A 57,671-nucleotide genomic window follows, 5' to 3' on the forward strand; every position below is an offset into this window, starting at 1 on the left:
ATAGCCGAAGCCATCTTTTATGACACAACCATGCGGTTGCATCTCTTACCCGGTATTAGCACCGATTTCTCGATGTTATCCCAGTCTAAGGGGCAGGTTGCCCACGTGTTACTCACCCGTCCGCCGCTAACGTCATAAGAGCAAGCTCTTAATCAGTCCGCTCGACTTGCATGTATTAGGCACGCCGCCAGCGTTCGTCCTGAGCCAGGATCAAACTCTCCATAAAAATGGTGAGCTGATTAGCTCAAATAAATAATAAATTGACGAGATTTGATTTTATCGAAATAAAACAATCTCTTTTTCGCTTGGCTTTTGTTCAGTTTTCAAAGAACTCTTTTGTCGACTTCCTTAGCGACTTAACTACTTTAACATGCATTCTAAGATAAGTCAACATATTTTTTGGTGGGCCTGAGTGGACTCGAACCACCGACCTCACGCTTATCAGGCGTGCGCTCTAACCAGCTGAGCTACAGGCCCGCTAAAAAGACATAAAAAAAGCACGTCCCACCAAATATTTTGTTGGAGCGGGTGATGGGAATCGAACCCACGACATCAGCTTGGAAGGCTGAGGTTTTACCACTAAACTACACCCGCATATTAGACGATTAAAAAAAATGGTCGGGAAGACAGGATTTGAACCTGCGACCCCCTGGTCCCAAACCAGGTGCTCTACCAAGCTGAGCCACTTCCCGTTTCTAAAAAGTAAAAGTTGTTAGATGGCGCGCCCGAGAGGAGTCGAACCCCTAACCTTTTGATCCGTAGTCAAACGCTCTATCCAATTGAGCTACGGGCGCACTTTGGTGCGGTTGAGAGGACTCGAACCTCCACGGGGTCAACCCCCACTAGGCCCTCAACCTAGCGCGTCTGCCATTCCGCCACAACCGCATAAGCGTTTATCAGAACTACTATTATCATTAAATTAAGTGCGGGTGAAGGGAGTCGAACCCCCACGTCATAAGACACTAGATCCTAAGTCTAGCGCGTCTGCCAATTCCGCCACACCCGCGGATTTTCAAAAAATAAATGGCGGTCCGGACGGGACTCGAACCCGCGACCTCCTGCGTGACAGGCAGGCATTCTAACCAACTGAACTACCGGACCGTAATGGTGGAGGATGACGGGATCGAACCGCCGACCCCCTGCTTGTAAGGCAGGTGCTCTCCCAGCTGAGCTAATCCTCCATTCTATCAATTGAAAGGGATACGAACGAGATTAGAAACTCCAAATCTCAATCAACATACTATATTTAAAAGTGACCCGTACGGGATTCGAACCCGTGTTACCGCCGTGAAAGGGCGGTGTCTTAACCGCTTGACCAACGGGCCATCATGAAATTCGATGGCGGAGAAGGAGGGATTTGAACCCTCGCGCCGCTCGCGCGACCTACACCCTTAGCAGGGGCGCCCCTTCAGCCACTTGGGTACTTCTCCGTGGCTCCACAGGTAGGACTCGAACCTACGACCGATCGGTTAACAGCCGATAGCTCTACCACTGAGCTACTGTGGAATAATTCGACCTTTAACATTATATTAGAATCATAATCTAAAGTCAATATCTTTCAAAAAAAACTTAATCACCCTCGTTCAGCGACTTCTATAATATATCACAGGACTATAATCAAAATCAATACTTTTTTATATAATTTTTTTCAGCTTCCCTTTACAACTCCCACACACATAACGCTTTACATCTATTCTTCTTTTACGATTAAAAATGAGCCCACATTTTGTGCAGCTATATTGATGCTTTGTTGTTACTTTATTCCTTGTACCCTCTATTAGTTGACAATTCTTTAAGCCACCAACTTTTTGTAAAAGCTGCTTAAAGTCTGAATCCTGATGCTTATAACCTTTATTTTGAATATGCAAATGATAATGACAGAGCTCATGCTTAATGATTCCGATAAGCTCTTCCTCACCAAAAGCTTCAAATTGTTTCGGGTTAATTTCAATATCATGCGAACGAAGGAGATACCTCCCCCCCGTCGTTCGTAAACGATTATTAAACCTTGCCTCGTGTAAAAATGGTCTCTCAAAAAAAGTGATAGAGATATCCTCCACTAATTTTTGCAATTGTTCTTGTTTCATCTTCACCTTATCCTTTTGTTTAGCAATAAAAAACGCACAACATTGACAAACACCCATACATATAATGAATATACTACCACACTCATTAAGGAGTTGGCTAACCATGCCCATTTGGTTAAGAAAACAACTAAAACGTGCATACGCAGAGAAAAACCGATATCAAGTGAAAATTCTAAATCAATGTTGGTTTTATTATCAGAGGAAAGAAAAGAAAGGTAAAAATGCATAGAGTGGAGTTTCACATACACAAATATCTAATTAGATCTTCTTTAAAAAAGGATGCCCAACAGGCTCAAAACTCCTGTAGGGCATCCTTAAAAATCTAATCTTTTATTAAATAGCACCTTAAGATATTTGTTTTTCCGGCTTTAGCATAGTTAAAGCAACCCGCCCCTTTTTCAGATCAACATCATCAACCCAAACCGTAACAATTTCCCCAACCGCAACGACTTCTAGTGGATGCTTAACAAAACGGTTTGTTAGTTTCGATATATGGACTAAGCCATCCTGCTTTACTCCAATATCTATAAAGGCTCCAAAGTCCACGACGTTACGCACAGTCCCCTGAAGTTCCATCCCTATTTTCAAATCCTCTAATTGTAAAACATCTGTTTTTAACAAAGGCTTCGCAACCTCGTCACGAGGATCACGTGCAGGTCTAATTAATGCATCAAACATGTCCTTTAATGTTGGGATTCCAATACCAGTCTCTTTCGCCACTGCTTCTAAATTAAGGGTTGCTAATTTCTCTTTTAACTCCCCGGATCCAATCTCCGATAGTTCAGCCCCTACTCGATTTAGTATATCTTTTGTTTCCTTATATACTTCTGGATGAATCGCTGTAGCATCTAATGGGTTTTTGGCTCCCTGAATTCTCAAGAAACCAATACACTGCTCATATGTCTTCGCTCCAAGACGCGGAACTTTTTTCAATTCGGCCCGATTCGTAAAACGGCCCTCTTCATCCCTTCGCTTTACAATATTTGTTGCAACGGATTTTGACAAACCTGCAACATATTGCAGCAATGATACAGAAGCCGTATTTACATTCACCCCTACTTGGTTAACAACCATTTCAACAACAAAGGTAAGTTGTTCATTTAATCGCTTTTGAGAAACATCGTGTTGATATTGACCAACCCCAACAGACTTCGGATCAATTTTCACTAACTCAGCTAGCGGATCTTGCAGACGTCGCGCGATAGAAACAGCACTTCTTTCTTCTACCTGTAAATGAGGAAATTCCTCTCTACCTAACTCCGACGCCGAATACACGCTGGCACCCGCTTCATTAACGATTAAATAGTAAAGTGATTTCGGAAGCTCCTTCATCAAATCTGCAATAAATTGTTCAGTCTCTCGAGATGCTGTACCGTTTCCGATGGCAATCATTTCAACTTGATGCTTTTCAAGTAACCTTTTTATTACCCCCTTAGCTTTTTCCGTTTCGTTACGTGGGGGGGTTGGATATACGACAGCAATATCTAGTACTTTACCAGTTGAATCTACAACAGCTAACTTACAGCCTGTCCGATATGCCGGGTCAACTCCTAAAACAACTTTATCTTTCATTGGGGGTTGCAACAGAAGATGGCGTAGATTTTCTGAAAAAATATGAATCGCTTGTTCTTCTGCTTTTTCAGTTAATTCATTTCGAATCTCACGTTCAATCGAAGGTTCAATCAACCGTTTATAGCCATCCTCGATCGCTTCTTTCACATAATCTACCGTAACAGAACCGTGCCTTGTAATGGTTTTATTCTCAATACGACTCAGGATTTTTTCAACCGGAAAAACTAAACCAACTCGTAAAATCCCTTCCTTTTCACCACGGTTCATTGCTAAGATTCGGTGGGGAACAATTGATTTCGTGGCCTCTTCATATTCATAATACATTTCAAAGACACCTTTTTCATCCGCTTCCTTATCTTTAACTGCAGTTGTAATCCTTCCTTCTCTAAAGCCCATTTCACGTATAAGCTTTCGCAGGTCTGCATCATCAGATATCCATTCAGCGATAATATCTTTCGCACCATTCAACACATCTTCGACTGCGTTAAGTTCGTGTTCCTGAGACAAAAACTCCTCTGCCTTTTTCTCGACATCCCCTTCACGAGGTAGTGAAAACAACCATTCCGCAAAGGGCTCTAGCCCTTTCTCCTTGGCGACCGTTGCCCTTGTCCTTCTTTTTTGTTTATAAGGACGGTACAAATCTTCCACTTCTTGAAGCTTACCGGCTTTTTCAATACTACCTTTAAGTTCAGGCGTTAACTTGCCCTGTTCTTCGATTAAACGAATGACTTCACTTTTTCGAGTATATAACTGATTGGCATACTCCCATTTTTCTACAATCGTACGTATTTGGACCTCATCTAACGCCCCTGTTAACTCCTTTCGATAACGAGCAATAAAAGGGACTGTATTTCCTTCTTCAACAAGGCTAATTAAATTTTTTATGTATTTTTGAGCTACTTTCATCTCATTAGAAATGGTTTCAATCATTTTTTCCCGAATCATCTCTTCCATATCGCCACTCCTTTAATATGTATATCAAATATCATTACCATATCTTTTTTTACAAGTATCACTCACTAAATAAACGAAATACGGAGTATATTATGAACCCGCTATGAGAAACATTCATAGCGGGCTAAAAAAGTGATGTTACTATTAAGAATACTATAATATACGAATTATTTAAACTTCCCTATCAGTAACGTTAAATCATCGTTACTAAGTGCTTGATATTCCGTTACATACTCATTTATTTGATTCTCAGGTGATTTCATTTCCAGCATGAGTTTATTCGACGGTGGCTTTTTCACTCCGTCAGAATACAACACAAATGACGTTCCACGGTAAATTTGATAGCATTTGCTTGAGATTTTTTGCATGCGTCCGGAAAGATATCCTCTTACAGGTATCGGTTGTACCGTCGTACCATCAGGCTGATACAAAACAAAACCAACGTTTCCAACATTACAATAGCAAAGTGTGTGCTGTTTTAAATCCACTTTTATAATGGTTAAAACAACACCCCTTTTATTAAATAAAGCTCTGTTACAAGCCTCAACTATTTGCTCTACATCCTTATCATGTTCATTCTTGATAACCTTCGTCGCTGTTTCTGCGGAATGATTCGCCCATTCTCCACTTCCTAAGCCATCAATAACTGCACAAACAATATAATCCTGCTCCTTAATGACAATATGCGCATCACCACAATAGCTTTTCCCTGACTTCGCTTCCTGAAAAGCAACAATATCAATCTGGTCATGTTCATAATTCTTAATCATTCTAAAATCTCCGAAGGTTTTACTCTAATCGACTCACGAAGCTTATCTAACGCTCGTCGCTGCAATCGAGACACATGCATTTGAGATATATTTAGTTTTTCGCCTGTTTCTTTCTGGCTCAGGTTTTCGTAGTACGTATAATGAAGAATCTGTCTTTCACGCTCATTCAACACACTAAAAGCCTTCTGAAGTAACAATTGCTGTTCTGTTTTCCCATAGCCATCATCTACATTTCCAACTAAATCAAGAAGCGTCACTTCTCCTCCCTCTTGATCAGCATCTAATGTCCGATCAACAGAAAGTGCCTGGTAGCTTTTACTCATTTCCATCGTTTCCAAAACTTCTTCCTCTGGAACATTTAAATATTCAGCAATTTCATGTACTCGAGGAGAACGTTGTAACTCTACCGTTAATGTTTCCACAGCTTTTTTAATCTTTGGGCCAAGCTCCTTAATCCGCCTTGGAACATGCACACTCCAAGTCTTATCTCTAATAAACCTTTTAATTTCTCCAACAATAGTTGGAACCGCAAACGATTCAAAGCTACGCCCAAATTCATTATCAAACCGTTTTAAAGCCGCTAGTAGTCCCACCATTCCGACTTGAAATAAATCCTCGTCATAATCGCGTCCTCGTGAAAATTTCCTCGCCAACGCACGAACGAGTGAGTCAAAATGTTCAACAAGCTTAATTTGTGTTTCCTCATCATTGTTTTCTTGATAGTATTTAATCCATTGGTATACGTCATCCTTGTTCTGGTTGTGCGGAAGAGAACCCGTTGACACTCTGCTCCACCCCATCTCGTTGCAGGAACTTTGTCATCATTAAGACAACACCTGATTCATCACTGATTTCAACTTTATCCATCAATGTATTGATAAGAAATAAACCAAGGCCACCTTCTTTCAGGTCACCGACTGGCTTATTTGAATCAACAGGACCAAGTCTTTCACGAATACCTTCCATATCAAAGCTTTGTCCTTTATCGGCAATGACAATTTCCATACGATTGCTGTGGAGATAAAATGAGACTGCAATCATCCCTTCGTCTTCATATGCATGTGCGACAACATTCGTACACGCTTCTGCAACTGCGATTTTCATATCCTCAATATCGTCATACGTAAAACCAACACGATTCGCAATCCCAGAAACAGTCAAACGTACAACGCCTACATATTCTGGTTTGGCAGGTACACTCATCTCGATGTGATCGGCTTGATGAAGACTCATTTTGCTTCCTCCCTTTTCCCAGCTTCAATCTCAATCACTTCATCCAATCCAGTAATAGAAAATAACCTCTTAATCCGCTCCGATAAACCTTTTAATTTCAGTGAACTTTCATGCTGGTGCGTTGCCTTGAGGACACCAATAAAAATACCTAACCCCGTACTATCAATATAGTTAACTTCTGTTAAATCAGTAACAATAACTTGTCCTTTCTTTTCAGCAAGAGGGATAAGCGCTTCTCTTAACTGTGGTGCTGTATAAGCGTCAATTTCACCTGTCAAATATACAATATCAATTCCGTCCTCTGGCTCATGACGAATCTCTAAATTCATACATTTACCTCCTCAGTTCACACTTTTATAAATATACACATACCCCAAGATTTAAGTTTTAAACGTTTCTTCTTAAAATCACTAACGTAAAATCATCCCTCATAGAAAAACCTTGAATTGTTGCCAAGTCTCTATAAACTCCCTCTACCATTTCTTGAGCAGGAAGTTTCATATACTTTCTTATTAACTTTACAACATGTTCACGTTCAATAAACTCATTATCTACCCTTCCCTCAGTCACTCCATCAGATAAAAAGACAATAAAGTCACCCGGATGTACAGTTCTATGGTACTCACGAAATTTGACCCTTCTCGACACGCCAAGCACGAGACCTTTTGTTACAAGATCCTGAAAACTATCCTCTTTAGCATCATAATAAAAACCAGGCTCGTGTCCAGCGCCAGAGTAATGGAAATCATGTGTTCTAGGATCATAAGAACCATACATCATCGTAATAAACATACTATCATCAACATTTTGCTCGACAACGCGATTAAGATTTTCTAAAAGCGCACCCGGTTGCAAGCGTTGCTCTGGCAAACTGTCCATCGCATACTTAATCATTGACATACACAGAGCAGCCGGCACGCCCTTTCCGATAATATCAGCAATCGCCACACCGATACACTGATTATCATCTTTAACAAAGTGATAATAGTCACCACTCATCTTATTCGCTGGTACACTGACCACGCCAATATCTAGTCCTTGAACATTTGGTATTTCCTTCGGTAATAATGTTTGTTGCATATTAGCCGCGACATCAATTTCAGTTTCAATTTCCTTCTGACGGTCGCGCAAGCTTTGGTGCTCTCTATAAGCTAGCCCATATCCCATCATCACCTCAAGGAGTAAATCGAAAGAATCCTGAACCCCTACTGGTAGCGAAGGAAACAATTCTTCTAATGCAGCCCGATGAATACTAACGAATTCTTCCGGTGAGACCTTGTGTTCAAGAATAGTCCTACTAAATTGTTCAGCTTCATATAAGCCTTGTTCTGTCTTGCGATGAAGAAAGGTTCGGAGAATGCTTTTATAGATTATCTCTAAATTCTCAACCGTATATTTCACAAACGCCCTCCTTTATCGGAGCCATTTCGTAGTTTCAATAACTGTCCCTTCCCCTACTTTGGAGTCGATAGTAAATTCATCCATCAAGCGTTTCACTCCCGGGAGACCTGCTCCTAAACCATTTGAAGTTGTGAAGCCATCTACCATAACTTGCCTTAAATCAGGAATACCTGGACCTTTATCCTGCGCAACAATTTTTATACCTTTTTTCAAACCAACTTTACTTGGTTTTTCCACAATCTCTAAACAGATTTCTCCCTGCTTTGCATATAAATAGATATTTCTCGCTAATTCAGAAATGGCTGTAGTTATCCGCGCTTGATCCACACTCCCAAAGCCAATTTCTTTTGAAAGGGTTCTCCCTGCTTGTCTCGCAGCCACAATCCCCCATTCATTCTTTACTTCCACACAGGATTGGGTTTTCATTGTTATCCCTCCAATTCCTGTTGCAATTTCTCTAGACCTTGTTCTAAGTCTAGTGCAGTTGGAACGGAATCTAATGTAATACCCATATCAATTAACGTAATCGCTACAGCCGGTTGTATACCAGTTAAGACAACTTTTGCTCCCATTAAGTTAGACATATCTACAACGTCGCCTAATACTTTTGCAATGAACGAATCAATCATATTTACTGATGTTAAATCAATGACCACACCTGTTGCTCCCTCTTTATGTATCTTATTAAGTAGATCTTCTTGAAACTGTAATGCAGTTTGGTCATCTAATTCTACTTGAATACTAATCAATAAATATTGCTTTAGCTTTAATATTGGAATTCTCATAATACCCCCTACCTTACAAATCAATCATTTTTTTATTTGTTAACTCAAGTGCCGTTGCCATCCCTTTACGCAACGTACTTTTTGTTGGAAATTTACTCAAGTCAATACCCAAATTAACAATCGTTTGTGCGATTTCAGGACGAATTCCTACGAGAATACATGTAGCCCCAACAAGTCGAACAGCTTCCGATGCCTGAATAATATGGTGAGCAACCATTGTATCCACAACTGGTACACCTGTTATATCAATTAACACTACATGAGAGCGGTTCGCAATAACACCTTCTAGTAAATTTTCCATAATTAGCTTCGCTCGAGCTGTATCAATTGTTCCAATAAGCGGCATCACTGTAATCCCTTCAAAAACAGGAATTAAAGGTGCTGATAGCTCAAGAAGAGAAAGCTTTTGCATTTCAAAAATATCTTCCCATGTTCCAGTATAATCATTAACTAGCTGATTAATGATCCCATCAATCCAAGATTCAATATCCTTAAATAATAGAAGTAATTTTTCAACATCCTTCTCATTCTCTGAAAACTCTGCTAAAATCACTCTCCGAAAAGCCTGAAGCCCTTTAGTAAAATAAGCCAAAGGCCAACCACTTTGAATATACCGTTCTGCAAACGCACTCAAACGCTCATTAGCTTCTTCTTGATTCGCATCCACATTATCAAAAATAAATTGCATAAATTCGCGATTAGTATTTTCATAAACTGTCGGTGAAATAGGTTTTAGATAGTTTTCTTTCCCTACGTTTATAAGCTCCTTCTCCCAACGCTCAATTAATGTCTGACGTTGTTCAAGGATGAATGACACGATGTAATCTTGCATGCCTTATTCCCCCAGTTTTTTAGTTTCCTTTTATTATTTCACGAGTTGACTTTTGTTGCAAAGACAATCCTCTAAAATTCAATCAACAATTATGTAACAAATCACCGATCAAAAAAAACTCCGCTCATCGGAGTTTTTCGTGATTAAAAATCAATTAACCCAAGACTAATAAACAGAGCATCATTCACTCGATTCATCATATCATCATCAAGATGGGTAATCTTGTCGGTAAGACGCTGCTTATCAATTGTTCGTACTTGCTCTAACAAAATAACCGAATCACGGTCAAAACCGTAACGCTTTGCATTGATTTCAACATGAGTCGGTAATTTTGCCTTCTGAATTTGTGCTGTAATCGCAGCCACAATAACAGTTGGGCTAAATCGATTTCCGATATCATTTTGTATCACGAGTACAGGACGAACCCCGCCTTGCTCTGAACCTACAACAGGTGAGAGATCCGCAAAGTAAACGTCGCCTCTTTTAACAATCAAACGCTACACCCCACTTACTAAGCGATCGAGGGTATTCTCTGCTTCCTCCTCGGCAAGAAAAGCTTCTGATGCAAGGTTTAAATTAATTTTTGCCATTTCCATATAACCTTGTTGCATCGTTTCGCGAATTTGAGACTTTTTTCGTTCACGAAGATACATTTTTGTAGCTTTCGAAATAATTTCGCTACGGTTTACATTCTCCTGCTTGATCAAACCGTCCACCTCGTTCAATAAATGTTGTGGCAAGCTTACTACAATACGCTTTGTGTTTTGATCTGACACCAACATCCACCCCCGGCATTCCAACGACCTGAATTGTTTTCTTTAACATGTAGCCTAGAAATTTAATATCCAAAATAATCATAGCACTACAGTCTTTGATTTGCAAAGGTCTATTGAACTTGTTTTAAAATTAATGCCTTTCCGACACTTAATACCAAGTAATGGATTCACCTTCACCTCCATATTTCCCCATTGTATTTATAGACCCGAGGAACGCGCCCACCAATGATACACGGAATTTCATAATTTATCGTTTTTAACCTTAATGCCACTTCATCCATGGAAACAGACTCCTCTCCATCAGTACCAACCAAAGTAACAACTGTGCCTACCTTCATCTCCCGTGGTAAACGAATCATACATTGGTCCATGCAAATTCTCCCTACAAAGGGTGCTCGCTCTTGTTCAACTAACACTTGCCCGCCTGAACTACTATGGGCTCGAATCCACCCATCCCCATAACCGATAGGAATAGTTCCAATCCATTCTTCACCTACCGTTTGGTAAGTAGCTCCATAACTTATATGTTCTCCCTTTGGCAATTTCTTTACTTGAACAAGTTTACTTTTTAATGAAAAAGCCGGCTTTAATTTGATAGGTAACTTGGTTGTTATGTCCGGTGAAGGCGTTAACCCATACATTGAAATACCGAGTCTAAACATATTAAAATTCCGCTCCGGGAATCTTAATCCAGCTGCACTATTCCCACAATGAATATAAGGAACAGAAACATCCCATTCCTTTAACCAATCAAGCACTTGCAAAAATCGGTCATACTGCATATGAAAGTAGTCTAAGTTTAGGTCATCTGCTGTCGCAAAATGAGTAAACACACCTTCTATAAAAAATGTTGTTGAATCCTTTGCGTAATGTAACAATTGCCTCGATTCTTCTTTGTCAATAAGTCCGATGCGCCCCATCCCAGTGTCAAACTTAATATGAATTTTAAGATTTTTTGAAGGACCAATCATTCTCTCAACTTCTTTAAGCCAATCCAATTGAAAAACAGTTAAACTAATATTATGCTTTATCGCCAATAAAGCTCCTTGTGGCTTCACACGACCTAACACGAGGATTGGTGCATCAATTCCGGCTTCCCTAAGTTCTAATGCTTCATCTAATACTGCTACACCTAGATAGGTTGCACCGGATTGAAGTGCCATTTTCGCCACTTCAACTGCTCCATGACCATAGCCATTTGCCTTCACCACAGCCATAATATTCATGTCTCGTTCTTTATAGAACTTGCGAATGGAACGAACATTATCTTCTATTGCATTAAGATCGACTTCCACCCACGTATCTCGATAAAAAGAATCCATAACACACTCACCATCCAAAACGACGTTTCATGTTTAAAATTATGATTTTCTCCCTATCGCTTGTCAATTGAATTCTTATGATAGGTTGTTCCTACAATGTTAAGATCATTCATTATTACGTAAATTTTACACATTATTTAAGAAAAGGCTCAGCATCGATATCCGAGCTGAGCCTTGAAAATAACTGCATTATTTTTCAGTCGTCCCGTAAACAGAGCGAGCAATTGACATCATCTCTTCTTCATCAAGCTCTGATGAAGCAAGAAGGAAGTCCACTCCGTCATAAGACCACATAATTGATTCATCTGTCATTACTCCGATTGTAAACCCTAAATCAACCGGCTCACCTTGACTCATGTTCATTGGCGTCGAGGCTGGAACCACCTGACTCTTTTCCTGAATAAGTGTAAATGGCTTCTCACCTTTATATTGAAGTACCACACGTTCACCATTCTCAGACTCAATATTTTGAGAGCCTTCAAGCTCCGTTCCTTGCGGTGTATACATCGGATAGTGAACGGTCATTGCCTCCGAAGGTTCTGCTAGTGTTGGTTCAGCTTCCATTTGTGCACCAGTCATATTTCGTTCCATATCAAAGTCCCCTTCGTTAAAGCTAGGGTCTAATTCAAAGGAAGAAAAATCTAGCTGGACCAAAACTTCTAAATCGGCATTCATAATTTTCACCTGTGTTGGTGATAAGTCCTTTTTGCTTAACGTGATTTCTTGAGAATTTAAATTTTTGTTTTGATAATTTGTATTTGTTTGGAATACATATTCGTCTTCTGTAGCCGTGAAAGAACGTTCTGGATCCATTAAGATGTCACGAATAAGTGACTCATACAAATACACTTGACTGCTGTTTGTCGGCCAATCGCTTTGAAAACGGAAGCTTTTGTTTAAAGCTGGCGTTAATACAAAAACACCATCATCGTTTCGAAGAATGATTTGACTCTGATCTTTGTTTTGGTTTGTTAGGGCTACACGGTAGTAGCTTTCACGTTGAAACCAAACGTCCACATCATACATTTGTGGCTCTTTACCTGTCTCTAGAGTCATTGTTGCTTCAGCCTTATAACCAGTCATTTCTGATAATTTTGTGTCTAAGTCATTAATAATGTCTTCTTGCGTTTTCTCTCCGCAACCCACTAGCATAATTGATGCTAATAATCCAAGGGCTACGAACCAACATAATTTTTTCATCCTTTCACCCCTTTGTCTCATTTGACGCCAGAGAAGAGATGACTCACTCAAGAGACGGCTTTCTTCATGATCGTAAGTCAAGAGAGTTAAGGAATACGGCTAGACTGGCAATAACCTATTTCTTCTTACTCTTCTTGAACCTCGTGCTGTTCGTTTTTATAGACCTGACTCTGCTTGAATGGTGCCTTCTCTCCCATCCGCACTACAACTATATGAGACAACTTCGGGCAATATGCAGACTAGCTTGACAAGCGTTCAAGAATTACTTGCGCAACCGCATAAGAATCGCTATGTGAGATTGAAAGATGAATCTCGCAATCCGTTGCTGCATAAAGGATTGGCTTCCCACTCGTTTCATTTAATATTTCTATATCATGCCAACTAAATGATTTTGAAATTCCTGTTCCAACTGCTTTTACAAACGCTTCTTTTGCGGCAAAACGTCCAGCAAGATACTCAACTTGTCGACCTTTTGATAATGTTTCATATTTAGCCTTCTCGTTTACCGTTAAAACCCTGTCTACAAACCTCCCCTGCCTTTCCACTAATGTTTCTATTCTTCTAAGCTCAACTAAGTCAATACCTATTCCTATTATCATCTAAAATCTCCTTTTCTTTAGATGGTTTACATATTCTCTTCGTTCCTATCGTAAGCTTTGTTAAGCGTTCTTTCTATCTTTTGTTATAATAATTCCTATACTAGTCTTGAGGAGGTATGTAATGTTTATACGAAATGAAAGTTTTTATTCTTTTCGAAAGAATTATCCCGTTATTACCGTTCTTGTTGCGATACATTTTATCCTCTTTCTTTGGATGAATCTTCTCCCAGGGGGTAGATTTATTGCTGAGATTGGAATCGGTTATAATCTAGCCGTTGCTTATTACGGAGAATATTGGCGGTTAGTTACACCAATTTTTATGCACCTTGGACTAGGTCATGTTCTATTTAATTCATTTTCCCTTGTCATCTTCGGTCCAGGTTTAGAAAAAATGCTCGGAAAAGTAAAATTCCTTACCCTCTATTTATTTGCTGGAATCATTGCTAATATTGCAACGTTTTATCTTGGGGGGCTTTCTTATCCACAACACCTTGGTGCCTCTGGTGCTATTTTTGGTTTATTCGGAGCTTACGTTTATATTGTTTTAAATCGTAAGAATCTAATTGATCGGGCGAATTCACAGCTTGTTATGACAATTTTAATCATTGGACTTGTCATGACGTTTGTTAATTCTAATATTAACATTCTTGCCCATCTATTTGGCCTAATTGGTGGAGCAGCCCTTGCACCAATTCTACTAACTGGTGTGAGATCATTTTCTATGTATCAGCATGTTCACGAGCCACAAAGTGTATCCTTTAACCCAAATCGGTGGGCCAGACATCGAAAAAATAAAAAACTCCTCGTTAAATCGGCTTGGATTCTTTTTATTATCTTTGTATTATTCGGCCTAGGCAGTCGTCTTTTTTAATTTCCCTTAGAAAAAGGAGGCTGTTTCGGAAGCTTAAACTCCCTTTCGAAACAGCCTCCATCAATTTTTAATTTATTTTCAAACCACCGATAAATGTATGGACATTATGCTCCATCATTTTTATATACGTTTCAGCCCCGCTTCCATCAAGGCCAACCGCATCGGTATACACCTCTCCCGCTATAGTAACACCTGCATTTTCAGCAACTGTTTCCATATACCTTTGATCAACTGTTGTCTCAACAAAGACAGCAGGAAGCTTTTTCTCTTGTATTAACTCAACAACACGTGAAATTTGCCCGGGTGTCCCTTCTTCATGAGAATTTAACTCCCAAATCCCAATCGTTTCAAAACCATAGGATTCACCGAAATATTTATAGGCATTCTCACTAATAACAAGCGTTTTACGTTCTTCAGGGATTTTAGAGGCCTCCTCCTCAATCCAATTATCCAACTCACGTAATGCTTCTAAATACGCTTCTGCATTTGCTTCATATATTTCCTTTCCCTCAGGATCCCGCTTAGATAAATCATCACGAATATTTTCTACATACACCATGACACGTTTAACATCTAACCAAGCATGAGGATCTGCCGCATCTTCACCTTCAATTGGGATTGTCGTAATGCCAGAGGAAACTTCCACTACTTCTACTTCTCCCACGTTATCAACTAACTTTTGTAGCCAGCCTTCCAAGTCAAACCCATTTACATAAAATACGGTTGCATCACTAACCTTTTGAAAATCACTTGGAACAGGCTCATACTCATGCGGCTCCTCTCCAATCGGCACGACATATTGAACCTCAGCCCGTTCCCCAGCTACGTTTTCAATCAAATCAGCAAGGATTGAAAAGCTCGTAACAACCTTAACCTCCTTACTTTCTGAGGTAGGTGCAGCTTCTTCTACTCCACATGCTGCAAGCAACACCACCGTTAACAATCCCGTTAAAAACAAAGCAAGCTTCTTTCCCATCGTTATTCCCCCTTTAATGTCGACTACTCTGAAATTAGTTGTAAAAAGACAACCTTTTTATATTCAGTAAAATGTTTTTACCCTACGCAACTTATTTTGTCATATTCTACTTCTCCTGTCTAGACGTTATCAATTTTTTTTAAAATTGGGACTAGATCAAAAAGGAATCTGAAAAAACTATTCCTAACCATTACCAAGAGAATCGTTCTCAATAATAGCCCGAAATCAATTGACAATGATTATCATTATTCGATATACTAATGATAATTAATCTCGAATAGGCATATCATAGTGTAGTAATTTAATTCAGGGAGGAAGCAGCTCATGAAAAAAGTGATTATCCACGCACTGAAGGATATTCATACGGTGATTACAAACAAACGTAAAGTCGGTGGGGCAGTTGAAGCTAAATCGATTCGATTACGTTCCGGTGAAGAATTTACTTTTCCTGTTTTCACAAGTTTAGAGTTAACGAACGGTCACTATCACTCCATTGGATTTATGACAACAGAAGGCGAACAATTCCTTGTTCATGTTGATGAGATTTCACTTATGAGAGGGTTAGAACATAAATTAATATGTCAACTTGAGAACAGTTCTGCACGAAAATACTTATTAACTGATACCATTCATTACTTAACTCGACTATGTGAAGTAAATGAAGGCTTCGTAACAGCTCCGTTTAAAGAGGAAGTTGAAACGCTCATTACGGACATTAGTGTTTCTGAATTAAAAGAACGCGGTTATGAAAATACACTTCCTTTCCTAGAGGAAAATGTAATCTCATTAAAAAAGAGCATGCTCGCTTAATTGCGTTCATGCTCTTTCTTCTTACTCTATTCTTTTTCTTGGCTTTCTAACGTACAAATAGCAGACGGTCTTTTAATCCTCAATGCAAGGGTTTCATAAACACGGAATGGATGATTCATTCCTTCTTCTCCTAAATAAGCCGTATCGAAATCTTCGGAAACTGCTAAGTCTAAATTATGTGGACCTGTATTCACGACAACACCTTTTTTACCCTTTAATACTGGTGATTGGAATACGCCACCTGTAATTAATTCTCTAACATGGTCAATCTCTAATACATTTGTTTCTTTATGAACACGATGTAACAATGCATAAAGCTCAGGTGAAACAATTAACGCATAAGGTCCATTATGTCCCATTTGCATTAATTTATTTCTTGCTTCAACTATATCACGAAAAGCATGGCCTGATTCGTACCAGTTTTCCATTAAATGTGTCAGACGTCCTTTTACATTCATAATACCTGGGATATCGAACTCCTCGGAACCGTGGAAGATCATCGCATCCTCCAAATAAGCAACCTGTCTTGCGGCATTTGCAGCTGCTGAAAAGTCAACCGGAATTCCCAACGTTTTTGCTTGTTCAACATCACGCCAATACAAAACAAAATCTTTATAAAGCATCGGTAACGTATAGCTTACTCTCTTTGTTGCGCTTTCTACCCCTTCATTTGTACCTTGGAAGTCTATCGTAGCTTGGCCATCTTCTAAGTAAATATCAGTGTGAATGCTTTGAACCCCTCTTCCAAGTGGGCCATGTAACGAAATAAAACGACGTCCCACTAATTGAGAACGAGCCATTTCAATTACTGTTTGATCAAGTTGAGTAAATTCCTGTTCATTTAATGGTGCATCTGGGAAGCGATTTGTTTTCGTCATCTATACACACTCCTTCATCTATAATAAACTTCCGACTGTAAATGCTGGTGAATCTATATTATCTGATATTATTTTCGAAGAACCCTCGTTACCCTCATTATATTTCGCTAATATCTCTTTTACATGTTGATAATGAGAATGTGCTTGTTCAAGCATTCCATTTAATAAAGCCTGACGCTCTTCATCTTGAAATCCATAAAGTGCAAGGTTCAAATGTTCAATAAAATGACGCAGCCCGTATGTTTCTAAATATAATGCTTGTAGAAAATGATTAGAGGGCCAAGGCCTTAGTGATTCGGGGGTATCATCTTGCTGGAAATTAGCAATAACATCTAATAGTTCCTTCACCCTACCTAACCGTTCCTCTTCCTCATCATATATGTGACGGTGATATAGACGCTCGTAATCACTTTGGGCGCTTTTGATTACAGGAGCTAATATTGCTAAAAAATCTTCAATCGCCGCTTTTGCTAGAAGCATGCTTTGATGAAGTTCAGCAAGTTCTTGCTTCAAATGTACTCACCCTCTCATAGAACGACTTCATTTAGTTTATTTTACCATACCCTTATTCTTATTCAAACTAACTTTAACTTTCTTTAGTCCATACAGTTTTCTAAAAATGAACAACTCAAACATGGAATGTCTTCGATGCTCGAAAGCTGTTCGTTTTGTTTTGGTAAATGTATGTATCGATGGGCCCGCTTCAAATCAAATACTTCAATTTGCTCTGGTAAACGTCCAAACGTTTTAACAGAAAAGGCTTTAACAACATTCCAATAAGCAGGTAATAATGTTTCATCGGTTTCACTTAATATTTTTTTTATAACAAAAGAATGCTCTGTCCAATTCCCTACATCAAATAGTAATGTGGCATGGTCCTTTTGTTCTTCAAATAAAAAGACAGGCGGCTTCATCCTTTTCTCTGATAATAAAAATAGCAATAGATGGTCCGATACAAAGGCAAATGTTGTTACATAATGAGCAACATTATGAAAGCAGTCTCGGTTCACTTTTCCCCAATGCCTACCTATTAGATGAAGGACGTTGAGACTTGTCCTTTCATTAAGAGACAACTGAAAGTATTCCAATACAATTTGGTTTATCACATTTTGAACGACATGTTGCCAAGTTAACTGTAATGTACCCAAATTCTTTTGGAAATAAAAGCGGTATGGACAAGCAATAAAATCATATAGTAGTTCTTCCTTTTGTAGTATTGTATGAAGATTACTTGTCATTCATGACCTCCTAATGTCCCTGTCTAGCTTGATAGTATTGGCATTCCTTTCTTTTCTCACATCCGTATTCACAGCGATCAATGGCTTGATATATCGAACACCATGAACGTTTAGCATAACAAATCGGTATCTCTTGTTCTGTTGCTTTCCTTTTTAGTACCGACGTTAAATTATGATTAATAAAATCGGTTAAAACAAGAATTAAATCAATGTGCGTTGGAATTTCTTTCTTTACCATCTGTGTTTTCCGACCACTTATATGAATGATTTCGCTAAAGCCTAACTCCTCAAGTTTTTTAGGAATTGAACCTAACCGGTCTGCTCCAACAATCATTAATGAAGACATCTATGTCACTCCTTTTATTGCGATGTGATAACAATTCTCATTATCATTGTAAATGAAATTCATTCTCAACGTCAATAGCATTTATAAATATATGGTAAAAAAATCAATTCAATTCTTAGATGTTTTATTGCTTGAAAAACGGGTATGTTGTATTGTTATATTCGGTAACCTAATAAAAAAACTGTACATTACGCATTAGAATACTCTTCAAAGTGAGGTGAATGATTTGATTGCAAACATGACAGAGGATCAACTTCTCGTACTCGTCATTAAATACATAAAAGAAGCAAAACGTGGCGCTCTGCAACAATTACTTGACGAATTACACCCCTATGATGTGGCTCAGCTATATCGTGGACTTCCAGAGAAGCACCACCACAAATTTTTAACTTTTTTAACACCTGACCAAATTGCAGATTTAATTCAAGAGCTTGAATATGAAATGCAAATGGAAATTTTACATAGGCTCGGTATCGAACGTTCATCTAAAGTCATGAACTTAATGGAAAATGATGACTTAGCCGATTTATTAAATGAGTTATCTGTTGATAAAATTCAAGAGTTTTTGAATGTCATGAAAAAAGAGGATTCCCAAAAAATCCGCTCACTTTTAAGCTATCCAGCAGATACAGCTGGTGGTTTAATGACAAACGAATTTGTATGGATACGCGATGACCAAACCGTAAGACAAGCTGTTGACAAATTAAAGGAGTATGCCAGCTTTTCCGAGAACATTTATTACCTATATGTAATTAATGATGATAAAAAGTTAGTCGGTGTAGTCTCTTATCGAGATTTATTAATTGCTGATGTTAATGATAAAATTGAGGATTTAATGTTTAGCAGGGTTGTATCTGTTCAAGTTGATACAGATCAGGAGCAGGTCGTTCAAATTATTGAACGATATGACTTCATTGCTGTCCCTGTTGTTGATGAAAATAATACATTACTTGGTATTATTACGGTCGATGATGCCATTGATGTTGTAATCCGAGAAGCAAATGAAGACATTGAAAGAATTTCCGCCGTTGGTCGTGATATTGACTTTAATACTAAGGCTATAACAGCTTCCGTACGACGTTTGCCTTGGCTTATTTTACTTTTATTTATCGGCCTTGTATCTGGTAGTATCATAAGTGGATTTGAAGAAACGTTGGAACAGGTTGTGGCGTTGATTTTCTTTATGCCTATGATTGCAGGTATGACGGGGAATACGGGGACGCAATCCCTTGCCGTGGTTGTCCGTGGTATCGTTACTACGGATGTTGATAGAAAAACGGTCATTAGACTAGTACTTCGTGAATTACGAGTTGGGATTATAATCGGAATTACATGTGGAATTTTAATTTCATTTATTGCTTTCTTTTGGAGACAGGATCTCGTTCTCGGCTTAGTGGTAGGTTCTTCTCTACTTTTAACGTTAATTATTGGAACGCTTGCTGGAACCATTATTCCGCTAACACTTTACCGCTTTGGAATTGATCCTGCTGTCGCTTCCGGTCCTTTAATTACGACGCTAAATGATATCTTCTCATTATTAATTTATTTTGGTATTGCAACCACATTCCTTCATCATCTTAGTGGGATGTAACCCGAACATATTAATTATCATCTGTTTAAAAAAGCATGGGATTCCATGCTTTTTTCGTTTCCTGACATGAAAAGGAAGCCCTTCGCATATAATCGAACAGCTTGTCAAAAACAGTGAAGGTGATATTGTGATAAAAACCTTGCTCTACCTTATCATTGGTTGTCTCATTATTGGTGTCGGGATTAATATGTTCTTTGTATCCTACCACCTCTTAGATGGGGGAATTATTGGTCTAGGTTTAATCGCCCATTATTTATGGGGAACCCCAGTCGGTATAACATTTATCGTTATTAGTATTCCCATTTACCTCTATGCTTGGAAGTATTATCGCTCCTTCTTGTATAACAGTCTTGCTGGATTACTATTATCGGCAGTATTTATTGATTGGCTTTCCCTATTTAAGTTGCATACAATAACAACGGATCCTTTAACAAGCGCTCTCCTTGGGGGAACTTTGCTCGGAATTGGCGTAGGCCTTATGTTTCGAGTAGATATTAGTACAGGGGGGTTAGATTTACTTGCCCAAATGACGGCAAAAAAAATGGATTGGAATGTTGGGATATTGGTCTTTATTTTTGATTTACTTGTAGTCTTTGCCGGCCTTGCCACCATTACTTGGGATGAGTTGATTTTATCAGTGATCGCAGTTGCTGCAACTGGAGCCGCCACCATTTTAATGACCTTATCCTCTCCACAAAAAGTTCATGTATAACAGATAAAAGGAAGAATCACTCTCTCTTGATTCTTCCTTTTTTATCGTGTTATATAGTCCCCTATTACCCAATACAAAAGACCGTATAAAGCCGTAATCGTAGCAATTAAAATAAATAATTTTTTATTTGAAAGCCTCAATTTCTTTTCACCTACCTCTATATCCTAGCCATATTATAACAAGGTTTATCTTCATTTAAACAATAACTTGTGACAACCTCATAAACTTTCCATTTACGATTTCTTGATTTAAGAACATACTTTAGGCACTTCCCCTATTTAGCGGCTACTTATTTAAATTCAAAACTTGTGGTAAACTAAAGATACTGAGGTGAAGAACATGGATTATAGCCAAATGTGTCCAAAGTATGAGATGGCAATGGAGCTATTAGGTAAAAAGTGGAATGGTTTGATTATTCGTGTCTTACTTGACGGCCCAAAACGCTTTAAAGATATTAAATCACAAATACCGGAAATGAGTGACCGCATTCTTACCGAACGAATGAAAGAATTAGAGTCTGCTAATATCGTTGAACGAACGGTCTACCCTGAGAAGCCTGTTCGGATTGAATATTCATTAACTGATAAAGGAATGGCTTTAGAATCGGTTATTGAATCCATCCAATCCTGGGGTGAACACTGGATTTAGAAAAAAACGAATGCCCAATGACTAGGCACTCGTTTTTTTCTTTTTGAGGCAGGCTAACTAAGTACAAGCCGCACCAAGTAAGGGAAACACCTTTATAATATAACCACCTGTTAAATTGTAACCAAAGGCAATAAGAAGTGGACCCAAGTCTTCCAAAATAGTTTGACCAGAAATCGCTAGGCAATTTCCTCCAAAACCCTCAACGCCCCCCGAGAAACAGCAAATAAAAAGAATGTGGCTGAAACGGCGCCTTACGTTCTAACATATTTTCCCCCATAAAATTCATTATGTTTAATCTCTACTCATCTTACCATACTAAAGAAGAGCTTTTGTAAACCATGCAATTCCCCTTGTCTTACAGTCTCTTAGAAAGGAGCTTGATCCATGCAGGTTGCAATTAAACCTTTTATTTTACTTTTGCTACTCACGACTATCCCTACACAAATTCATGCAGATTCGATAACTCAGGAAGAAGTGAACGGTGTAACCTTTATTGAAACGATCATCTCTCTTCTTGATATCGATTTACAGGAACCGTTTATTTCAAACTCTAAACAAAATCCTTACATAGAAGCTGCTTACCGAACAAAAATATTAACGAATGGGGAGCAAATAAACTTGCAACGTACAATTACTCGAGAGCAAGCATACGCACTAGTGATTCGTAGTTTAAATCTTAGCAACCAATATTCGCGGAGCTCTTTATTAAGAAAGGTAAAAGATCATCATCAAATCTCTTCCGAATATCTCTCTGAGCTAACAGCTGCTGTTGAACTAGGATTAATTACGACAGACCAGTCGAAGAATTTCCGCCCCAAAAAGCCGTTAACAACTAAAGACCTTGCAGAGCTTATTTCTACCTTTAAAGAAAAGCTCACCTTTATCCCAATTATCCATACAAATGATTTACATGGGCGAATTTTACATCAAAAAGCAAATGGCGAGTTAGGACTTGCAAAGATTTCAAACATTGTTAATCATGTCCGCTCTTCTTACTCACATGCCTTTGTATTTGATCTAGGAGACACATTCCATGGAACAAATCTTGTTAATTTCAATAAAGGAAATGTTGTTGCGGAAAGCTTAAATACCATTCAATACGATGCAATGGTACCGGGAAATCACGATTTTAATTACGGAACTCGCCACCTTCTTACGTTAAGAGATTCATTATCATTCCCGCTACTTGGGGCAAACGCCATTCATAATGGTGAAGCACTATTTCAGCGTTACACAATCATGGAAAAAGCGGGAAAAACATTTGCAGTTATCGGTATTCTCGCAACAGATACAGCGATAAAAACAAGCCCTTCAAACATAAAGGGTATTACATTTGAAGATGAGATTGACGTAACTAAAACCATTGTAGAAGCAGTAAAAAAAGACGTCGACCATGTGATTGTATTATCTCACGCTGGTTTAAAAATAGATAAACTCATTGCAGAGAAAGTTGAAGGCATTGATATTATCCTAGGAGGCCATAGTCACGATACGATTGAAACCCCTTTAAAAATTAAGCAAACCTTTTTAACCCAATCAGCTGAATATGGTAAGGCGGTAGGACATACAAATTTAATTTTTCACGGCGAAGAATTGATAGGGATTAATGGATTTCTATATCGAGATCATCCTTCAAAAATGAAAGATCCCAAAATTGAACGTTTAATCGACGTATACAAACAAAAGGTGAAACAATCACTAAATGAGGTAGTCGCAACCATTCCTATAACCTTACATGGGAAACGGGAACTTGTTCGAACAAGTGAAACAAATTTAGGTAAATTGCTTGCTGATACAATGAGGATAAAGGCCGATACAGATATTGCATTTACAAATGGAGGGATTATTAGGGCTGACATTAAAGAAGGTGAGGTTACCCGTGATGATGTTTTAACAGCTCTCCCCTTTGATAATAAACTTGTCCAACTAACAATTACTGGTAAAGAATTAATGGAGTGTTTAGAGCATGCTGTTCGATTATACCCTGAGCAAAACGGTGGCTTTTTACACATATCCGGCTTTCAATTTTCCTTCAACCCAAGTAAACAACCAGGAGACAGAGTCTCTAATGTTGTGATTGACGGGGAACCACTTGATCCACAAAAAAACTATTCTGTTGCGACAAATGATTTTATTGCAAGCGGCGGTGATGGTTTCACTATGCTTGATGTTATAGAAAAACATAAGAGCGGCGAAGCCTTAAGCAATATTCTAGCTGACGGCTTACAATCTCATGTGCCAATCCCTGCTGATACAAGGATTACTGTAAATGATTAAAAAGCAGGAGAAAGGGGTTATCTCAAAAGCATAAAGCGTGCACAGCAATGGCTTAGTCCGCTACTCTCATTGCATGAAGGCTGTGCCAAAAGGTTAAAAACCAACCTTTTGGCACAGCCTCTTTCATAAAATTTCTTTTTTTTCGCAAACTATACTTGTTAGGATAACTAAGCTAAGGGAGTGTTTTGATGTCTAGTCAAAATCCATTTGAAAGCGTGCAAAACAACGGTCAGCCGCCGCAAGCCCAACAAAAGCAGCCTGGGCTTGAGTCTGAAATGAAGCCAGCACCTATTTTTGATGATCCTACCTATGTAGGAAGTGGCAAGCTTAAAAATAAAGTCGCTTTAATTACGGGAGGAGATAGCGGAATTGGTCGTGCTGTTGCAATTGCTTATGCAAAAGAGGGGGCCAATGTTAGTATTGTCTATCTTGATGAGCATGATGATGCACAAAAAACAAAAGAGCTTGTTGAAGGATACGGCGTTCAATGCTTATTAATTAGCGGCGATGTTGGAGAAGAATCCTTTTGCTATGAAGCGGTTAAAAAGACAGTCGATACCTTTAATAAGCTCGATATTCTTGTTAACAATGCTGCTGAACAGCATTATCAAGAAAAAATCGAAAACATTACATCTGAGCAGCTTCACCGTACATTCAAAACAAACATCTATTCCTATTTTTACTTTATTCAAGCCGCTATGCCCCATTTACAAAAAGGAAGCTCGATTATTAACACAGCTTCAATCGTTGCATACAAAGGTCAGCCTGTCTTAATGGACTATTCAGCAACTAAAGGTGCCATCGTTGCCCTTACCCGCTCATTATCAGAAAATATTGTTTCAAAGGGCATTCGTGTGAATGGTGTTGCACCAGGACCAATATGGACACCACTTATTCCCGCATCCTTTCCGGCTAATCAGGTCGCAAACTTCGGTACAGACACACCGATGGGCAGACCAGGACAGCCGGCCGAGCTTGCTCCATCTTATGTCTATCTGGCTTCAAATGATTCAACGTACGTATCGGGACAAATTCTACACGTAAACGGTGGGAACATCGTAAACGGCTAATATTAGAGCCAAGAAAAAAGGGCTATCCCAAATGCTCAACTTTTTTGGGATACCCTTCTTTTCTACTACGTCAATAATCTTTGTGTTTGGACAGCAGTCTCTTGTAAGTCCGCTGCAATTTGTTGATTATCGTCATTTAGATTTTCAATCGTTGCAGAAATTTGCTCCATACTTGCTGTCTCTTCTTCTATTATTGCTGCCAATTCAGCGGTTGCTTCTTCTACGATTTTTGACTGTGCCTCGGTTTTTCCTGTTAGCATGTCAACAACACTAAATTTCTCAGCTACACTCTCAAGGGCTTGAGTTAACTGACTAAAATAATCGGAAACAGTTGTCGCCATCTCAACACTTTTATTCATCTGCTCTTTACTTGCTTCCATGTTTTCAATAGCCGTTGCATTTGCCTCGTTTACTTCATCTAAATTACTCGTTATTTTTTTCGTTGTTTCACTCGTCACATCAGCAAGCTTTCGAATTTCATCTGCTACGACAGAAAACCCTCTGCCTGCCTCCCCAGCACGTGCTGCTTCAATCGATGCATTTAACGCAAGTAAATTTGTTTGTTCCGTAATTCCACGAATGCTATCGGCAAAATCATTCGTTTCATTAATCTTATTTGTAAGAGTAATAAACGTTTGATTTAATTGTTTCATCACCTGTTGAAGCGATAACATATCCTCAGAAAGAAAATGCGCTTGCTCCGATCCTTGTGTAGACAAATCTTTCGCTACCTTCGTTTCTTCTTGCACCTCTTTCGAAGCATGATGAAGCTCCAGCATCCCTTTCAATGTCTCACTTGAACTCTCGACAATTTCTTGTACTCGCTCACTTTGATTTGTGCTCGCAGAAGACATTTCTTGGATAGCAACCTTTATTTCCTTCTGTGCTGTCAAATTATTTTGTACTTGGTTATTAACCGTCGTAAGCTTGCTTCCAATTTCCCCAACACTACTCTCAAGGTTTAAACGATTTCGTTCATTAACTTCCGCAGCATTTGTTAATTCTAATAACATTTGCTCAATTTGATTAACTTGCTTTTTATTTAGCTTAATTAGCCCTATTAACATAAGATTAAACAGAACAAAAACAATCATCACAGTCGGAAAGTTTTCAGTAATAACATCGACTTTCGGCTCCATCTGTAAATGATTAAATATAATAGCGGATAAACCAAGTCCACTTCCATAAAAGTAAACTTTCCACGTATAATAACCAGCTGAAAATAACACGAGAAGAAAAATGATAAACGTCATTGCTAAACTTCCATTTAAAAAGGCAATTGAACCAATAGATAAAGAAAAAGCTATCGATAAAAAGAAGTACCCGAAAAGCTTATCTAACTTTTTCGATTTCAGAAAAAAATAACCACATGCAATGATCGCAATTTCACTCGCATAAATGTAGGTATGTATCGTATTTTCAACTAGTATTGCTCTTATAAGCCCTAACAACAATGAAATTGAAAATGTAATCATAATAAGTTTATTTTTACTTTGTAAGTCACTTACCCTAATCTGTTCAATGGTATTCATTTTTCCGCTCCTTCAAGTTGTTAATATCTATATCTTAATCACAAAATCGACAACATTCAACGTTTTTTGACAAAATACTTGTATGAATGTTTCTTCCAACTTATTTTTGAGTAAGATAACGTTTTTATTTTTGAAAACCTCATTTTTCGTTTATGCTTAACCTACATACTTTTTTCAATCATTGTTTAATAGGGGAGGAAAAAATGATACGCTTTTGTGTAATCGGAACAAACTGGATAACCGAATCATTTATTGCAGCAGCTAGCCAGATTCCTGACTTTGAATTATCTGCTGTTTATTCACGAACAGAGGAACAAGCAAGAAAATTCGCTGAGAAATACGAAGTACAAACCACCTACACAGATTTACAAGAGATGGCGCACAGCTCCTTCATCGATGCGGTCTATATTGCAAGTCCAAATTCCTTACATGCTGAACAAGCCATTCTACTTATGAACCATGGCAAACATATTATCTGTGAAAAACCGGCAGCATCTAATACTAGAGAGTGGAAACAAATGGTTGACACAGCTAAACGAAATCGCGTCGTATTAATGGAAGCACTAAAAACGACACTTCTGCCAAACTTTAACGTCATTAAAGAGAATCTCGCTAAAATTGGAACCGTTCGTCGGTACGTTGCAAACTATTGCCAGTACTCATCACGATACGACGCCTATAAGGCTGGTACCGTTCTAAATGCTTTTAATCCAGCATTTTCAAATGGTGCGTTAATGGATATTGGTGTTTATTGCCTCTATCCTTTAGTTGTTTTATTCGGAAGACCGTTAGAAATGAAAGCTACTGCACTGCTACTTGACTCCGGCGTTGATGGTGAGGGAAGCATCCTCCTAAAATATGACGATAAAGAAGCCGTTGTATCCTATTCAAAAATAACAAATTCATCTATTCCTTCTGAGATACAGGGTGAGGAGGGAAGTATTCTCATTCACAATCTAAATCAGCTTGAAAAGATTGAACTGCACTACAAAAATGGAACCGTTGAAGATCTTACTCAACAACAAGAGGACAACACAATGTATTATGAGGCAAAAGAATTTATTGATCTCATTAAAACGAATAGATTGGAATCGTCAATTAATAGCCATGCCCATTCCATGCTTACACTAGAAATAATGGATGAGGCTAGAAAACAAATTGGTCTTGTATTTCCAAATGACCTAAAATCCTAAATACGTTCCTTACTTTAATAGCGCTACAATGCCATTTTGTTGAAATTGCACTCTCTAACATACCGTAACTTTTTATCAAGGGCAGTGAAAAAGGGAAACCCACCCTTTTTCACTGCCCTCCTTTTTATCCCTTACTCAGTTAACAAATATCTACATTTTTGTTAACTACCTTTACAAAGAGTGTATAATGAAGTTAACAAATAATAGGGGGCGTAGTTATGAAAGTAACGAAGCAAGATAGTTGGAATGCTCATTTGTATGATGATAAGCATATGTTCGTTACAAAATTTGGTGAATATTTATTCGATGTGTTAGAGCCTAAAAAAGGAGAATCTATTTTAGATGTTGGTTGTGGTACAGGTGATTTAGCCGCCAAAATTGCAGAAACAGGAGCAGAAGTAGTCGGAATTGATTATTCAACAAATATGATTCAGCAAGCACAACAAAAATATCCTCACATCTCTTTTCTTGTAGAAGATGCAGCTTCCCTACCATTTGTACAACAATTTGATGCAGTATTTTCAAATGCTGCCCTGCATTGGATGAAGCAACCTGAGCACGTTCTTCAATCCATTTTTCAAGCACTAAAGCCGGGAGGGCGCTTTGTTGCTGAATTTGGAGCAAAAGGAAACGTTCGTTTAATCTACGAAGCAGTATTCGAGCAATTTCGAAACTTAGGAATCACTTTTCCAGCCACCCGGTTCCCCTGGTATTTTCCAAGTATCGGTGAATACACATCTTTAATGGAGTCCGTTGGGTTTGAGGTTTCATTTGCCCAGCAGTTTGCCCGACCAACCCCATTACAAGGCGAGCATGGATTAAGAAACTGGCTAACTATGTTTGCATCTAGTTTATTTGAAGGATTAGATGAAGAACAAAAAGAGGAAATTATCAAAGCCGTTGAACTTACATTAAAACCAACTATGTTTGTAAATGAACAATGGGTTGCTGATTATCGTAGGCTTCGTGTCGTTGCAACCATACCAAATCAACAATAAACACTACGGCCTCACAATAGATTGTTTTCATTGTGAGGCCGTAGTGTTTCCTAATTAGCCTTGTAATATATGATTAATCTTTTCTAATTCCTCTTGTGAAAAATCAAGATTATCTAACGCACGAACATTTTCCTCTATTTGACTTACCTTACTTGCACCTATTAAGGCTGTTGTAACTTTTCCTTCTCGTAAAACCCATGCAAGTGCCATCTGAACTAGGCTTTGCCCACGTTCTAGAGCTAGCTCATTTAAACGCTGAACCTTGCTTACAACTTCCTCTGTAACTTGGTCTTCTTTTAAGAAACTATGATCCTTTGCCGCCCGTGAGTCTTTTGGGATCCCAGATAAATATTTATTTGTAAGTAGTCCTTGAGCAAGCGGACAAAAGGCAATTGAGCCTACCCCGTTATTAGAAAGCACATCCTGTAGACCATCTTCAATCCAACGATTAAACATCGAGTAATTTGGTTGATGAATAAGTAATGGGGTTCCTAACTCGTTTAAAATTTTTACCGCTTTCTCAGTCTGTTCGGCACTATAACTAGAAATCCCTACATAGAGAGCCTTTCCTTGACGAACCATTAAATCTAGAGCACCCATCGTTTCCTCAAGTGGCGTATTAGGATCTGGACGATGCGAATAAAAAATATCAACATAATCAAGTCCCATACGTTTTAAGCTTTGATCTAAACTCGCCATTAAGTATTTTTTCGAGCCCCAATCACCGTAAGGGCCATCCCACATATGGTAGCCTGCCTTTGAGGAAATAACCATTTCATCCCGATAAGGAGCAAAATCTGTCTTAAGTATTTTCCCAAACATCTCCTCAGCTGATCCTGGCGGCGGGCCGTAGTTATTAGCAAGGTCAAAATGGGTAATTCCAAGATCAAAGGCGCTTCGAAGCATGGCTCTACCATTTTCAAATGAATCGACCCCTCCAAAATTATGCCATAACCCTAATGAAATCGCTGGTAATAATAAGCCTGAATGACCACACCGGTTATACTTCATTGTTTGATATCGCTCTTTGCTAGCTAAATATGTCATAGATATTCTCCTCCTTAGCTCAGCTTTATGTAACCGTTTTAATGTACCATAAAATGAGACAAAATGTTATTTATTTGATTCAATATAAAATGTAAAAAATGAGGATGACGAAAAGCTCAACCTTTTGTCATCCTCTCTATTTTATATTTTAAATGATTTTATTTGTTTATTTGCCTCTTCACTCATTTTTAACAATATTTCTGCTGCCTCTGCCACACTGTTCATTGCTTGAAGCTGTTCATCAGCTGAAGCACTAATTTCCTCACTAGCTGCCGCTGATTGTTGCATCCCATCTGTAATTTGATTCAATCTCAACATTATACTATCTTTCTTTTCATTCATACTTTTAATATCAGAAGAGATAAGTACCATAGAGTGAGACATTTCCTGGGTTACATTCGATAATTTATCAAATAACTCTTTTGTTTTTGAAACGATTGTTAATTGTTCCTCACAGGAATCCTTCATATCGTTCATAGAAGTAACGGTACTAGCAGATTCTTGCTTTACATAACCGATTTTTTCGTAAATTTGATTTGTTAGTGCGCTCGTTTGCTCAGCAAGCTTTCTTACTTCACTGGCAACAACCGCAAACCCTTTACCCTCTTCACCGGCACGTGCTGCTTCAATACTAGCATTTAATGCTAATAAGTTCGTTTGTTCTGAAATTCCTTGAATAGCGGCAATTACACTCTCAATGTTCTGGATGTATTCAGACAACTGATTGACTCTCGTTTCTGTGACCTCCGCTTGCCTTGAAGATTTTAATGACACTTGCTCTAATATTTCCATTTGCTCTAATCCTTGTTTATACCCACCATCCTGTACCTCCGACATTTGATTCATCGACTCAACCTGTGTGGTGAAGGTTTCGATGGATTGTGCCAACTCTATCGTGGAAAGGTTTGTTTCTTCTGTTTTTTCAGATACAACCGATGATGTTTCTGCGACGTCACGAATCGCACGATTGATTTCCTGGCTGGATGCCATTGTTTGCTCCGACGTTGAACTGAGCTGTTCAGATGATTCACGTAATTGATACATTGTCCTTCCCATTGCTGTTATTAACAGATTCATATCCTCAACCATTTTATTAAACTGCTTACCTAGCAACCCAATTTCATCATTTGACGTAATCGATATATCTGCTGTAAGGTCTCCCTCGCTTACACGTTTTATTTTTTCGGTTAGAGCTTTTAAATTTCGTGTGAGACGGTTCGAGAAAAAATAAATAATAAGTACAGCAATACCAGCTATCACAAACGTATAAACGACCATTTGAATCATTAGATTTTGCAGTGGAGCATGAAGAACTTGATTAGGAACGGCTAATACGAGAGACCATCCAGTTGTCCCAAACTCTTCTATAAATAGTTGATGAGGTTCATTATTATATAAGCCACTCTGTACCTTCCCTAACGAAAAGGTTTCTAAGATGTTCCCCTCAAATTCGTTTGGATCAGTTATTGAAGCATTCATGACTTTTTCATGATCAGGGTGGGCAATGTATTGTCCGTCTGATCCTATTAAAAAGGTGTAGCCATTTCCGTTTAAATTGGCTGAACCGATTAATGCTTGCAATGTTGTTAAATCAATATCCGCCGTAACGACTCCAGCTATTTCATTATTCTCATAAAACGGCATCGTTGCTGTAAGCATTGTCATTCCGCTCTCATCATCATAATAAGGTTCTGTCCACGCAGTATCATCAATTTCTGAGACGCCTAGCTGATACCAATCAGTACTTGGGTAATCATAGGCAGGGTCTTCATATGCATCTGTAAAAACTGCGTGTTCCCCGTCCTTATATACGTAAGGGCCTACGTATCTTTTTTCACTATCATATTTAAACGGTTCATACCAAACCCCTGCTCCTAACGTTTCTTCATTGCTCCAAATAATTGTTTCTAACACTTCCTGCATATCCTTCTCGCTAATCGTTGGAGACATAACTGTCATAAATGATGACAGAGACTCAACAATACGTTGATGACCTAGAAATTGTTTTTCAATAGATTCAACGATTTCTCCGCTTCTTGCTTCCATCGCTTCATTTAATGCCTTCTCTAATTCAGCTTTCGAAATTAAAAAAGAACTTATCGCTAATACAAAGCCGGATAGCAAGATAAGTGGAATAAAAATAATAAGTAGCTTCTTTTTTAATGTACTAGTCTTTCTCATATGAGCCTCCTCTTTTTTTAAATTATATCTTTCTATAAACAAAGAGACTCGTAGTAATTGTTACCACTTGAATGAAGACATTTATTCTCTATTACCGTTTATTATGGTTGTGTAGTAAGAAAAAAACAGTGCCTATGAGTTATACACTCATAAAACACTGTTCTTGTTACAGCTTATTCAATAACGCCATCAATTTGATTAACCATCTCTACCACTGATACTAAACCACCACCTGATAGATACCAGAACTCTGCATCAAGGTAAATAATTTTATCATTTTGAGCTGCGTTGGTTTTGTTTACTAACTCGTTATCAAGCACTGTTGCAGCGGAAGATTCACCGCCAATAGCTGCTCCTCTATCGATAACAAACAATAAATCTGGGTTCATTTCAGAAATATACTCAAAAGAAACATTTTGTCCGTGCGTTGATACTTCGATGTTTTCATCAGCAGCTTGGACACCAAATACATCATGAATGATACCGTACCGAGAGTTTGAACCATACGCACTTACACTACCGTCATTAACTAGGACAATTAAGCCTTTTTCCCCTGATGCTGCTGCTTTCTCTTGAAGGGCCTCAATTGTTTCATTAATTGCTGCTAACTCAGTCTCAACTTCTGCTTCTTTCCCAAAAATTTCCCCAAGCGTTTCCATGTTAGCTGTAAATGAGTTCATGTAATCAGCAGTATCAACATTCATATAAAGTGTAGGTGCAATTTTTGATAGCTCCTCATATGCCTCGGATTGACGGGCAGTGATAATGATGAGGCCTGGATTAATTTCACTAATTTTCTCAAAATCTGGCTCTTTTAAACTACCAATATTTTCATAAGTGGATTCTGCATACTTTGATAAATAAGACGGAATAACCCCAGCTTGAGGAACACCAGCAACCTCAACACCTAATTTGTCTAAAGAATCTAACACACCAAAATCAAAAACAACGACATTTTCAGGATTTTTAGGAACTTTAATCTCACCTAATTCATGAGTAATTATCACATCTTCTTCAGCTACTGGCTCAGAACTCACTTCTTCTTCTCCAGCGGTTTCGACCTCAGCGTCTGTTGTTTCCTCAACTGATTCTGATGAACTTTCTTCAGCTCCGCAAGCTGCCACAACAAATGCTAATAATAATGCCATCAACAAAAATCCAAATTTCTTCATTAAACTTCACCTCTATAAGTATTTTTTCTTTATATTACATACAGATATTTCTAGACTCTCCCACTACTGAAGCTCCTTAATGTTTCAAAGTCCACCCCTTCACCGTAGTATGTTCTCTCCAACAGTAGTGATCGTTGTCACCCAAGAACATCTGTATATTGAAACTCTATGAAAAGTAAACACAAATTTTATTACAATTAATGTTTTGGATATCGATATCCATGTCATATACATTTTTCAATATTGAACGGTCAATCATCTTATCAGTTGAACCTTCATGAATGACCTTTCCATCCTTTAGAGCAACAATATAATCGGAATAACATGAGGCAAAATTAATATCATGGATAACGATAATGACGGTTTTCCCCAATTCATCTACAAGTCTTCTTAACACCTTCATAATTTGAACGGAATGCTTCATATCTAAATTATTTAAAGGCTCATCAAGTAGAACATACTCCGTGTTTTGAGCAATAACCATTGCAATATACGCTCGTTGTCTTTGCCCACCACTTAATTGGTCGAGGTATTTATCCTGTATATCCTCAAGCTCCATATACCGAATTGCTTCATTAATATGATTCCAATCCTCTTTGTTCAATCTCCCTTGGGAATACGGAAAACGACCGAAGCTTACTAACTCTTTTATCGTTAACCGAATATTAATATGATTTGATTGCTTTAATATCGAAATTTTCTTTGCTAATGCATTGCTTTTCGCTTCAGTAATATCAAGACCATCAATCAAGATATCACCAGAATCCTTGTCAATTAGACGGCTAACCATCGATAATACTGTACTTTTCCCTGCACCATTTGGACCAATAAGTGAGGTGATTTTTCCTTTTGCTATTTTCATTGAAACATCTTCAACAACCTTTTTTTCACCATACTTCTTCGTCAGTTTTAAAACCTCTACCATTTTTTACTCTCCTTTAATAGCAGATAAATAAAATACGTTCCGCCAATAAAATTGATGATGACACTTAGCGTTGTCGTAAATGTGAACACTCTTTCAACTAGTAATAGCCCCCCAACTAAGGCAATAATACTTATTAGCATGGATCCTGGTATTAAATACTGATGCTTATACGTTTTAAAAAACTCACGAGCAAGGTTAACGACAAGCAGTCCTAAAAAGGTAATTGGACCAACTAAGGCTGTGGATATCGATACTAGAATCGCGATAACAATCAGCATTTTTTTAACGACATTGTCATAATCAATGCCTAGGTTTATCGCTTGCTCTCTCCCAAGAGACATCACATCGAAAAACTTACTATACCGATAAACGTAAATAGCTACGACTAACGTCACAATCACAGATAGTAGCAAAATATCTGTATTTATATTATTAAAACTAGCAAACATTCGATCTTGGACGATTAGGAACTCATTAGGATCGATAATCATTTGCATAAAAGAGGACAAACTTCCGAAAAAGCTACCCAAAATCAATCCAACTAACAGTAAAATAAAAATATTTTGGTCCCGCTTAAAAAGAAATTTATAAAGGATGGTCGAGAACACAATCATTAATCCAACAGAGAGTGCAAAATTTACATTTTGATTATTAAACGTTAAATTTGCTGAGCCAAATACAAAAATAATAAAAGTTTGAATAAACAGATATAACGAATCCAAACCTAATATACTCGGTGTTAAAATACGATTGTTTGTAATCGTTTGAAAAATCATCGATGAAAAGGCAATCGTCCCACCTGTTAAAATAATGGCAAGAATTTTCGTTGCACGTCTTGGTAGAACATAATCCCAATTATTACTGCTTAGCTTTATTAACAGAAACACTGCAATTAAACCTGCTGCTAAAATGGTGAGGAAAATCATTTTACGTCTATCATGCATAGGTCTTTCTCCTTAACAGTAAGTACAGAAAAATTCCACTGCCTAACACCCCGACGATGACACCGATTGATATTTCATACGGATAAATAATGATTCTTCCTAAAATGTCACAAAACAAAACAAAAACGGCTCCAAGAACAGCGGTATGTGGCAAACTATTTTTTAAATGATCGCCTCTGTATAAAGAAACGATATTCGGAATGATTAATCCCAGAAACGGAATCATCCCAACGGTAAGAATAACAACAGATGTGACTAGTGCAACAATGACTAACCCAACATTTACGACCGCTTTATAATTTAAGCCAAGATTTTTTGAGAAATCCTCTCCCATCCCAGCAATCGTAAATTTATTTGCATATAAAAAGGCAATAATAACGAGTGGAATACTTATGTATAAAAGCTCATATCTCCCTTTTAAAATCAATGAAAAATCACCTTGCAACCATGATGACATGTTTTGCACCAAATCTTCTTTTAAAGCAAAAAAGGTTGTAACTGAGCCTACAATGTTTCCAAGCATAATTCCAACTAGTGGAATAAAGATTGTTCCCTTATGCTTAAGTCGATTTAATATGGCCATAAATAAAAATGTTCCTATTAACGCAAAGGTCGCCGCAACAGCCATTTTGACTATCGGACTTGCTGTCGTAAACAGCATTAATGAAATGAGAATGCCCAACCTGGCCCAATCCATCGTTCCAGCGGTAGTCGGTGAAACAAATTTATTTCTCGTAATTTGCTGCATGATTAGTCCGCATATGCTCATACTCATGCCAGCAATAATAATACTTATTAATCTAGGAATCCGACTAACTAGTAAGATGTGTGCTTCATCTTCAGTGAGATTAAATAAACTGAAAGGAGTAATATTTTTCACACCAATAAAGACAGAAGCAATTGAGAATACAAATAGTGCAATAAGTAGGTATCGTAACTTTAACATGTCTTTTTAACACAACAGAAAGTCTGTGCTTACTCCCCTCCTAAGACACCAAATGAGGCATCCTTATTGATATTCATTATCAATCTCATTGAGAACAGTTTTCATTTTACTTACTATTTTTTCAACCGTCAACCATTATTTGAGAATTTCACTCGATTTTTTTCAAATAAAGAATATGTGTTTCACTATATGAAACAAATTGCAATTTTATATTTCTTGACCTTCTCTTGCTTAACGCTTATATTTATATAGACCAGTTGTTATAATTTTCGTGGAAGGACTCCCCTGAATGACTACAAAAAATGAAACTCGTGAAAAAATTCTTGAAACAGCCTCCCGACTTTTTCAACTTCAAGGCTATCATGCTACCGGTTTAAACCAAATAATAAAAGAAAGCGGCTCTCCTAAAGGCTCTCTCTATTACTACTTCCCTAACGGAAAAGAAGAGCTTGCTGAGGAAGCGATTATTTTTACAAAAGAAACCGTTACAGGATATTTAAGAATGGAACTTGAAAAGGAGCCAAATTCAGTTCTTGCTATTCAAACCTTTATCAAAAAGTTTTCCATTGAATTTGACAAGGTTAAAAAATTTGAAGGGGCTCCAATAGGACTCTTAGCATTAGAAACTTGGTTAATGAGTGATCGCTTAAGAGAAGCCTGTCGCCTTACATACGAGAGCTTTCAAAAAGTTTTCGCAGAAAAATTAATGGCCGATGGGGTTCATGTAAACGAAGCAAACAGACTAGCTTTAGTTATTTCAGCCATGATTGAAGGCGCATTAGTACATTGTGTTACTAGAAGAGACGGTCAACCACTACTAACAATTAGTGAGCATATTCCATTATTATTAAAAACGAAAACGATACTGGAGGAGTAATCCATGCAATCTGCACAAACTCAAAATCAACATTTTTCACAACCCAATGAAGATGTAAAAGTGATTCCGATTGTCGTTTCTCTAATTATTGGTGCCTTTTTTGCGATATTAAATGAAACGCTACTTAATGTTGCTTACACCGACTTAATCCAAGAGCTACAAGTATCACCTGCGACAATTCAATGGCTTTCTACAGGCTTCTTACTCGTAGTAGGTATTTTAATTCCGGTGTCAGCTTTAATTATTCAATGGTTTACAACAAGACAAATTTTTCTAGGTGCAATGGGGCTATTTGCTATTGGAACAATTATTTGCGGAATTTCTCCAAACTTTCCGATTTTACTTTTAGGTAGGATTTTTCAAGCGGCTGGGACAGGTTTACTGATTCCTATCCTTATGAATACGGTTCTTGTCCTTTTTCCACCAGAGAAACGCGGGGGTGCAATGGGGATGATTGGTCTTGTTATTATGTTTGCACCAGCACTTGGTCCTACCATTTCCGGAATTATTGTCGAGACATTACATTGGCGCTGGTTGTTTTTTAGTGTGCTTCCTTTTATCGTATTTTCAATTGTCTTTGCTTCAATCTATTTAAAAAATGTGACACCTGTAACAAAACCAAAAGTAGATATTCTATCCATTGTTCTTTCTACTTTAGGATTCGGCGGGATTGTATTCGGCTTTAGCTTTGCTGGTGAAGGACATGGAGGTTGGGTTAGTATTCCCGTAATTTTGACTCTCCTTATAGGAATGGTTTCTCTTACTCTCTTTGTTTTACGTCAATTAAAGCTACCTGAGCCTATTCTTGATGTTCGCGCCTTTAAATCACCAATGTTTTCTTTAACTACGGTGCTTATTATCATCATGATGATGACGATGTTTTCTGCTATGATTATTATGCCGATGTTTTTGCAAACTGGTCTTGCCATGACAGCCTTTGTAGCTGGTCTTGTCCTGTTGCCTGGTGGTATTCTTAATGGGTTTATATCACCCATTTCTGGCCGTTTATTTGATAAATTTGGTCCAAGGGTGCTTGTCATTCCTGGTACAGCGGTTATTGTAATCGTAATGTGGTTTTTTACAAATGTCTCACAATCAACAACGTTACTTTCATTTATTATATTGCATACATTATTAATGGTTGGGGTGACTCTCGTCATGACGCCGGGGCAAACGAATGGTTTGAACCAATTACCACCGAAGTACTATCCACATGGTTCAGCGATTATTAATACACTTATCCAAATTGGTGGAGCTATCGGTATCGCATTCTTCATTAGTGTAATGAGTGCAGGCCAAGGACGTTATTTAGAGAGCGTTGCAGACCCTAGTTCACCGCTAAATCAATCTGAAGCGATGATTGCTGGAGCACAAAGCGCCTTTTTTGCAGGATTTATCTTTGCGATTATCGGATTTCTTCTTAGTCTATTTATTAAAAAGGCTGTTCCTCCTACTGAAAATGTCTAAACTTGTTTAAGATTTCAATAAAACTAGTATATAAAAGCAAGTAAGGCGATATAGCCCTTACTTGCTTTTTACTTATTAAGCTTTGGATGACTTTCGATATTGGGAAGGTGTCTCCCCACAAATTCGTTTAAAGGTATTGCTAAAGTAAGCGATATCATTATAGCCCAACCGGTCAGCAATTTCGGAAATTCGCAATGATGTTGTTACAAGTAATTTTTTTGCTTCCTCCATCCGTAACTGCATGACGTAATCCATGAATTTCATTTGCTTTTGTTCCTTAAATAGTGAGCTTAAATAGCTAGGATTAAGGTGAACAGCAGCTGCTGTTTCCTGAAGTGTTACTTCTCCGGGCATCTTTTTATGAATAAAAGCTAAAACTTGCTCAATTGTAGAACGTTCTTCCACAGGAATAGTAGCTAAACCGTTATCTGATTTAGACTTTAACTCTTCTTGTTGTTGTTTATACGATAAATCATCAATCAATTTAGTTAAACACTCATACATATCTTCAATCATAACAGGCTTGAGGAGATAATCTCTCACACCCAATTTTACCGCTTGCTGTGCGTACTGGAATTCATCGTGCCCACTAACAATAATGGTATCAATTTTACTTCCTTGTTGCTGAAGAGAACAAACTAATTGCAAACCATCCATAATTGGCATACGAATATCTGTAATGATTACATCAACATGATGATTTTTCACAAAATCGAGAACTTCTAAACCATGAGACGCTTCGTACTCAACTTGAAAGGGTAATTCGGTGCGTTCGATAATTTTTTTTAGTGAAGCTCTAACCCATCTTTCATCATCAGCTATTAAAACCGTATACACACAGTTTCCTCCTTTCTCTCACTGTTTGAGAGGTAACCGAATTGACACCTTCGTCCCTTTTTCTCGTTCACTCTCAATCCAAAGTCCATACCCCTCACCAAATAAATATTCGATCCTGCGGTGTACGTTCACAATGCCAATTTGTGAGCCACCCTTCGTAACATCCTTAAATTGCAAATCATGGTGGATCGATTGAAGTACGTTTGGTTGAAAACCCGGGCCATTATCCTCTACTTCTAAAATATAATAATCATCTGCTTTTTGAATCGCTCTTAGTTGAATACAAGTCTGGCCAAAGCTATGATCAACCCCATGTTGTATACTATTTTCAATAAGTGGTTGGAGCGAAAATTTTGGTATTTGTTGTTGTAAAGCCCACTCTGGAATATCAATTTTAAAATCTAAACGTTCTTCAAAACGGTACTTTTGAATTTTTAAATAAAGTGTACAAACCTCAAGCTCATCCTTTATGGAAATGGTATGAGCTGATTCCTTTAAGTTATACCGCAGTAATTTTGATAAAGCAGAGCTCATAGACGCAATATCATCCATGTCTTTTTCTAACGCCATTCCCCGAATCGTTTCTAAGGAATTATAAAGAAAATGAGGATTCATTTGCGATTGCAAAACTCGTAATTCCATTTCTTTTTGTTGTAAGCTCATTTCAGTCTCTTTCAGCTTCGTATAATATATCTCATCCAATAATTGTTTTAAGCGGATAACCATGCGATTGAATCCTTGTTGTAGCGTCCCAATTTCATCTTTTGATTCGACGTTAATTTTTTCGTTAAAATCACCGTTTTCAATCTTTCGCATATACAGCTGAAGTCGTTTGATTGGCTGGATAATACTAGAAGCAAAAGCAATACCAATTAAATAGGCGATAATGAGCGTAATAATTGTGACACCTGCAATTGACTTACGTAACGTGATACTTCCTTCTGTTAATTCATCGTACGGTACTAGAGTAAGCATCGTCCATCCTAAGTTGTCAGAATGGCTGAATGTTAGCAATTCTTTGCGGTGATTTTCAACGATTAAAGATCCATGTTTTTTATTTAAGATGGAGTCACTTAGATTCTGTTCCGCCTTTCTCCCTAAGTAACGGATATCCGGATGGTAAACATAGTGACCTTGCGAATCTATTATACTCATATACCCTGTTTGCCCCATTGTGACCATTTCTGTAAATTCACTAATTCGATTAAAATTCACGTCGGTAATAATCATCCCAATTGGTTTTAACGTTCTTGGACTAATTAACCTTTTTACAATGGAAATGACAGGTTCATCTCGTTCTTGATAACGAATAAAGCGACTTATTATTAATGATTCACCATTTTGTGGGACATCCTGATACCAATATTCGTTCATATAATTATCTGCAGGAAGATATTCCTTGACCCCAGCTGTATCAATCACTTGGAGGTCATCTAATATAACTGTTATTCCGGTAATATCACGACGGGAATAGGCGGCATTATATAATACTTGTTGAACTTTACTTCGTATCCCACTTTCATCAATTTCCTCAACATCAGTCATTGACATAAACTTATACATGTCTGGATGATTCAATATTTTTAACATCGAGATTTCAAAGTCTAAAAAATAATACTCCATGTTTTTCTTTACTTGTTCAATGATTTGCCAGCTATATTGTTGAGTCTCTTCTTCAAGTACTTCAGAAGAATGAAGATATGAAATATAGCCAACGACAATCATTGGAATCACAACAAGATGTCCGGAATAAATAAGCATTTTAGTTGTAAGCGAAAAATCTCTTAATAATAAATAACGTAATAACCATTTTGTCCGCTCTTTCAATGCCTTCATCCAAACACCTTCTTTGCTATCGTCTACTATAAAGTATAAAGGAAGAGACTAAAATTAGCCCCTTCCTTTTAGAACTTTTTATTTCGCCGCTTCAATGGCATCTAACACTTCGCCATAATCAGCACGGTATTTTTCAATAACTGGTTCTACTGCTTCCTGCCAAGGTTTAATATCATCAACCTCTGTTATTGTCGAACCTGCTTCGCGAACTTTCTCTTCCGATTCCTTTTCATAACGATTCCACTCATTTATTTGATAGTCAATCGCTTCTTGTGCAGCCTCTTGTATAATTGCACGGTCTTCCTCATCTAATTTATTCCATGTTACAGTACTAACTAGTAACACTTCTGGTACACGCTGATGTCTATCAACTAAATAGTATGGGGCTACTTCATAATGCTTTGAAGAATAGTAACTCGGATAATTATTTTCAGCTCCGTCAATAACACCCGTTTGAAGTGAACTATACACCTCACCGTAGGCCATTGGGGTTGCATTGATTCCTAGGGCATCCATAATCTCAACGTTTACTTCATTTTGAATAACACGAATCTTCTTCCCTTTTAAATCCTCAAGTCCCGTTACGAGTTCCTTTGTATAGAAGCTCCGAGAGCCTGGATCCATATAAGCTAGTCCCTTCATTTTTGAATCTTCTAGACTACTTAATAATGATTGCCCATTTTCCCCATTTAAATAGTTCCACATATGCTCTTGGCTTTCGAAAATATACGGTAAACTAAAAACTCCAAAATCCTTATTAAAACCAGCTAAAATCCCTGAACTTACACGCGTAAACTCAATTGCTCCAAGCTGCACTTGCTCTACAACCGCTTTCTCTTCACCTAATTGTGCTGATGGAAAGACGTCAATTTGAATACGACCATCGGACTTTTCTTTGACTAATTCCGCGAATTTTATATCCCCTAATGTTGTTGGATAATCAGGCGCATGAGTTTCAGCTAAACGGAACGTATAACTCGGTTTTTTTGATTCTTCAGCTGGTGCTTCCGTATTTTCTGAGTCATTTGAATTGTTCTCACTCGTTGTTTGCTGATCTCCCCCACCACATGCAGCTAATAGACCGACTAATAGTAAAACTGAAAGAACGCAACCTAACATTTTTACATATTTGTTCATTTTCTTCTCCCCTTTTTTAAATATAGTTGTAACCTTAAGCTGTTCTCAGTATAAATGAAAGCGCTTTTATTTGGAATGTTGTATTTTTTATATAAATTTGCACTATTTTTAGAATTTCATCTCCTAAATCTACTTGCTCATTAAATTCGGAAGCCATAATACAATTTCTGGTACATATGTGAGTAGTAACAGCACGCCAATCATAACGGCATAAAACGGTAATAGCGCCTTACTTGTTTTCCAGACAGACGTCTTTCCTATCGCACACCCAACAAACAAGACCGTTCCTACTGGCGGTGTTAATAAGCCGATTCCTAAGTTTAGAATCATAATAATACCAAAGTGAACAGGATCAACTCCTAATTCTAATACAACTGGATATAAAATCGGTGTCATAATTAAAATGAGTGGAGCCATATCCATCGGTGCGCCTAGAATTAACAGTAATACATTTAGCATTAATAAAATTAAAATTGGATTATCTGTAAACCCTAAAAACGAGTTTGTAATCATCCCAGGAATTTGTAAGTAAGAAATTACCCACCCAAATGCACCCGAAGCCGCGATAAGAAAGAGAACCATCGCTACAGTACGGAACGTTTTCTTTAAAATAATAACAGTATGTGAGAGCGGAATATCTTTATATACAAAGAATGTGATAATAAAGGCATAGACACAGGCAATGGCACCAGCCTCTGTTGCCGTAAACCAACCGCTGAAAATACCTCCAAGAATGATAACCCCCATCATCACAGATAGTAATCCTTCTTTAATAATCCTTGGTACGTCTTTTAAAGGAATTGGCTCACCCTTTGGATAATTGCGTTTTCTCGCAATAATATAGGTTGTTGTCATTAATGCCGTTAATAAAATTAAACATGGGATAATTCCCGCCATAAATAATGATGATACGGATACGCCACCTGCTGCTACAGCATACAAAATCATATTATAGCTCGGAGGCATAACAACCCCTTGAATAGCAGCAGATGTTGTTAACCCAACTGTAAATTCTGGATTATAGCCTCTTTTTTTCATTGCCGGAATAAGGACAGAACCTACAGAAGATGCGTCTGCCGCGGCTGATCCTGAAATATTTCCGAACATCATACATGCCACACAAGTAACAAGACCTAATCCACCACGTACTGCACCGACAAACAATTGAGCTAGGTTGATTAATCTAGCAGCTAAACCACCTTCACTCATAATAGCACCTGCGAGTATAAAGAAGGGTATCGCCATTAATGTATAAGAATCTAAACTGCTTATCATTCGTTGCCCTACAACAACCCAAGGAACATCTAAGTACATAATTGTTAATAATGCGGAGCCCGCAATCGTTAGCGCAATTGGAAAACGTAAAAGAAGCATGATAACAAAACTTGTGGCTAAAATAATGGTAGCAATAGTCGTCATGGTCATGTTAGTTCTCCTCCTCTAAGCTCTTATGCCTTCTTGTATCGATACCTAAGATGGATAGAACGCTATACACACAAATCATGACTCCTGTAATTGGCATGACAAGATAATATAAGCTATTTGACCATCCCGTTGCTGGTAGTGTTGTATTTCGTTGATCTAATGTGAAAATCCATCCGTTTACTACTAAATAAATACCGAATGCAAAAATTACGATAGCTATTACAATGTCCCAAATTTTATTAAATCGTTCACCGAACATGTCTGTTACCGCATCCATCGCAATATGAAACTTCTCTCGAAAACCGATAGCAATACCCATAAAAGCAAACCAAACCATTAATAATAATGTGATTTCTTCAGACCAAAAGAAAACAAAATTAAATAGTTTTCTAGTAATAACTTGTAATGTTACAATAAACGTCATCAATGAAAGCGCCGACAGACAAAACCATTCAAAAATTGAGTCAATTGATAAAGCAAGTTTTTTTAACGTTTTCACACGTCATCCCCCCTTAGTCCCTTCTAACCTGGTTTAATTGTAAGGGTTTACAATCTTTTTTTTAACGTTACCTGTTTTAGATTTTTTTGTGTTTTTTTTAGGTATTTAATAACCCACTTCTTTTATGATAGATACTTGACAAAAGTAAGTGTTGAAAATACCATACTATTAATAAGTAAGTAAGGAAATATAAAATACATCCATTTTAATCTATTTTCCTTCGTTTTAACCTATGGAAGATAGGGAACAATGATTAAGGAACATCATGATTTAACCATATATTTAAATTTTTTAGAAAAAGGAGATTAAACCATGTCAATCAAGTTAGCCGTTATCTATTACAGCTCTACTGGAACAAACTATCAATTAGCTAAATGGGCAGAAGAAGGCGGAAAAGCCGCTGGTGCTGAAGTAAAGGTATTAAAGGTTCCTGAACTTGCCCCACAAAGTGCGATTGACTCGAATCCTGCTTGGAAAGCCCATGTTGAAGCAACTGCAGATGTGCCTGAAGTCACTTTAGATGATTTAGTATGGGCAGATGCCATTGTGTTTAGCGTGCCTACACGCTTCGGTAACATGCCTGCACAAATGAAGCAGTTCTTAGATACAACTGGCGGTCTCTGGTTCGAAGGAAAGCTTGCCAACAAAGTCGTTAGTGCAATGTCTTCGGCAAGTAATGCGCACGGTGGCCAAGAAGCTACAATCCTTTCTATATATACAACGATGTACCACTGGGGTGCTATTGTTGCATCACCTGGATACACGGATCCACTATTATTCGCTTCTGGCGGTAACCCGTATGGAACGAGTGTTACTGTTAATCAAGAGGGGAATATGCAAGAGAATGTCGAAGAGGCTGCAAAGTATCAAGCAAAGCGTACTGTTCAAGTTGCTGATGCTCTTAAAAAAGGAAATCAATAATCAATATGAGGCTGTGCCAAAAGGTTAAAAAACAACCTTTTGGCACAGTCCCTTTATATATTGTACTCTATTTCACGCTCTGCCATTAACCCCTCTAACCATGCTGAGTATTCCTCTAGCAGCCGCTCATCAAAGAGAAGCTCTTCAATTTCTTCGCTCCTTGATTGTGTCGAGTTGATGTCAATGCTCAGTTAATAAGTAAAGTTTCTGGTAAGACTACATTAAAAAGCAAAAGTGATACAACTTAAAAAAGGTGACCTAAAGCTAAAAGCTTACTTAAGTCACCTTCCCTACTATTTAACAATCATCACTGGGCATTCTGCACGCTTCATTACTTTATGGCTAACACTTCCTAACACTAACGTTTGAAATTGATTCAAGCCACGGCTTCCTATGACTATACAATCATAGTTTCGTTCATTAGCGAATGCCACAATCGTTGGCCCAGGTTCACCATGAAGAACGGTTGTTGAAAAAGGGATTTCTTCATTTGTTAATTTTTCTTCAACTGGCTTCAATCGTTCTTTTCGCTTTTTATCAATTTCAAATTTGCTATCGTTGTGTAAGACATCATACTTAGACATCGAGCCATCAATAACATACAAAAGATCAATGGTCCCATGATATAGCTTTGCTAGTGCAATCGCTTTATCAGTTGAACGTAGCGAATGCTCCGAGCCATCAACGGGTAGTAATATTTTTTGAAACATGTATGTTCCCCTCCATATCCATACTTCTATCTATTTTTCTATTATTTAATAATCATCACTGGACTTGTTACGCGCTTGGCAACTTTGTGGCTAACACTTCCTAACACCATGCTCTGAAGTGGATTCAAGCCACGACTACCTAATACCACACAGTCATAGGAGCCTTTATTTGCGAATTCAACAATGGTCGGTCCAGCTTCCCCATGGAGGATATGAACCTGATAACCAATTCCACTTGCTTGAAACAAGTCCTCAATTCCCTTTAGTTTCTGCTTTCTTTTTTCTTCGATTTCAACCTTACTGCTACTTCGAAGAACATCCGACTTAGAAGTTGCACCATTTACAACATAAACAAGATCAACCATTCCATTGCTTGGTTTAATTAGAGCGATTGCTTTCTCAGCAGCCCTCATTGCATGTTCCGAACCATCAGCAGCTAATAGTATTTTTTGAAACATGTCCTCACCCCTTCTAAATTGAATAGCTCTTTCTTCTATAATCATACTATATTCTGCAGCTCAAAGGACATGTCCTTTATATTTTCATATAGAATAAACGTTCCTCCGCCTTAAGGATGAGATACAATTCCTTCCAAAATAGGATTACTCCTTCCCCTTATCCATCTATAATTTGGTTGTACCTGGAAAACAGGAAATTATGTAGATGGAGGAATAGGATGTCTTTATTAAAATTTTTACTACAACGAAAGCTTATTGTTGGCCTCTTGATTGTGTTTGTCCTTTTCATTGGTCTCTACTCAACTACGAAACTAGATAAGGAGCTAATGCCACCTGTTACATTCGATGGTGCAATGATATTAGTTGATGCAGGGGACGTCGGTGCTCTAGACGTTGAGCAACGAATAACAGAACCGATTGAGCAAATGTTACAAGGAATCGATGGGGTCGTTTCTTATCAATCTACCTCTTCAATTGGCAATAGCTCACTTTCAATTGAAATAGCGGAAGGACAAGGAGATGATGTCTTTAAGGAAATTGAAGCAAGCTTAAATGAACTCCAGCTATCCGGTGTTAAGGACGTTTCCACGTTTCAATATTCATTAGATAATAACTATGAGTTCTTCATGGATATTTCTGAAGGCTCAAAAGAAGAGATGACGTCATTTGGCACAGACATCTTAGAAACTCGACTTGAAGCCCTTCCTGAAGTAAGGGATGTTGAGCTAGTAGGTGTTGATAAAAAAGAAGTCATCATTGAGCTTAAGCAGGATAAGCTAGATGAATATGGGATTCAAAGCGAACAATTAATTTCAGTACTTCAACAATCAAATCAAGAAGTCGCTATCGGAGAATTAGCCGGTGAACAGAATGAACCTACGTTAAGATGGGACACTTCATTTGAAACCATAGAAGATTTAAATAAAATGACCATTTCCACACCGGTTGGAATGAAAACATTGTCTGACTTTGCAACGATTGAAGAAGTCTCTCAACAGCAAACGGCAGGTACTTGGAAAAATGGACAATCAAATTTTATTCTCGTTCAAGTAGGGCGTGTTTCTGATGTCACTCAGATAGAAATGGCTGCTGCCGTTCGCGCAGAAGTCGAGAAAATAAAAGAAGAAGGTCTCGTATCAGGATTCCAGCTTGAAGAAATTGTTGCCCAAGCGGATTATGTTCGTGATTCGATTGATGGGGTTTCACAAAACGTTTTAATCGGTGGAGTCATTGCCATTATCATCCTGATGCTATTTTTACGAAATGTAAGAGCAACCCTGATTATCGGCTTATCTATACCGGTTTCGATCCTCTTAACATTTACAGCGATGTGGTTTTTCGATTATAGCTTTAATATGCTGAGCTTAATTGGTTTAGGGTTAGGAATTGGAATGATGGTTGATGCGTCAATTGTTATTTTAGAATCGATCTATCGTAAGAAAGAACAAGGGCTCGAAAAAATGGAGGCCGTTATCAAAGGTACAAAGGAAGTAGCAACAGCTGTCCTCGCATCCATGCTAACGACGATTGTCGTGTTTCTGCCAATGGGGATTTTAGGCGGAGAAATGGGCAAATTTATGATTATTTTATCTGTTGTTGTCTGCATTACGTTAATTAGCTCTGTTGTCATCTCGTTTACGCTAATTCCGACATTAGCTCATCGCTTTTTAAAGGTTAAAAATTCGGGGCAGCAACGTAAAGAAGGTCCCATTCTGCAAAGCTACGGTCGCTTAATTGCTTGGATGAGTGGAAAAAAGCGTCGTCGTTACAGCATCATTACCTTATTCATTCTCATTTTTGCTAGTTCTCTGTTTCTGGTTACAAAAATTCCGATGACGATTATGCCAGATGTCTTTAATCGTTACGCTGAGCTTAATGTTCAGCTTGAAAGTGGTGTAACTCCGAGCGAACGTGAGGAAATTGCTCAAGCGATTAGTGCTCGTCTAGAAAACATACCAGATGTTTCGAATAACATTATTCTTGATAATGTCGGCTCTATGTATGCAATTGTAAATATGACTCCAGCCGAGGAAGCCACTTTAGAGCAGAAAGAAGTAAACGAACAAATTCTTTCTTCTTTACGCGAGCTAGAAGAACATTATCCGATTATGAGTATTGGCTCAGTGATGGATGGTGGAGGTGGCTTTCCGATTACTCTTGAAATTCAAGGAGAGGATTTCGAAACGTTAGCTAAGGTTGGGTCCAATCTCTCAAACGAACTCCAAGAGATTGAAGGCATTGTCTCAGTCAAAACGACAACAGAAAAGATGTCTGAAGAGCAACAAATAACGTTAAAAGAACAAGCTTTAGAAGATGATCAACTTTCTTCTCTTAGTCTCTATCAACAAATCCAACATGCATTTACAACCATTCCAGTTGGAGAAATGACGGATCAACAACCCATTATGGTAACATCTGATACAACGATTGAAAATAAGGCTGATTTTCTAGCTACAGAAATTATATTACCTACAGGAGAAAAGGAGAAACTCTCCACCTATATTACTTTAAATCGAAGCGAGGTCCCTACTCAAATCGAGCGTAAAGATGGAAAACGATATATTAACGTAATGGCTGATATCGAAGGACGAGATTTAGGTTCCATTAACCGAGATATCCAAGAGCTATTAAAAGGTTTCGACACACCTAACGGCTACACTGTTTCGACTGGGGGAGACTTAGAAACCCAGCAGAAGGCTATGTTAGAAATGGCCATGATTTTAGGAATTTCCCTTTTTCTTGTCTATGTTGTGATGGCGATTCAATTTAATAGCTTAAATCAACCAATGATTGTCATGTCAGTTATACCATTAACAATTACTGGGGTTATTTTAGGACTTCTACTAACTCAACGAGAACTAAGCATTATGTCAGGTATGGGGATCATTATGCTTATCGGGATTGTTCTTAACAATGCGATTTTACTCATTGATCGTATGAATCAACTTCGCGGCGAGGATGTACGATTACAAGAAGCGGTTGTAGAAGCAGGGAAAACAAGAATACGTCCAATATTCATGACAACTTTAACAACGATTGGTGGAATGTTACCTTTAGCTTTAGCCACCGGGACAGCAAGTAGCTATCAAGCACCAATGGCCACAGTTGTGATTTCAGGGCTTTTATTTGCTACTTTTATTACGCTCGTATTAATTCCTGCTGTTTATCTCCTATTTGAGGATATAAAAACAGGCTTAAAGAAATTCGGCAGAAGGAAAAGAGCTGTCAGAACGAAAGACGAGGCAGCTTAACTTTAACAAAGAAGAGGAGCTATGCATTTGGCCCCTCTTCTTCCCTTTTTCATCGAAATTCGCTCGCACTGTAAATGCGAGCAGAAACAAACTTCCCCAATGATCGTAATCAGGAACTCATTCCAAAACACATTCCATTTAACTACTCTCCATTACTAAGCTTTAAAAGCTGTTCTCGCCAAATTTGGAATGTACAATGATAAGAATAAGGACCGTGAAAAACTAAACATCACAAAAGCAAACCATACACCATGGTTCCCAAATACAGGTACAGTCAAAAAGAGCATACCGAAAAAAACTAGCAGCGAAAACAGAATTGAATTTCGAATCGAACGTGCCTCAGTTGCTCCCGAAAAAATCCCTTCTAACTGCAATCCCCAATAGCCTACGATAGAATAAGCCATTAACCAAAGCACATGCTCTGATGCAACATCTTTTACGTTATCAAGAATTGTAAAAAAACCAACTAAACTACTTCCAAAGAAAAGGATCACGCCTGTTAAAAAGACAGCAGCAATTCCCCCCCATTGTCCCGATAACAGACACGCTCTTTGAAAAAGTGATTGATTCCTCTCCCCTATCGCCCGTCCGACCATAATACTTGAGGCATTGGCAAAACCACTAAAAAAATAAGCCATAAAATAATGGATTTGCAAAATGATCGCATTAGCAGCTAAAGCGACTTCCCCCATCTCTGCCCCTTTAGATGTAAAAACCGTTGTCATCGTTAGTAAACAGACGGTGCGTAAAAATAAGTCTCGATTCATCGATAACATCTTCAACAATGGAGCAGCTTCAAAAAGGGTGAGGATTGTTTTTTTTCGAAATGCGATTTGCTTCGATCGAATCAATAAGACGAAACCTAGCAATACAGAAAATAGTTCTGAAATTAATGTTGCAATCGCAACTCCTGCAACACCAAAATCCATACCTAATACGAACCATACGCTAAGAAGCATATTTAACATATTCATTGAAATTTGGACAGTCATTGAAAGACGAACCTTTGTTAAACCCATTAGCCAACCGATTATGACATAGCTCATTAACGCAAAAGGGGCTCCCCAAATTCTTATCGAGAAATACGTATGAACATGGCTCGTAACAAGATCACTTGGACCGACCATCCACAATGCACCAAGTAGAATCGGATATTGTAAAACAATAAATAAAAGACCGAATATAATCGCCATTGTCATTGGACGCAAAAGAGACAGCATCATCTCTTTTTCATCTTTTGAACCATGCGCCTGTGCCGTGAAACCAGTTGTACTCACACGTAAAAAACCAAATAACCAGTACATAATATTAAAAATTAATGCACCTACCGCGACGCCTCCAATATAAGATGGATCTGGTAATCTCCCAACAACAGCTGTATCTACAATCCCTAAAAGTGGTTGAGTTAGATTAGAAATGATTAACGGAATCGCTAGAAGTAAGTATTGACGGTGACTCTCCGAATACCGCTGTTGTTCCAAAACAGTTGTTGTTGCTACTTTCATTATTCTCGATCACCTCTACATACTAGCTTCTATTAGTTTTTTTGTATAAATGTTTCGTTCCATTGTTGCTAACTCGGCTTGAGGAAATTGTTCTATAAGCTGCCCATCCTTCATCACCATCATCTCATCACTCATAAAAGCAACCGCACCGATATCATGACTTATGAAAAGATAAGACATCCTTAATGTTTCCTTCAGTTCTTTTAGTAGGTTCAATATTTGGGCTTGTATCGAGACATCGAGGCTTGAGGTAGGTTCATCACAAATAAGTAGCTCAGGGCCTAAGCTAATCGCTCTTGCTATGACAACACGTTGCTTTTGCCCACCACTTAACTCATGAGGGTAACAATTTAAATAGGAAGAAGAGAGACCGACCATATTTAACAGCTTCGTTGCTGCTGCCCTTCTTGAATGCCTGACTTCCTTTAAAAAAGCAGGGGTTACCTCTTTAAAATTATCTAAAGGCTCCATGACTGCATCCATTATTTTAACTCGTTGATTAAGCGATGCAGTTGGGTCCTGGAAGACTAGCTGCATGCTTTTTCGAAGCTGCCGCCAAGGCTCCCCTTTCAGCCTATCTATCCTTTTTTGCTGAAAGTGAATTTCTCCATGTGTAGGTTTTTCAATGACTAAAATCAACTTAGCCAGCGTACTCTTCCCACTTCCGCTTTCCCCAACAATTCCAAGGCAGGTTCCTTTTTTTAATTGAAATGAGAAGTTGTGAACAGCTATAACATCTTTTCCATATTTCTTTTGCACATTCCGTACATCTAAAAGAACGTCCATCTAGTTCACCTCACTTACATACCCTTTTGATTCTTTCTGATCATATAAATGACAGCACGCTCGGTGGTTTTCGGCGAATACCGTCTCACGTAACGCCTCAACATTGCAGCGTTCGAGTCTATTTGGACAACGGTGAACAAAAGGGCAACCAGCCGTTGAAATCTGTCCAGGCTCACCTGGAATGACCGGTAAACGTTCCAATTGATTTCCAATAGAAGGCTGCGATTGAAGAAGTAGCTCAGTAAAAGGGTGTTTAGGATGTTGCTTTATCCTCTTCATCTCCCCATACTCAACACGATGCCCCCCGTATAAAACAGCGACTTGATCGGCTCGCTTTAACACATCACTAATATGATGCGTAATAAATAACACCCCACAGCCTAAATCACTTTGTAACTCTTTGATTAAGTCAAGAATACGTTCGCCCGTTAACACATCTAGTGCTGTCGTAGGTTCATCTGCAATTAACAGCGATGGCTTCAACATCATTACCATAGCAATTGCTACTCGTTGCTTTTGACCGCCGCTTAGCTCAAATGGGTAGCTCGAAAACACCCTCTGCGCCGGTAGCTTAACACGCTCTAGAAACTCTACCACCCGCTCGTTCGCTTCTTGTTTCGAGCACGATTGATGGGTACGAATGGTTTCAATCATTTGTTTTCCTATTGAATAGAACGGTGTTAAACTGCCATTATAGTCTTGAAAAATCATCCCCAGCTTCTTTCCGCGTAACCTTTGATACTGCCTTGGATGAAGCTGTTGAATTTCCTCTCCTTCAACATAAATTGTACCTTGATTTATGAAAAGGCCTTTTGGGAGCAACCCCATAATGGCTGATGCCGTTAAACTTTTCCCACTTCCACTTTCTCCTACAAGTCCGAGCATTTCTCCTTTATGTACCGTTAAATCAAGCCCATGAAGTAGCTGTTTGTTATTTTTTCGGTTTGTAATCGAAAGCTTATTTGTTTGTAAAACAGGCGTTGCCATCCTTTAAACACCTCAATTATTTTTTAATAGCTAATCCTTCTCGAAGTCCATCCCCAATTAAATTACAGCTTAAGACGACTAGCATGATTGCGATTCCTGGATAAATCATTAAAGCGGGCATTGATTGAAAGTAAGGTCTACCTTTATTTAAAAGCGCTCCCCACTCTGGTGTTGGCGGTTGTGCACCAATTCCTAAATAGGATAACGAAGAAATAATTAAAATAATTTTCCCTAAATCAAGGCTCGCTAAAATAAAGACATGAGATACTATTTGTGGGGCTAAATGTTTAACAATGATCTTACCTGGCCTACTTCCACTTAACCTTGCAGCTAGTACATAGTCTTTTTCTTTCTCCGCCAACGTACAGCTACGCACAAGGCGAGCATAGCTAATCCATTTGACTGCAATAACAGCAATTAAGACATTCAGTAGATTTGGACCTAGAAAGCCTGCAATCGCAATCGCCAAAATAAAGTCTGGAAAAGCAAGGAACCCATCAATTATTCTCATCAATACCGCATCGACTTTTCCACCAATATATCCAGAAACTAGACCAATAGGAATACCAATTACTAGTGTCACAATAAGAACAGCAATAGCCATTCCTAACGTTACCTTTGCTCCTTCAATAAGCCTTGATAATAAACACCGACCAAAAAAATCTGTACCTAGGGGATAGCTTAAACTCGGGGGCTGTAACCTATTACTCATGTCCATGTCATAAGGATTATAGTGAGGAACAAGAAAAGGTCCGAAAACAATCAAAGTGATTATGACGATCATGATCGATATTCCAATTAACAGCATTGGGTCATGTCTGACTGTTTTCAACATCCTTTTTCTCTCCATTCCCTATACGAATTTGCGGATCTAGCAACCGATACGATAAATCAACAATAAGATTGACCATAACTACAGCCACGCCAGTAAACAAAATATATCCTTGAATGACGGGATAATCGCGTTTAAAGACTGCATCAACTACCATTTTCCCTAGTCCCGGATAGGAAAAAATCATTTCAACAACGACGCTACCGCCTAATAAACTACCAAAGCTCATGCCAAACATCGTCACGACAGGAAGTAAGGCAGAACGTAACGCATGCTTTGTGACAATGGTCCATTCACTCAAGCCCCTTGCTCTCGCTGCACGAATGTATTCTTGAGAAAAGCTTTCAAGCAAGCCTGAACGTAATAATCTTGCATAAACAGCAGCCATACCAAGACCTAATGTTAAGCATGGGAGGACCAAGTGTTTCATACTTCCAGTTCCTAATGCGGGCAACAAGGAAAGTTTAAAAGAGAATAAATAGATCAATAATAAACCAAGCCAAAATGTCGGGACAGATGCTCCAACAAAAGCTAGTATTCTACTAACATGGTCAATCCATTTATTTTCGTTAACTGCTGAAAGTGTCCCAAGTAGGATAGCAATGCACATCATGACAACTAACCCACCAACGGTTAACTGTAGCGTTGGTATAACTTTTGTTGAAATTTCAGTGACAACGGGCTTATTACTAATATAAGAATGACCTAAATCCAAGCGAACGACATTCATTAACCAAGTAGAGTATTGCATAAAAAGCGGCTGATCAAACTGTAGCTGTTTTCTTAACTCTTCCTGTTCTTGCTGACTAACCGCAATTTCATCCGTTTGTAGCATCGTTCGAATAGGGTCTCCAGGTGCAATCTTCATTAGTCCAAACGTAATAAGCGACAATAATAGTAAAACGAAAGCCAATTGGACTAGTCTTTGAAATATAACGGTTTTCACCTAGTTCACATCCAATGTATTTGTAAACATGTAATACTCTTCTGCTCCCGGTATCCAATTTGATACTCGTTCATTGATTCCAACAATAACGTGAGGATAGACGATATAAGAATGTGCTACATTCTCTTGGATAATCTCAACTGCTTGCTTTTGTAGCTCTATACGCTTCTTTTGATCACTAGTTTGATTTAGCTCATGAATCACTCCATTTAATTTAGAAATGGCAATCTGACCTGGATTAAGTGACCCATCAGGTAGGAAGGCAACATTAAAGAAATAACCTCCATCGCCACGTGGTGCTGTCAAATTACTATATGTGACCAAATCCCAGCCTTCAGGTTGTTCATATAAAAAACTATCAATATTTTCTACATTCACAATTTCGATATCAATTCCAATTTTTGAGGCCTCTCCTTGGAGATATTGCGCAATCATCGGTAACTCTGGTCGTGCTTGATAGGTTGCCAGCTTTAAAGAAAGGGTTTCTCCATCCTTTTCTAGCTTCCCTTCATGATTTAATTTATACCCCGCATCCTCTAATAGTTCTTTTGCATATTCTGGGTCAAATGCTGGAACAGTTCCCTTATTTCCAAAAGAAAAAGATGGATTAAATGGACCGTTCGCAGCCGTTGCATGTCCGTTCATGATCTGATCTGCAATTACTCGACGATTAAGCAAAGCGTCTAGTGCTTGACGTACGTTTTTATCCTTCAAATGAGCATTTTGGAAATTATAAAGAAGGAAATGCACTCGCAAGCTCGGAAACGACTCAACACGAATGTCTTTTGTCTCCTCCAATGTTTCTACGATTTCAGGTGATAGGTGATAGGCAATTTCAGTATCTCCAGACTGAAGACTAAGTGAGCGTACATTTGCATCAGAATTAAACGTAAAGAAAGCCCGACTAATCGTTGCAGGTCCGTCCCAATATTCAGCAAAACGCTCAACTTCAATTTCTACATCTTGAGAATAGGAAACGACTTTAAATGGTCCCGTTCCAATCGGTTTATTCTCTATGTCATCTGCATTTACTTGAGCTACTGACGCACTCGTATGAACTAATTCTGAGATAAAGGCCGGATATGGCTCGGTCGTTTTAAACGTCACCTCCTGCCCACTCGCCTCAATCGATTCAATTTTTAACAAGCTTTGCACCGCTGAACTAACATCTATGGCACGCTCAAACGATGCCTTTACTGCATCCCCATCTAAAGCTGTACCGTCATGGAAGGTGATGTTTTCTCGAATCTTAAACACCCACGTCTGATCATCGATCTGCTCCCACGATTCAGCTAGCCATGGTTGAATGTCAAGGTTTTCGTCAATTTTAACTAACGTCTCGGTAATACCGGCACGTACCGTAATTGATTCTATGTGCGGATCAAGACTAGTTGGTGAAAAACTAAATAAAAGGGATATTTCCTTTTCATTTTCTATTCCATCTTGATGAGCAGATTCTTGTTTTGGGTTCGAATCTGCTTCCTCTATTGTTGAACATGCCGTACTAATGAACAGTATACATATAAGTATAGATAGCAAACGTGTCATTGTTTTTCCTCCTAAATTAACAAATCGTAACCATTACTATTTACATTAGACAAGTATAGTTAGAATCATGTTTAGTGTCAATACATATTTTGGAACTGCACCGACTTATCCCCAATAAAAAAAGCCCTTTCCGAGTAGAAAGAGCGAAAACGACCTGGTTAAAAAACATGCTAAAATAAGCATAACCCGCCGTCTCACAGTCTCACTCCCCGAAGAATGGAAACTACTGAATATAGGCAGGTCTCCTGACTTGTGCATCCTCCTCTATGAAGCCTTCCCATACTTGGATTCGTTCCGCGTACAGTGGTTTTCTCCATATCGTCAACACTAACAGTTGCGGGGACAGTTCTGGAATTTCACCAGATTCCCTATTATGCCATAACGGCACCTATATTCTAAAATAGATGTAATTAATTTCTATGAAACTAATAGTATATAGAACGAATTAAAATATCAAGATATTTCGCAAATTTATCCCAACGTTTTATCGGAATTTGAATATCTACAGAAAAAACATTAATCCTGCTTGAGTCTACCTCTGCTATTTAACGAATCTGAACCGACGTACTCCTTGAACTATTTACATACGAGTTTTCCATAGTAGAATGAGCATTAACTTGATACGTCCCTTTAGCTGTCGCTCGTTTCGTTACCATTGTGATAAACCCCTAAGCTTTGCGTCCCAAAGTTTCCCTCGGTTTGCCGTTTCTAATATACCTCGCAAAAACGTTGTAGTGTGACCTATTTAATCGTTTATTATGATTATAAAAACTTAACACAAACTGCTTCCGGCACTTGAATATCTGATTGTAAAAGGGTTAATTTCCCACTTAACTGATCTCTTGAAAACAGCACGAGGTTACCTGTTTCCTGATTAGAGGCAATCAGGAAGGCTTCTGTCGGATCAAGAACAAAGTCACGTGGCCACTGCCCTTCTGTTGACGTATTCTCAATAAACGTTAGTTCATCAGAATCCTTTTCAACACTAAAGATTGCAAGACTATCATGTCCACGATTTCCAGCATAGACAAATTGACCATCAGAAGAAATGTGAATCGCGCTACCTTGATTATTTTCAGTAAAGTCAGTAGGAATTGTTGAAATATACTGCTTTTCCGTAAAACGACCATCTTCTTCATTGTAAGCTAATACAATGACCTCAGAGCTTAACTCCGTCATGACGTAAGCTGTTTTTCCATTAGGATGGAATGCAAGATGACGTGGGCCACTTCCTGGTTTTACCGATAACGTTTGGACTTTTTCTAATGCTCCATTATCGATAGCATATGTAAAAATTTGATCGCAGCCTAAGTCAACGCCGATAACATACTTTTCATCAGGCGTAAATCCTGCATAGTGAGCATGTGGTTTTTCTTGTCTCTCTTTGTTAGGTCCTGACCCTTCGTGCTGCATAATCGAAGTGACAGGGGCAATTGCACCATCTTCTTTTAATAAATATGAATCAATCGTTCCTTTATGGTAATTTGCCGTTACTAGCTGGTGATTTTCGCGATCTGTACTCACGTGACATGGAGAAGCACCGTCCATAAGCTGGTGATTGATTTTTGTTAGTTCCTTATTGTTGTCAATGGCATAAGAAGCAACACCGCCTTGGTCTCCCTCTTTTCCAACAGCATAAAGATAATTCCCATCATGGCTAATTGTTACATAAGTAGGATTATCAAAAGTGGCAGCTACCTGAACATCACGAATTTGTTTTGCTTCAGTATCTAATCGAAAACGATAGATCCCCTTACTTTCTT

The 57,671-nt window shown here is 38.2% G+C and carries 55 protein-coding genes, 11 tRNA genes, 2 riboswitches and 1 other annotated feature (2 of these 69 cut by a window edge); of the genes, 14 read left to right on the forward strand and 52 right to left on the reverse strand.

The genetic code is table 11. The features are described from left to right. Positions 1-226, reverse strand: a sequence feature (mutual gap in cmsearch alignment for this rRNA model is longer than 100) (it extends 865 nt beyond the left edge of the window). Between the two features lie 174 nt (positions 227-400). From B1R93_RS19840 to B1R93_RS19895, 12 genes are all read right to left on the reverse strand, one after another. Further along, positions 401-477 (reverse strand) — tRNA-Ile (locus tag B1R93_RS19840). 43 nt (positions 478-520) lie between these two features. After that, positions 521-594 (reverse strand) — tRNA-Gly (locus B1R93_RS19845). Positions 595-615: 21 nt separating this feature from the next. After that, positions 616-692: transfer RNA gene (locus B1R93_RS19850), tRNA-Pro, on the reverse strand. Between the two features lie 25 nt (positions 693-717). Continuing rightward, a tRNA-Arg gene (locus B1R93_RS19855) sits at positions 718-794 on the reverse strand. Positions 795-798: 4 nt separating this feature from the next. Continuing rightward, positions 799-885, reverse strand: a tRNA-Leu gene (locus B1R93_RS19860). 39 nt (positions 886-924) lie between these two features. Then, positions 925-1,006: transfer RNA gene (locus tag B1R93_RS19865), tRNA-Leu, on the reverse strand. A gap of 18 nt (positions 1,007-1,024) precedes the next feature. Beyond that, positions 1,025-1,101: transfer RNA gene (locus tag B1R93_RS19870), tRNA-Asp, on the reverse strand. 4 nt (positions 1,102-1,105) lie between these two features. Continuing rightward, positions 1,106-1,181 (reverse strand) — tRNA-Val (locus tag B1R93_RS19875). Between the two features lie 72 nt (positions 1,182-1,253). Continuing rightward, positions 1,254-1,325, reverse strand: a tRNA-Glu gene (locus B1R93_RS19880). Between the two features lie 14 nt (positions 1,326-1,339). After that, a tRNA-Ser gene (locus tag B1R93_RS19885) sits at positions 1,340-1,430 on the reverse strand. Between the two features lies 1 nt (position 1,431). Beyond that, positions 1,432-1,506: transfer RNA gene (locus B1R93_RS19890), tRNA-Asn, on the reverse strand. Positions 1,507-1,634: 128 nt separating this feature from the next. Beyond that, entirely contained in the window at positions 1,635-2,087 is a 453-nt protein-coding gene (locus tag B1R93_RS19895) for a SprT family protein (protein ID WP_088105701.1), read from the reverse strand. Between the two features lie 103 nt (positions 2,088-2,190). On the opposite strand from B1R93_RS19895, the gene cmpA reads away from it, so the two are divergent. Beyond that, positions 2,191-2,316 (forward strand): cortex morphogenetic protein CmpA, encoded by a 126-nt coding sequence (gene cmpA, locus B1R93_RS19900; RefSeq protein ID WP_088105702.1) that lies wholly within the window; start codon positions 2,191-2,193, stop codon positions 2,314-2,316. 116 nt (positions 2,317-2,432) lie between these two features. Here the strand turns inward: cmpA and B1R93_RS19905 are convergent, their stop codons facing one another. The 14 genes from B1R93_RS19905 to acpS form a co-directional block, all read right to left on the reverse strand. Further along, positions 2,433-4,613, reverse strand: a complete 2,181-nt coding sequence (locus B1R93_RS19905) for a Tex family protein (RefSeq protein ID WP_088105703.1) — start codon at positions 4,611-4,613, stop codon at positions 2,433-2,435. A gap of 167 nt (positions 4,614-4,780) precedes the next feature. Further along, positions 4,781-5,383, reverse strand: a complete 603-nt coding sequence (locus B1R93_RS19910; protein WP_088105704.1) for a PP2C family serine/threonine-protein phosphatase — start codon at positions 5,381-5,383, stop codon at positions 4,781-4,783. After that, the gene (gene sigB / locus B1R93_RS19915; RefSeq protein WP_088105705.1) at positions 5,380-6,168 is read right to left on the reverse strand and encodes an RNA polymerase sigma factor SigB; all 789 of its coding nucleotides are present in this window, start codon (positions 6,166-6,168) and stop codon (positions 5,380-5,382) included. The genes B1R93_RS19910 and sigB overlap by 4 nt, the downstream gene beginning before the upstream one ends. Further along, complete coding sequence (rsbW, locus tag B1R93_RS19920; RefSeq protein ID WP_088105706.1) at positions 6,128-6,616, reverse strand: anti-sigma B factor RsbW; 489 nt, start codon at positions 6,614-6,616, stop codon at positions 6,128-6,130. Before rsbW ends, sigB begins: the two co-directional genes overlap by 41 nt. Then, positions 6,613-6,945, reverse strand: coding sequence for an STAS domain-containing protein (locus B1R93_RS19925; protein ID WP_088105707.1), 333 nt, complete (start codon positions 6,943-6,945; stop codon positions 6,613-6,615). Before B1R93_RS19925 ends, rsbW begins: the two co-directional genes overlap by 4 nt. A gap of 58 nt (positions 6,946-7,003) precedes the next feature. Next, complete coding sequence (locus tag B1R93_RS19930) at positions 7,004-8,017, reverse strand: PP2C family protein-serine/threonine phosphatase (protein ID WP_088105708.1); 1,014 nt, start codon at positions 8,015-8,017, stop codon at positions 7,004-7,006. A gap of 12 nt (positions 8,018-8,029) precedes the next feature. Beyond that, positions 8,030-8,443: an anti-sigma regulatory factor gene (locus B1R93_RS19935; RefSeq protein WP_088105709.1), complete on the reverse strand. Its 414-nt coding sequence runs from the start codon at positions 8,441-8,443 to the stop codon at positions 8,030-8,032. Positions 8,444-8,445: 2 nt separating this feature from the next. Beyond that, a complete protein-coding gene (locus B1R93_RS19940; protein WP_088105710.1) occupies positions 8,446-8,802 on the reverse strand; it encodes an STAS domain-containing protein in 357 nt (118 codons plus the stop codon). Between the two features lie 13 nt (positions 8,803-8,815). Then, positions 8,816-9,634 carry an RsbT co-antagonist protein RsbRA gene (locus B1R93_RS19945; protein WP_088105711.1) on the reverse strand — a complete coding sequence of 273 codons (819 nt, stop codon included), beginning with the start codon at positions 9,632-9,634 and terminating at the stop codon, positions 8,816-8,818. A gap of 143 nt (positions 9,635-9,777) precedes the next feature. After that, positions 9,778-10,128 (reverse strand): type II toxin-antitoxin system PemK/MazF family toxin, encoded by a 351-nt coding sequence (locus B1R93_RS19950; protein ID WP_034631315.1) that lies wholly within the window; start codon positions 10,126-10,128, stop codon positions 9,778-9,780. Between the two features lie 3 nt (positions 10,129-10,131). Beyond that, on the reverse strand, positions 10,132-10,416 hold the full coding sequence (locus tag B1R93_RS19955) for a CopG family ribbon-helix-helix protein (RefSeq protein ID WP_165763898.1): 285 nt from the start codon (positions 10,414-10,416) through the stop codon (positions 10,132-10,134). Positions 10,417-10,583: 167 nt separating this feature from the next. Beyond that, the gene (alr, locus tag B1R93_RS19960; protein WP_088105713.1) at positions 10,584-11,732 is read right to left on the reverse strand and encodes an alanine racemase; all 1,149 of its coding nucleotides are present in this window, start codon (positions 11,730-11,732) and stop codon (positions 10,584-10,586) included. A 189-nt stretch (positions 11,733-11,921) separates the two neighbouring features. Next, positions 11,922-12,932, reverse strand: coding sequence for a LolA family protein (locus tag B1R93_RS19965; RefSeq protein ID WP_088105714.1), 1,011 nt, complete (start codon positions 12,930-12,932; stop codon positions 11,922-11,924). Between the two features lie 239 nt (positions 12,933-13,171). Continuing rightward, positions 13,172-13,531, reverse strand: a complete 360-nt coding sequence (gene acpS, locus B1R93_RS19970; RefSeq protein ID WP_088105715.1) for a holo-ACP synthase — start codon at positions 13,529-13,531, stop codon at positions 13,172-13,174. Between the two features lie 121 nt (positions 13,532-13,652). On the opposite strand from acpS, the gene B1R93_RS19975 reads away from it, so the two are divergent. Further along, on the forward strand, positions 13,653-14,402 hold the full coding sequence (locus B1R93_RS19975) for a rhomboid family intramembrane serine protease (protein WP_088105716.1): 750 nt from the start codon (positions 13,653-13,655) through the stop codon (positions 14,400-14,402). A 67-nt stretch (positions 14,403-14,469) separates the two neighbouring features. Here B1R93_RS19975 and B1R93_RS19980 read toward each other — a convergent pair whose 3' ends face one another. Then, positions 14,470-15,378: a metal ABC transporter substrate-binding protein gene (locus B1R93_RS19980; RefSeq protein ID WP_088105717.1), complete on the reverse strand. Its 909-nt coding sequence runs from the start codon at positions 15,376-15,378 to the stop codon at positions 14,470-14,472. Between the two features lie 324 nt (positions 15,379-15,702). On the opposite strand from B1R93_RS19980, the gene B1R93_RS19985 reads away from it, so the two are divergent. Further along, complete coding sequence (locus B1R93_RS19985; RefSeq protein WP_088105718.1) at positions 15,703-16,188, forward strand: hypothetical protein; 486 nt, start codon at positions 15,703-15,705, stop codon at positions 16,186-16,188. Positions 16,189-16,214: 26 nt separating this feature from the next. Here B1R93_RS19985 and B1R93_RS19990 read toward each other — a convergent pair whose 3' ends face one another. The 4 genes from B1R93_RS19990 to B1R93_RS20005 all read right to left on the reverse strand — a co-directional run bounded on the left by B1R93_RS19990 (position 16,215) and on the right by B1R93_RS20005 (position 18,650). Further along, positions 16,215-17,066 (reverse strand): family 1 encapsulin nanocompartment shell protein, encoded by an 852-nt coding sequence (locus tag B1R93_RS19990; RefSeq protein WP_088105719.1) that lies wholly within the window; start codon positions 17,064-17,066, stop codon positions 16,215-16,217. An 18-nt stretch (positions 17,067-17,084) separates the two neighbouring features. Beyond that, a complete protein-coding gene (locus B1R93_RS19995; protein ID WP_088105720.1) occupies positions 17,085-17,579 on the reverse strand; it encodes an IMEF encapsulin system ferritin-like cargo protein in 495 nt (164 codons plus the stop codon). A gap of 83 nt (positions 17,580-17,662) precedes the next feature. After that, positions 17,663-18,304: a hypothetical protein gene (locus tag B1R93_RS20000; protein ID WP_088105721.1), complete on the reverse strand. Its 642-nt coding sequence runs from the start codon at positions 18,302-18,304 to the stop codon at positions 17,663-17,665. A 10-nt stretch (positions 18,305-18,314) separates the two neighbouring features. After that, positions 18,315-18,650 (reverse strand): DUF2325 domain-containing protein, encoded by a 336-nt coding sequence (locus B1R93_RS20005; protein WP_088105722.1) that lies wholly within the window; start codon positions 18,648-18,650, stop codon positions 18,315-18,317. A 226-nt stretch (positions 18,651-18,876) separates the two neighbouring features. On the opposite strand from B1R93_RS20005, the gene mgtE reads away from it, so the two are divergent. The 5 genes from mgtE to B1R93_RS20030 all read left to right on the forward strand — a co-directional run bounded on the left by mgtE (position 18,877) and on the right by B1R93_RS20030 (position 24,948). Beyond that, complete coding sequence (mgtE, locus tag B1R93_RS20010) at positions 18,877-20,241, forward strand: magnesium transporter (protein WP_088105723.1); 1,365 nt, start codon at positions 18,877-18,879, stop codon at positions 20,239-20,241. A gap of 127 nt (positions 20,242-20,368) precedes the next feature. Next, positions 20,369-20,953 carry a YitT family protein gene (locus tag B1R93_RS20015; protein WP_088105724.1) on the forward strand — a complete coding sequence of 195 codons (585 nt, stop codon included), beginning with the start codon at positions 20,369-20,371 and terminating at the stop codon, positions 20,951-20,953. Positions 20,954-21,292: 339 nt separating this feature from the next. Then, complete coding sequence (locus B1R93_RS20020) at positions 21,293-21,601, forward strand: winged helix-turn-helix transcriptional regulator (RefSeq protein WP_088105725.1); 309 nt, start codon at positions 21,293-21,295, stop codon at positions 21,599-21,601. A 384-nt stretch (positions 21,602-21,985) separates the two neighbouring features. After that, the gene (locus B1R93_RS20025) at positions 21,986-23,878 is read left to right on the forward strand and encodes a bifunctional metallophosphatase/5'-nucleotidase (protein WP_088105726.1); all 1,893 of its coding nucleotides are present in this window, start codon (positions 21,986-21,988) and stop codon (positions 23,876-23,878) included. A gap of 188 nt (positions 23,879-24,066) precedes the next feature. Then, on the forward strand, positions 24,067-24,948 hold the full coding sequence (locus B1R93_RS20030; protein WP_088105727.1) for an SDR family oxidoreductase: 882 nt from the start codon (positions 24,067-24,069) through the stop codon (positions 24,946-24,948). A gap of 65 nt (positions 24,949-25,013) precedes the next feature. Here B1R93_RS20030 and B1R93_RS20035 read toward each other — a convergent pair whose 3' ends face one another. Next, the gene (locus tag B1R93_RS20035) at positions 25,014-26,480 is read right to left on the reverse strand and encodes a methyl-accepting chemotaxis protein (protein WP_088105728.1); all 1,467 of its coding nucleotides are present in this window, start codon (positions 26,478-26,480) and stop codon (positions 25,014-25,016) included. Between the two features lie 203 nt (positions 26,481-26,683). On the opposite strand from B1R93_RS20035, the gene B1R93_RS20040 reads away from it, so the two are divergent. Further along, the gene (locus tag B1R93_RS20040) at positions 26,684-27,673 is read left to right on the forward strand and encodes a Gfo/Idh/MocA family protein (protein WP_088105729.1); all 990 of its coding nucleotides are present in this window, start codon (positions 26,684-26,686) and stop codon (positions 27,671-27,673) included. 218 nt (positions 27,674-27,891) lie between these two features. Then, the gene (locus tag B1R93_RS20045; RefSeq protein WP_088105730.1) at positions 27,892-28,671 is read left to right on the forward strand and encodes a class I SAM-dependent methyltransferase; all 780 of its coding nucleotides are present in this window, start codon (positions 27,892-27,894) and stop codon (positions 28,669-28,671) included. 54 nt (positions 28,672-28,725) lie between these two features. On the opposite strand, the gene mgrA is transcribed toward B1R93_RS20045, so the two are convergent. The 6 genes from mgrA to B1R93_RS20075 form a co-directional block, all read right to left on the reverse strand. Further along, positions 28,726-29,718, reverse strand: a complete 993-nt coding sequence (mgrA, locus tag B1R93_RS20050; RefSeq protein WP_088105731.1) for an L-glyceraldehyde 3-phosphate reductase — start codon at positions 29,716-29,718, stop codon at positions 28,726-28,728. A 141-nt stretch (positions 29,719-29,859) separates the two neighbouring features. After that, a complete protein-coding gene (locus B1R93_RS20055) occupies positions 29,860-31,899 on the reverse strand; it encodes a methyl-accepting chemotaxis protein (RefSeq protein WP_088105732.1) in 2,040 nt (679 codons plus the stop codon). Positions 31,900-32,072: 173 nt separating this feature from the next. Continuing rightward, positions 32,073-33,071: a siderophore ABC transporter substrate-binding protein gene (locus tag B1R93_RS20060; protein WP_088105733.1), complete on the reverse strand. Its 999-nt coding sequence runs from the start codon at positions 33,069-33,071 to the stop codon at positions 32,073-32,075. A 166-nt stretch (positions 33,072-33,237) separates the two neighbouring features. Beyond that, entirely contained in the window at positions 33,238-33,996 is a 759-nt protein-coding gene (locus tag B1R93_RS20065; RefSeq protein WP_088105734.1) for an iron ABC transporter ATP-binding protein, read from the reverse strand. After that, positions 33,990-34,940, reverse strand: a complete 951-nt coding sequence (locus tag B1R93_RS20070; RefSeq protein ID WP_088105735.1) for an iron chelate uptake ABC transporter family permease subunit — start codon at positions 34,938-34,940, stop codon at positions 33,990-33,992. Before B1R93_RS20070 ends, B1R93_RS20065 begins: the two co-directional genes overlap by 7 nt. Continuing rightward, entirely contained in the window at positions 34,933-35,886 is a 954-nt protein-coding gene (locus B1R93_RS20075) for an ABC transporter permease (RefSeq protein WP_088105736.1), read from the reverse strand. The genes B1R93_RS20070 and B1R93_RS20075 overlap by 8 nt, the downstream gene beginning before the upstream one ends. A gap of 289 nt (positions 35,887-36,175) precedes the next feature. Between B1R93_RS20075 and B1R93_RS20080 the strand changes: the two genes are divergently transcribed. Both B1R93_RS20080 and B1R93_RS20085 read left to right on the forward strand, forming a co-directional pair. Beyond that, positions 36,176-36,763 (forward strand): TetR/AcrR family transcriptional regulator, encoded by a 588-nt coding sequence (locus B1R93_RS20080; protein ID WP_088105737.1) that lies wholly within the window; start codon positions 36,176-36,178, stop codon positions 36,761-36,763. A gap of 3 nt (positions 36,764-36,766) precedes the next feature. Then, on the forward strand, positions 36,767-38,230 hold the full coding sequence (locus tag B1R93_RS20085) for a DHA2 family efflux MFS transporter permease subunit (RefSeq protein ID WP_088105738.1): 1,464 nt from the start codon (positions 36,767-36,769) through the stop codon (positions 38,228-38,230). Between the two features lie 75 nt (positions 38,231-38,305). Here B1R93_RS20085 and B1R93_RS20090 read toward each other — a convergent pair whose 3' ends face one another. From B1R93_RS20090 to B1R93_RS20110, 5 genes are all read right to left on the reverse strand, one after another. After that, positions 38,306-39,067 (reverse strand): response regulator transcription factor, encoded by a 762-nt coding sequence (locus B1R93_RS20090; RefSeq protein WP_088105739.1) that lies wholly within the window; start codon positions 39,065-39,067, stop codon positions 38,306-38,308. An 18-nt stretch (positions 39,068-39,085) separates the two neighbouring features. Continuing rightward, positions 39,086-40,903, reverse strand: coding sequence for a sensor histidine kinase (locus B1R93_RS20095; RefSeq protein ID WP_088105740.1), 1,818 nt, complete (start codon positions 40,901-40,903; stop codon positions 39,086-39,088). A gap of 78 nt (positions 40,904-40,981) precedes the next feature. Next, the gene (locus B1R93_RS20100) at positions 40,982-42,040 is read right to left on the reverse strand and encodes a TRAP transporter substrate-binding protein (RefSeq protein WP_088105741.1); all 1,059 of its coding nucleotides are present in this window, start codon (positions 42,038-42,040) and stop codon (positions 40,982-40,984) included. 129 nt (positions 42,041-42,169) lie between these two features. Next, the gene (locus B1R93_RS20105; RefSeq protein ID WP_088105742.1) at positions 42,170-43,465 is read right to left on the reverse strand and encodes a TRAP transporter large permease; all 1,296 of its coding nucleotides are present in this window, start codon (positions 43,463-43,465) and stop codon (positions 42,170-42,172) included. 1 nt (position 43,466) lies between these two features. Then, complete coding sequence (locus tag B1R93_RS20110) at positions 43,467-43,964, reverse strand: TRAP transporter small permease (RefSeq protein WP_088105743.1); 498 nt, start codon at positions 43,962-43,964, stop codon at positions 43,467-43,469. 312 nt (positions 43,965-44,276) lie between these two features. On the opposite strand from B1R93_RS20110, the gene wrbA reads away from it, so the two are divergent. Further along, a complete protein-coding gene (gene wrbA / locus B1R93_RS20115; RefSeq protein ID WP_088105744.1) occupies positions 44,277-44,885 on the forward strand; it encodes an NAD(P)H:quinone oxidoreductase in 609 nt (202 codons plus the stop codon). Positions 44,886-45,178: 293 nt separating this feature from the next. On the opposite strand, the gene B1R93_RS20120 is transcribed toward wrbA, so the two are convergent. Both B1R93_RS20120 and B1R93_RS20125 read right to left on the reverse strand, forming a co-directional pair. Then, positions 45,179-45,595 (reverse strand): universal stress protein, encoded by a 417-nt coding sequence (locus B1R93_RS20120; RefSeq protein ID WP_088105745.1) that lies wholly within the window; start codon positions 45,593-45,595, stop codon positions 45,179-45,181. A 41-nt stretch (positions 45,596-45,636) separates the two neighbouring features. Then, a complete protein-coding gene (locus B1R93_RS20125; RefSeq protein WP_088105746.1) occupies positions 45,637-46,053 on the reverse strand; it encodes a universal stress protein in 417 nt (138 codons plus the stop codon). A gap of 218 nt (positions 46,054-46,271) precedes the next feature. Between B1R93_RS20125 and B1R93_RS20130 the strand changes: the two genes are divergently transcribed. Continuing rightward, positions 46,272-49,304 carry an efflux RND transporter permease subunit gene (locus tag B1R93_RS20130; protein WP_088105747.1) on the forward strand — a complete coding sequence of 1,011 codons (3,033 nt, stop codon included), beginning with the start codon at positions 46,272-46,274 and terminating at the stop codon, positions 49,302-49,304. Between the two features lie 155 nt (positions 49,305-49,459). On the opposite strand, the gene B1R93_RS20135 is transcribed toward B1R93_RS20130, so the two are convergent. The 7 genes from B1R93_RS20135 to B1R93_RS20165 all read right to left on the reverse strand — a co-directional run. Continuing rightward, entirely contained in the window at positions 49,460-50,809 is a 1,350-nt protein-coding gene (locus tag B1R93_RS20135) for an MATE family efflux transporter (RefSeq protein ID WP_088105748.1), read from the reverse strand. A gap of 15 nt (positions 50,810-50,824) precedes the next feature. Continuing rightward, complete coding sequence (locus B1R93_RS20140) at positions 50,825-51,595, reverse strand: ABC transporter ATP-binding protein (RefSeq protein ID WP_088105749.1); 771 nt, start codon at positions 51,593-51,595, stop codon at positions 50,825-50,827. Further along, complete coding sequence (locus B1R93_RS20145) at positions 51,596-52,582, reverse strand: ABC transporter ATP-binding protein (protein ID WP_088105750.1); 987 nt, start codon at positions 52,580-52,582, stop codon at positions 51,596-51,598. Between the two features lie 16 nt (positions 52,583-52,598). Next, positions 52,599-53,417 carry a nickel transporter permease gene (gene nikC, locus B1R93_RS20150; RefSeq protein ID WP_245308380.1) on the reverse strand — a complete coding sequence of 273 codons (819 nt, stop codon included), beginning with the start codon at positions 53,415-53,417 and terminating at the stop codon, positions 52,599-52,601. After that, a complete protein-coding gene (gene nikB, locus B1R93_RS20155; RefSeq protein WP_245308382.1) occupies positions 53,395-54,360 on the reverse strand; it encodes a nickel ABC transporter permease in 966 nt (321 codons plus the stop codon). The genes nikC and nikB overlap by 23 nt, the downstream gene beginning before the upstream one ends. After that, positions 54,361-55,908: a nickel ABC transporter substrate-binding protein gene (gene nikA, locus B1R93_RS20160; RefSeq protein ID WP_088105752.1), complete on the reverse strand. Its 1,548-nt coding sequence runs from the start codon at positions 55,906-55,908 to the stop codon at positions 54,361-54,363. Positions 55,909-56,126: 218 nt separating this feature from the next. Beyond that, positions 56,127-56,315: riboswitch (cobalamin riboswitch) on the reverse strand. A 219-nt stretch (positions 56,316-56,534) separates the two neighbouring features. Further along, a riboswitch (cyclic di-GMP riboswitch) is annotated at positions 56,535-56,622 on the reverse strand. A 48-nt stretch (positions 56,623-56,670) separates the two neighbouring features. Further along, positions 56,671-57,671: the 3' portion of a lactonase family protein gene (locus B1R93_RS20165; RefSeq protein ID WP_425348989.1), read on the reverse strand. 55 nt of this gene lie beyond the right edge of the window; 1,001 of the gene's 1,056 nt are visible here — the last part of the coding sequence; its start codon lies beyond the right edge, outside the window; the stop codon is at positions 56,671-56,673.

The organism is Halalkalibacter urbisdiaboli (genome assembly GCF_002156385.1).
Classification (GTDB): Bacteria; Bacillota; Bacilli; order Bacillales; family Bacillaceae_D; genus Halalkalibacter_A; species Halalkalibacter_A urbisdiaboli.

Excerpts from the sequence above, each read along its gene's own strand:
- B1R93_RS19895 (WP_088105701.1), bottom strand. The coding sequence starts at position 2,087 with ATGAAACAAGAACAATTGCAAAAATTAGTGGAGGATATCTCTATCACT.
- cmpA (WP_088105702.1), top strand. The coding sequence starts at position 2,191 with ATGCCCATTTGGTTAAGAAAACAACTAAAACGTGCATACGCAGAGAAA.
- B1R93_RS19905 (WP_088105703.1), bottom strand. The coding sequence starts at position 4,613 with ATGGAAGAGATGATTCGGGAAAAAATGATTGAAACCATTTCTAATGAG.
- B1R93_RS19910 (WP_088105704.1), bottom strand. The coding sequence starts at position 5,383 with ATGATTAAGAATTATGAACATGACCAGATTGATATTGTTGCTTTTCAG.
- rsbW (WP_088105706.1), bottom strand. The coding sequence starts at position 6,616 with ATGAGTCTTCATCAAGCCGATCACATCGAGATGAGTGTACCTGCCAAA.
- B1R93_RS19925 (WP_088105707.1), bottom strand. The coding sequence starts at position 6,945 with ATGAATTTAGAGATTCGTCATGAGCCAGAGGACGGAATTGATATTGTA.
- B1R93_RS19935 (WP_088105709.1), bottom strand. The coding sequence starts at position 8,443 with ATGAAAACCCAATCCTGTGTGGAAGTAAAGAATGAATGGGGGATTGTG.
- B1R93_RS19940 (WP_088105710.1), bottom strand. The coding sequence starts at position 8,802 with ATGAGAATTCCAATATTAAAGCTAAAGCAATATTTATTGATTAGTATT.
- B1R93_RS19945 (WP_088105711.1), bottom strand. The coding sequence starts at position 9,634 with ATGCAAGATTACATCGTGTCATTCATCCTTGAACAACGTCAGACATTA.
- B1R93_RS19955 (WP_165763898.1), bottom strand. The coding sequence starts at position 10,416 with ATGTTGGTGTCAGATCAAAACACAAAGCGTATTGTAGTAAGCTTGCCA.
- alr (WP_088105713.1), bottom strand. The coding sequence starts at position 11,732 with ATGGATTCTTTTTATCGAGATACGTGGGTGGAAGTCGATCTTAATGCA.
- B1R93_RS19965 (WP_088105714.1), bottom strand. The coding sequence starts at position 12,932 with ATGAAAAAATTATGTTGGTTCGTAGCCCTTGGATTATTAGCATCAATT.
- acpS (WP_088105715.1), bottom strand. The coding sequence starts at position 13,531 with ATGATAATAGGAATAGGTATTGACTTAGTTGAGCTTAGAAGAATAGAA.
- B1R93_RS19975 (WP_088105716.1), top strand. The coding sequence starts at position 13,653 with ATGTTTATACGAAATGAAAGTTTTTATTCTTTTCGAAAGAATTATCCC.
- B1R93_RS19980 (WP_088105717.1), bottom strand. The coding sequence starts at position 15,378 with ATGGGAAAGAAGCTTGCTTTGTTTTTAACGGGATTGTTAACGGTGGTG.
- B1R93_RS19985 (WP_088105718.1), top strand. The coding sequence starts at position 15,703 with ATGAAAAAAGTGATTATCCACGCACTGAAGGATATTCATACGGTGATT.
- B1R93_RS19990 (WP_088105719.1), bottom strand. The coding sequence starts at position 17,066 with ATGACGAAAACAAATCGCTTCCCAGATGCACCATTAAATGAACAGGAA.
- B1R93_RS20000 (WP_088105721.1), bottom strand. The coding sequence starts at position 18,304 with ATGACAAGTAATCTTCATACAATACTACAAAAGGAAGAACTACTATAT.
- B1R93_RS20005 (WP_088105722.1), bottom strand. The coding sequence starts at position 18,650 with ATGTCTTCATTAATGATTGTTGGAGCAGACCGGTTAGGTTCAATTCCT.
- B1R93_RS20020 (WP_088105725.1), top strand. The coding sequence starts at position 21,293 with ATGGATTATAGCCAAATGTGTCCAAAGTATGAGATGGCAATGGAGCTA.
- B1R93_RS20025 (WP_088105726.1), top strand. The coding sequence starts at position 21,986 with ATGCAGGTTGCAATTAAACCTTTTATTTTACTTTTGCTACTCACGACT.
- B1R93_RS20030 (WP_088105727.1), top strand. The coding sequence starts at position 24,067 with ATGTCTAGTCAAAATCCATTTGAAAGCGTGCAAAACAACGGTCAGCCG.
- B1R93_RS20035 (WP_088105728.1), bottom strand. The coding sequence starts at position 26,480 with ATGAATACCATTGAACAGATTAGGGTAAGTGACTTACAAAGTAAAAAT.
- B1R93_RS20040 (WP_088105729.1), top strand. The coding sequence starts at position 26,684 with ATGATACGCTTTTGTGTAATCGGAACAAACTGGATAACCGAATCATTT.
- B1R93_RS20045 (WP_088105730.1), top strand. The coding sequence starts at position 27,892 with ATGAAAGTAACGAAGCAAGATAGTTGGAATGCTCATTTGTATGATGAT.
- mgrA (WP_088105731.1), bottom strand. The coding sequence starts at position 29,718 with ATGACATATTTAGCTAGCAAAGAGCGATATCAAACAATGAAGTATAAC.
- B1R93_RS20055 (WP_088105732.1), bottom strand. The coding sequence starts at position 31,899 with ATGAGAAAGACTAGTACATTAAAAAAGAAGCTACTTATTATTTTTATT.
- B1R93_RS20060 (WP_088105733.1), bottom strand. The coding sequence starts at position 33,071 with ATGAAGAAATTTGGATTTTTGTTGATGGCATTATTATTAGCATTTGTT.
- B1R93_RS20065 (WP_088105734.1), bottom strand. The coding sequence starts at position 33,996 with ATGGTAGAGGTTTTAAAACTGACGAAGAAGTATGGTGAAAAAAAGGTT.
- B1R93_RS20070 (WP_088105735.1), bottom strand. The coding sequence starts at position 34,940 with ATGCATGATAGACGTAAAATGATTTTCCTCACCATTTTAGCAGCAGGT.
- B1R93_RS20075 (WP_088105736.1), bottom strand. The coding sequence starts at position 35,886 with ATGTTAAAGTTACGATACCTACTTATTGCACTATTTGTATTCTCAATT.
- B1R93_RS20080 (WP_088105737.1), top strand. The coding sequence starts at position 36,176 with ATGACTACAAAAAATGAAACTCGTGAAAAAATTCTTGAAACAGCCTCC.
- B1R93_RS20085 (WP_088105738.1), top strand. The coding sequence starts at position 36,767 with ATGCAATCTGCACAAACTCAAAATCAACATTTTTCACAACCCAATGAA.
- B1R93_RS20095 (WP_088105740.1), bottom strand. The coding sequence starts at position 40,903 with ATGAAGGCATTGAAAGAGCGGACAAAATGGTTATTACGTTATTTATTA.
- B1R93_RS20100 (WP_088105741.1), bottom strand. The coding sequence starts at position 42,040 with ATGAACAAATATGTAAAAATGTTAGGTTGCGTTCTTTCAGTTTTACTA.
- B1R93_RS20105 (WP_088105742.1), bottom strand. The coding sequence starts at position 43,465 with ATGACCATGACGACTATTGCTACCATTATTTTAGCCACAAGTTTTGTT.
- wrbA (WP_088105744.1), top strand. The coding sequence starts at position 44,277 with ATGTCAATCAAGTTAGCCGTTATCTATTACAGCTCTACTGGAACAAAC.
- B1R93_RS20120 (WP_088105745.1), bottom strand. The coding sequence starts at position 45,595 with ATGTTTCAAAAAATATTACTACCCGTTGATGGCTCGGAGCATTCGCTA.
- B1R93_RS20125 (WP_088105746.1), bottom strand. The coding sequence starts at position 46,053 with ATGTTTCAAAAAATACTATTAGCTGCTGATGGTTCGGAACATGCAATG.
- B1R93_RS20130 (WP_088105747.1), top strand. The coding sequence starts at position 46,272 with ATGTCTTTATTAAAATTTTTACTACAACGAAAGCTTATTGTTGGCCTC.
- B1R93_RS20135 (WP_088105748.1), bottom strand. The coding sequence starts at position 50,809 with ATGAAAGTAGCAACAACAACTGTTTTGGAACAACAGCGGTATTCGGAG.
- B1R93_RS20140 (WP_088105749.1), bottom strand. The coding sequence starts at position 51,595 with ATGGACGTTCTTTTAGATGTACGGAATGTGCAAAAGAAATATGGAAAA.
- B1R93_RS20145 (WP_088105750.1), bottom strand. The coding sequence starts at position 52,582 with ATGGCAACGCCTGTTTTACAAACAAATAAGCTTTCGATTACAAACCGA.
- nikC (WP_245308380.1), bottom strand. The coding sequence starts at position 53,417 with ATGTTGAAAACAGTCAGACATGACCCAATGCTGTTAATTGGAATATCG.
- nikA (WP_088105752.1), bottom strand. The coding sequence starts at position 55,908 with ATGACACGTTTGCTATCTATACTTATATGTATACTGTTCATTAGTACG.